Below are 51,604 nucleotides of genomic sequence, written 5' to 3'. Positions count from 1 at the left end.
TCGTTTTTTTTACGGTTTTACTAGCTTTTTCATTTTAGCTATTTTTTCAGGGATTTGCAAAACTGAGATGCACCCGTAAGAACTCCCTCGCGAGGTTTTTTATGGGGAGGTATTAATTAATGGTCGAGTGCATAAGCTTTATCCCCTTGAAATTTTTGTGAGGGGTCGGCAGGGCGATCGCTGTTTTGTCCAATTTTTTATATCTACCATTGCTCCGGTTTCTCCAACTACTACATCAACGATTTCTTTACCAGATGGCATGACTCTTGCCTGGTTCTTTTTAGTGTGTCTTTTTTGCGAACCCGAGTGAGTTTTTTTCTGTTACCGATCATCTTTCGGTCTTTCTATAAACTGGTCGTAGCTATCTACTATTAACTCCAATTATGTCAAAATTTCCAGCATCCATGCCAAATCAAAATCACTTTTTTTTACTTGTTCTAACAAGGAAGCAGACAATAACTCTCTCAAGTGTTTTAGCCAATGGTGAAAAATATAATTAGCGGTTGATTCGCCTCGGCCAAATTGTACCCTAAGAATTTCAAAGGTTGGTAGGTGATGCAGATACAGGGTGGGTCAAAATAATTGGGTCTGATATCGTTAGTTTAGGGTGACGACCGCTGCTAGGTTTAATGATTCGGATTTTCTGATTTTCTTCATGTCTTTTGTGGCGAGTCTACAGATTTTCTGCATTAGTAATTAGTTCGATTAGTTGGTCGTAATATCTACCCAACAGTCTTTGAGTCTCGGATGGATGTTTCTCAATATATTCTCCGCTGTGACTCAGGTTTTTTGAGGTAAAATTCCCTGATAATTTAAGAGCACTCGGTCAACCATTTCTTTTTGGGAGATGTCTAATGGAATTGTTGCCTTCTGCGATAGCATTGTTGTCTGCACCAACAGAAACTTATACTGTTTCACTTTAATCCCGATCGATCATTTTCAAAACCAAGGCCATTCTGCGAGCGGAGAAAATTTTTGAGATTCAACTACGATCGCGGTAATTTGCCGGCTTGCTTCCCGCCGCTGAGCTAATCTCCACTGTCGCCTGCGCCAGAGTACCAGACCAGTGATTGATAGCAATGTCGGCGTCAACCCGATGAAAACGTAGAGGATGCGTGTTGTCAACCCGCCGAAAGCACCGATATGTACCGGGAACAACAAATTTATAATTTGGGATGCCACAGGGGCTGTAAAACCATTTTCTACCCGCAAAACTTCTCCACTGTACCGATCGAGATAGACGTTGCTGCTACCGTTCGGATGGATCTCTCCGACCAGTTTTTTACGTACTACGAATGTCCCCTGCGGTTTGCTGGGAAAGGTAATGTAAATGGTTTTTCCGGGTAACGCCAAGTCCGCTTTTTGTAAAATAATATCTGCTGTAACTGGTGGCAAATTTGCCACCATATTTGATGTTAATTCGGGGTTTTTTGGCGTGCCGGCGAGCGAGTAAATCACGCCCTTAAACTGGGTGTGAAAAATCATGGCTGTGCCGGTGGAGGCGATCGCAATCAGAAAGACACAAGATAAAATCCCCCCGACTTTGTGAAGATCGTAGTTGATTAGCTGAGGCACAGAACGCCACCGGATTGCCAAGCCGGCTACCAGCTTTTTCCAACCAGGCCACAAAATGATTCCAGTTACACTCAGCAGCAGCAACAGCAGTCCACAGATACCAACAACTGTTTCGCCAAATTTGCCTCCCAGAAGGCTGACATGGAAGTTATAAATGAAACTCATAACAGTCCGGCCCCACTGCTGAAAACCCAGAACTTCTCCCGTGTAAGGGTTGAGATAGACGTGGGCAAAATCGCCGCTGTTTAACAGCATTCTCGCTGTATAGACACTATCTAACGCGCGAGGTAGCTCAAGGAAATTAAGCTGCCAATGGGGATAAGCTGAACGGATTGTATCGATCGCAAACTGTACAGATACCCGATCGCCCTGCGGGATAACTTGGAACATCTGGGGATTGAGGAAAACCTCGATCTCTTTCCAGAAAACCAATGAACTGCCAGTTAAGCTGACGATCGCTAGCAGGATTCCCACCATCACACCTACATAGCGGTGCAAAACTAATGCGATCGGGCGCAATTTCATAAGTACCTCACGGTGCATAATTGATACTTTGAACGGCTCGATCCGACCCAGAAAACACCTCGCGTTTTGCTAAGTGAGATTCAATTTCTGTGCGCGATCGCCAAACCGGTCGCAAACCTTGACTCGCCAATAGCTGCAACTGAGCGCCATCTTGCGGTGAACCAACCATCGTCGAGTTGCCGTAGCTGGTGAGTACCATTGCCCTTACTGGATTGGAAAACTCGACCGCCGCCACGTAACTATCGCCTTCAACAGCTCGAAACCGGGCGTTTTGGGTGGGAGCAAAACTGAGTACCCGAAAAATACCCAAGTTGCTAGGCCCTCCACTTGCTGGCAAATCCACAGCGCCTTCGCGCAACCGGAAAACATCTCCCCAAGGCACGTCCAGCGCTCCATAAGCAGCTTCTACCTTGGTGGCAGCAGCACCAAGGGCAGTCACAGCAGCAGCAGGCTCTGCCAAACCGTCGGGCGTAGTTAGCGGAGAGTCTTCATTCCAAGGAATAGCAAACGAGATAGGGGAACCCATCTCTTGAACCCAAGCAGCAAAAAGTACCGCGCCGCGACTATCCGCGTCCGCCTTGCGATCCCAGACAGCCAGCACGTCAGCCGCACGGCGGGCTAATTTATTGTCCTGCTGCTGGGTAGCGACGATCAGATCGTCAAGCAAGCGCTCGGCTAATTCCATTCGCGTTGAGTGCTTGTACTCAATCATTTCTTCAAAAGAGATGTTTTCATCTTCAATCAGCATCTTCGCAGAGTGCTGAGCTCGAAGGTACATCGGGCCGCGAGACGACATATAGGGTGGGTAATCATCGGGATCGATCGCCTGCGGAAATGTTGTTGTCCAAGGTGGATCGTTCGCATTTTGCAACCAGCCGCTAGGGGGATCGATCGAGCGCGGCAAATCTTGATAGGGATGAATTTTCGTCCACAGCGTACTCGATGTGTCGCCTGGGATCGCGCCCTGCCAGTATTTAAAGTCTCCGCCGGCCCGCATCGGAACTTGACCGTTGAACAGGTGCATAATGTGTCCGTCTCGATCGGCGTACAGCACCGTGAACATAGGAATCTGCAAGGGTGCGAGCGCCGCCTCAAATTGAGTTAAATTGTGCGATCGTGCCATATTCCACCACTGCTCAAGTGCTAAGGGTCGATCGAGGCCAACAACGCGCAACGCCACAGCCTTACCCTCTTTCTTGCCAACCACCGGCCCGTAAATAGAACGTCGCACCGTCAAGGGTTCGGAGCGCCGAGAACCGCTATCCTGCTTGACTTCAACGATTTGTTCTTCTGTTTCAAAGGCTTGGATTGTACCGTCTAAGCGGTAGCCACCATCTGCCAGTGTCAGTTCGTAGGCATCCCAGCCATCATGCCGGTTCACAGTGTGAGTCCAGCCGAGAGAATCATTGAAAGCAATTGTCAGCACGGGGATGCCAACCAACGAAGCCCCGTAAGCATTGATGCCTGGTGCTGTTAGCTGTGATTCAAACCAGAGAAATAAGTCCGACCAGGGGAGGTGCGGGTTAGCCAGCAGCATCGCATTGCCAGTGGCTGAATGGGAAGGTGCGATCGCCCAGCCATTAGAGCCGAGAAAACTATCATTAATATCGTTTTCGGTTGCACCGGAATTATCTAGAGGACATGGCAGTGTCCTGTCCCTACCCTGATTAATTGTAGGAACACGGCACTGCTGTGTCCTGGCTGTGGGTAATATTAATTCCGATGTTACCGGATTTGATATAACGTCCTTGACTTCCTGAGGATTAACCACAAACGTGAAGTTCAGCACCCGCTGAGTGTGAGCCAGCAAGTCTACCCCATCAATTGGCAGCACGGCTTTAACTTCATTGTCGATCGCATCGCTATGTTCTGCAGCATAACTATTAATTCCAGCAGCAAAAGCATCGAGATAGCTGCGAAAAGTTGGATTTTGTGCATCGTACCAAGAGCGAGCGCGAATAGGAATTCCCATAGTTCGTACCCACTGATCTGATTCTAAATATTTTTCTCCCCAGTATTCTGCTGCTCTTCCTCTCGCCTGTCCGTAGAGGCGCAAAATCAGGTTGCCGTGAGTTTGCATCTGTGCCCAACCAAAGGCGCGGAAAAGGCTTTTGGTATCTTTGGCATAAACATGAGGAATTCCATAAGTGTCCCAGAGGATTTCAGCACGAGTCGGAGCGGTGGCAAAACTATATTGACTGGTAAACAAGACAAGGATCAGGCTAAGAATAAACGGTAAAAGTAGGAACGACCTACTTTTAATAAAAAAAGCTGATTTTGAAACATTGAAAGACATTTTTACCTACCCATCTTTAAAAAAAAGTGAAACTCAAAAATTCAGCATACTGTTGGCAAATAGAATCTTACGCCGACTGTCGGTAAAAGCCTGTCTGCCGTGCTAAAATCTTGAATAGTCAATCATAACTAAATCACCAGATTGCCACGATATTGCAACCGTCAGTCTATCCATAACTTCCTTTATTTCACCAATCGCTGCATCGGGAATTGGGGAATCATCTTCATAAATTACTTTTCTAGTTCTTTGTTCGTTGATAATACCGTTAGCAAAGGAGTCGTCATTACCATACTTTGTTTTAACGACAGCAGAACAAACATAACCTAGAGTCACATACTGGTCATCATTGATTGTGTATTTGACACCTTCAAAACAGTTCAGCGCTTTTTTGACATCAGCTAGCGTAGCATTTTCTCCTAAAAAATGCTTCCCGTTAGCAACAGGTATATTTTGAATAAACTTGTTTTTTTTAGTCAAAAATAACTGCTTTACTTCTTCACTTAATTCTGACCAGACTTGTACGCCTTCCCCAAATAAAGTTTCGCCACCATCGGCGGCCGACAGCTCACAACAAAACCAAACGGCATCGGGTCGTAAAGGAGTAGTAGCGCCTTCAGCATGAGGAGCGATATATCCCATTCCTTCGTTTACAAGATGGATGGCTCTGTCGCTCGAATCTGCCCGAATTTTGACATCATCGCGAACGAATTTAGAGCTAAATTGTTCGGCAATTTTTTTAAACTGTTTCTGATGGACGGCAAATCCTCGAAAAAGAATTAGACCGCATGATTTAAACATATCCCTAATTTCTGCTACTGAGAGGTGAAAAATATCTGAGCAACTATCGCCACTCTCAACGAGCTTTCCTGTACAGGTTCCCAGCGAAGCGATTTTTATCATGCGCTTTGTCCTAGAAATTTACCGTCAATTTGTAGTGAGACTTGAAGGCTTCAAAACCCTTTATGGCTTACTACAAACATTTTTTTGATAAGGGTTTAACGAGATTTGATATAGCAGTTGGTAATTGGATATGTACTGGTTTTAATTACCAATTACCAATTACTAATTACCAATTGAGCGTGTAGCGGACGCTAAGGCTTCTGCCTCTAGCTGCAAACCTCTCGGAATTATCAAAACCGCCGGCACGTTGAAACTGAACTGGGAAATATTGGGTGTCCAACAAGTTCTCAATGCCAATATTTAACGTACCCGGCCCGATCGCGATGCTGCCGATATAGTCCACCACCAAATAGTTATCGATGTCCGCAGGGTCAACTCCTTCATCAAAAGCCCGATCGCGATTCCCGATATAAACCAGTTGCAGTCGGTTGCGCCATCCCGGGGTAGTTTGGTGTTGAATATAACTCGTCAGCTTCAGAGGTGAGATAATGCTGCTATTGAGAGGCAAATAGTCTCCATCTTGATTGACATCATTTTCACCTTCCTGCCAAGTTGCAGTGCCGCCGAGTTGCCATCCCCCTCCCGGCCGCCAGTCGAGAGTTCCTTCAACCCCATAGATTCGTTGCGGAGCCCGATTAATTCCTATGGGAAAACCGCGATCGTCTAATACAAAACTTTCACCCAATTCGGAGGTATTGTAAAAACCCGAAATAGACGCATTTACTTGTTCCCAGTTGCCGCGCACCCCAATTTCGTAGTTGTCAACTCTTACCGCTTCTAATTGTTGAAAATCGCCCCCAATCGAAAATCCGGCTGGCGGACGGCGCAGCAAATTGCCAAAATCTGGTATGCTAAAACCTTGAGCAAAGTTACCAAACACATTAAATGTGTCTGTGATTTTATAGACAGCACCGGCATTAAACACGGTGTTATTAAAGTCCAAATCTCCACCTTCAATATTTGCATTGCCTGGGAAGGTAGTGTAGTCGTCAACACTGAAACCAACCCGCTGGTGGCGCAATCCGCCAGTGACTAAAAAGTTATCGCTAATATCCCATTGGAACTGAGCAAACAAACCTAGCTGGCTGAGGTCATAACGCGGTATTTCAACGCGCTCGTTAATTTTACGGTAAACTCGGCCGCCGCTTTCGTCGAAAGCCACAGGATCGAAAATATCCTGCACCACGGTGTTGTACTCGCTGTTATAATCAACTCCCCACAATAATTTAGCTACTGTAAATACAGGAGTCTCAATCTGCAAGCGACCGCCCCAATTTTGATTTTCTACTTGTCCAAACGTAATATTTTCAAAAAAAGCCTCTCGAAAATCCCCTGGGAAAAAATTTAGAGTATTGTACCGATAGTAAGCTTGAGCCTGAAGGCTGCTGCCAAAAAGCCGATCGTTGGTGTAGGTGAAGTTAAGGAGAGTATTTTGATCTCTTGGGGGGGTAGAGTCAATAAATTCCAGTTCTCCTACTCTCAAAGCGCGGGCTTTTTCTGTTCCGGCCGGGCGGGTATTGACGCTCAAATCGTTGATGTACTCGTTATCGACTTGGGTGGAACGGTAGTGATTGAATGTTAATTGTAAGCGCTGTTGAGAATCTAGGTTTACTCCTGCCTTAGCTAATACATTGAAGGTTACGCTTTGATCTAAGGGGCGATCGTTAAAAATGCGATCGCCTTCAGCATCATAAAAAGTGCCGGTGCTTTCTCGTGAAAAGGAAAGGGCGTAGTTATAAGCGCCCTCTGTACCCGATAGGGAATGCGCGATGTAGTTGCCAAAACTGCCGCTTTCTAGGAAGCGTCGGTTGCCGGCTGCTGCTGTCAGACCTACTTCTGACTGTTGAGACAGCGTAGTTTCGCTCGGCCTGCGGGTAATGATATTGATCGTCCCGCCTGTGGCCTGACTTCCGTAGATCGCATTGGGGCCGCGAACCACCTCAATTCGCTCGATCGCATTGGGAGCAATGGTTTGCAGGCCCCGAGGTTGAGTATTTGTGGTCAGGGGTACGCCGTCAACTAAGACAGAAATATTGCGACCGCGCAAGTTTTGCCCAAATTGATTTCTCGATTGAGTCGAAGCCCCTAAGCCTGGAACCTCCCGACCGACAATATCTTGCAGGCTTCGCGACACGGGATTTTGTTGCTCAATCTCCCTACGGGTAATTACTGTCACCGAGCGCGGTATATTTTGTATAAATTCTTCAGTGCGCGTGGCAGTAACGACAATTTCAAGTTGGTCAGAATTTACAGGAGTCACGCTGAGAACTAAACCGCGATCGCTTTCTACTAATTGTGCCGGTGGTGCTGCTTGTTCTCCGGTAACGGTGACTCGGATGCGCGAACCTTCAAGCTGAGTTACTGTCACCTCAGCAATTCCTCGATCGGGATTTTGAGCGCGAAATTCCTCACCCGACGGTAAAGCTAGTTGAGCATTTTCGATTTCGGCGATCGCACTTTTGCCTTCTGTTCTGGTAATAGCTTGCAGCAATTGACCCGTTTCAGTTTCTAAGATGACTTCCAAACCAGCCGCAGTAGGGTTCAGCTTTACACCTGTTACTTGTACGACTGATTGAGAGATTTGCACAGCCTCAGAAACAATAAAACTTGACGGCGATGGCTCAAGTAATCCTTCAACACTGGTGCTAGGGCGATCGATGTCGTTGAGTTTTGGTATGTCTGTTATTGGTTCAATATCAGGATTAGCAGAAGCGCGAGCGCTATTACTAGATACCTTCAATACACCTTGTGCAACAGGCATCCTGCCTGCTTCTGAGGAGCTTTTTTTGATATTTCTCCTGTCTTCTGAAGCAACTGTCGAGTGTGAATTGAGTTTTTGGACTTGCTTCTCTACAGGTAGCTTGACTTCTAACTCCTCGCTTTCAAATGATGGCTTTTCTGCGAGCGGTTTTTGGGACGGGATGACAGAAGGAATCGCCCACCATTGAGTGCGATCGTCGGCTGTTGAGGGATTTACTGAACTCGGATCGGGGGCGAGTGCGGGTGCACCTTCAGCAGAGTCGGAGTTAGCGCCCTCAGAGAAACTTCTTGGCCCTGCCGCTGCTACTGGCATGATACCAACGCTCAGCAGTGCAACACATAAAAAAGGTACACGCAGTTTCATTTTCCTTCACACCCCACACTTAAAAACTTGAGCTGCTACACCATCTATAAGAGTGAATGCACTGATTGAGCTGCACTCCCGAGTTGTGCTCTGGTGAAAATCTACCCGAGCAAATACGAAAACTCAGCCTGTCAGTAACAGGCGCAGCTATCTGTGGTCGCTGTTTGAATCGAGTGTCTTGACACGAGCGACGATACACTCGGGTAGCTGTCAACAAGTTAATGGCTTATCACTAATAATTTGCAGTAATCTTGTTAAAGTAAAACAAGTCTGCTGCTAATGTCAAGCAAGAATTCAAATTTGTTTGTTAAAAATTACGATCAGTTATTTGGGGAAGCTGCACCTGCGGACGATCGGCGATTTGGGGGGTGCAGCGGTCGGCGGACCTGACTCTTAGCCGCGAATAACTATAAAATTGGCGGCTTTAGATAAGAGGGAAAAAAACTGAGGAGGTCAGCTCAATCACGTGCTAGAGTCGCAACTGGAAGATATACTGTGTAGTCAAGCGATACAACTCTTCGGGGGTAGAATCTGTAGGAGATCGACGACAACGCCACTATGGAACTAACAGCATATTGGATGATCTAGAACAAGCCCAATTGTGGCAAGTCTTGCAAGGAGCCGCTAGCAGGGTATCTAACTCCGCCTGAGATCCAAATGGAATAAAAACCTAGTCCAATTGTGTTAAAAGTGGTTCACTGCTTTTTTAGAAAGAGAGTGGCGCGGAAAAGAAAAAACGACTATTTTTCTAGTTTACCTTGTTGCCAATTTCCTTCTAGCTTAGTTCCATCTGCATAAATGTAAGAACCTTGACCGTGTTTTTTCCCGTTAAGGAATTCACCTTGATAGCGATCGCCATTGGCGTAAATGCAGGTACCTTTGCCGTTGAACTGACCATCCCTAAATTCGCCTTCGCAGCGATCGCCATTCTTAAAAATGTAAACTCCTTTCCCGCTCATCTTACCCTTGACAAAAGTGCCTTTATAGCTATCTCCATTGGCGAACTCACGGACACCTTCACCACTAAATTCTCCATTGTCAAACGGCCCTTGATAACGTCCCCCTTCTTTAAAAGTAAACAAACCCTGACCTTGAGTATTGCCCTTCACAAACTCTCCTTCATAGCGGTTGCCGTTCGGATATTCGCGAACCCCTTTACCGTGAAACTGCCCTTCACTAAATTGCCCCTCATAACGACCTCCTTCAGCAAAGGTATAAATTCCCGGCCCGTTAGGCACATTATTCAGCAACTCTCCTTCGTAGCGGTTCTTATTAGCATATTGACAGACGCCTTTGCCGTTAATTTTTCCTTCTTTAATATCTCCTTCGCATCGAGTGCCGTTACTGAACGTAAAAGCCCCGCGACCGCTGGGAGAACCATTGGTAAAAGAGCCTTCGTAACGAATGCCGTTAGTTGAGGTAAAAGTTCCTGTACCGTCGAACTCACCGTTTTTAAAAGTGCCTTCGTAGCGGTTGCCGTTAGCAAATTCGCGGACACCTTGACCGTTGAATTCACCATCGGCAAATTCTCCTTGGTATCGACCTTCTTCTTTAAAAGTATAGATGCCTTTACCGTGAGGTTTGCCGTTGAGAAATTGGCCTTCGTAGCGATCGCCGTTGGCATATTGACAATTGCCGGGGCCGCTAAGTTTTCCCTCACTCAATTCTCCCTCGCAACGTCCGCCATCGGGTAAAGTAATTACTCCTGCCATTGCGCTGTGAGGGTTGGCAAACAACAAAGCCATTCCCAAGTTGGAACCAAGTAATAGAACGAGTCCAACTCGCTGAAGTTTACTTAATATTGGTGACGACATTCCCAAATTCATAATTCACAAAAAATTCAACTTTTAACTTTGCTATTCCTTGGACATTGCTATAGAATTTCCAGCCAAATTGCTAGAGTCTCAAAAAAATCCCTAGTCAGTGAGCAGGAAGGTAATGGTTATTCTTTCTCCTTGAATGCCACTCTCTGATGGGGCATATTTCCTTTCTTCTACTGTTTTCATGGCTGCGCGATTCAAGTCGTTGTATTTGCTAGGAGTCAAGATCTTGATGTTGACTGTCTTACCGTTGGGGTCAATGTCACAAATGAGTTCCACTTGGCCTTGGCGCCCTTCTTCTCTGGCTGCGCTCGGATAGTTAGGTTTACCGCAGCCACTAATGCAAGTGCCTCCAGGCGTGCCGGGAGCGCGCGAAGGACTCCCCCCTCTTCCTGGATTTGTCGGTTTTTGCCCTGACCCCGAACCGCTTCCAGAGCCTCCGCCTCCACGACCTCCGCCTCCAGAACCTCCGCCTCCAGGGCCTCCGCCTCCAGGGCCTCCGCTTCCAGAGCCTCCGCTTCCAGAGCCTCCGCTTCCAGAGCCTCCGCCTCCAGGGCCTCCGCCTCCAGAGCCTGGTAAGCCAGCCGTCGTCGATCTTCCCAATCGCCCCGAACCATCCCCAAATGGCTCTGAGGAAGGTAGGTCGCCATTTTCGCTGGCGCCAGATGGTGAGTTCGACCCACTTCCTCCAGGGCTTCCACCTCCAGGGCTTCCGCCTCCGGGGCCACCAGAGGCAAGGTTTCCTAAACCTCCGATCGCATTTCCAGAATTGCCACCGCCTCCTGGCCTAGCAGGTGTGACAGGCGACCCGGCCCCGGGCGATCGCTGTATGGGCCCGGAAGAAGGATTTAATGGCTCTGAGGAAGGCTCCCCGCTACCCGCCGAAGCAGATGACGAGAGTGGGTTATTTTTTTCAGGGCTGTCGGAGGAGTTGGGATTTCCAGCATCTTTTGTAAAGTCTGGGAGTCTCCCAGCACTCTTGAGGGGGGAGGCGGTAACGGGTGGTTCGCTTTTTGGAGGATCGGGCGAAGGGGTTTCGGGTTCCTTGGCGATCGGGGTTTTAGGAGTTTCTGGGGAATTAAAATCTTGTTGAGGTGGGGGGGAAGGCTCCAGAGGAGTTGGTGGTGGCGTTACCGCTACGGGTGGCTTCTCTGGAATTGGTGGTGGCGTTACCGCTACGGGTGGCTTCTCTGGAATCGGCGGTGGCGTTACCGCTACGGGTGGCTTCTCTGGAATCGGCGGTGGCGTTACCGCTACGGGTGGCTCCTCTGGAATTGGCGGTGGCGTTACCGCTACGGGTGGCTCTTCTGGAATTGGCGGTGGCGTTACCGCTACGGGTGGCTCCTCTGGAATCGGCGGTGGCGTTACCGCTACGGGTGACTCCTCTGGAATCGGCGGTGGCGTGGCGGCTACGGGTGACTCCTCTGGGGGAGTTGGCTCTGCTGGCAGTTCTGGTTTTAACGTCTCAGGTGGGGGAGATACCTTTTCTGGAATAGTCGGCTCTGGCTGGGTTTCCTCTACTTTGGGCTCATCAAGCACAACAACTTCAATGGGTTCCTCTGCAAATTCAGCAGGTTTGACCAAGTTGAGGCTCAACGGCAGCGCGACACCGTGCAGGAAGGTTGAGGCTAACATACTGATCGCCAGAACTTTTTTGAGAGCTTCTTCTTGTTGTTCTCTTTGCGTCGCCGAAATATTTGAAAAACTCATGCCTTATGAATCTCCTTGATGGATGGGTTGGCAACGTCCTCGCTGGCTCCCCCACATAACCCGAAACAAGCTACCAACTGCGGGTTGAGCTTGCTATCACTTATGAACCTACCCATCCTATAAGAAGACTGTCACCCTGTTCAAGACTCTTGCAATTAATTTTCATTATTTTATTTTGATATAGCGAGTAGACACTACCAATCAGCATTTCCTTTGGGTGCGCCTACGTCGCTCTCGTGGGTGCTGTCAATGTTCTGATTCTGGCAGGGCAAGGTTCCACAATGCCTTAAATACAATACTTTAGCCCGTAATCTACCAATAAATTTCAATACTCTCAAGCTTTTCAGAGAATATTTTATATAACGACATTAAATTTATAAAATAAATTAAATAAGCAAATATTATTTTAAATTTTGGATGATGGCTTGACAAACACTGAATTTTGTGGAAACCTAGTTGAGAATCTTTTAAATTATTGAAGATTATTGTCAAGTCCTAACGGAAATCTTTAGCAAGCACTGGTAGAAAAATCGGTCGAGATCGCAGTAGAAGCATTTTGGGTAAAGACGAAGATAGTCACATACAGGTAATGCGTTTGTGCGATCGCGATCGCCCTTGAGTGCAACAATTCGCAGTCTGAATCACTTGTGCCGACTTGACGCAGAAACTCTACCAGCCTTCGATCGGGCTAATTGCAACATTAGGCAGCTTGCGATCACTCAACACAGCTAACGAGAATACAAACTAATGGATAATTTCATTTACATTTTTCGCGCTGGGGGCATTGTTTCTTGGCCGCTGCTTGCCTCGTCAATCGCAGCAGTCGCACTGATTTTAGAGCGTCTTGTCTTTTGGTTTAAAGTGAATCGGCGACAGCGGCGGGTCGTCCGGGAAGTGCTAAGACTTTACAGTCAAAACCCGGATTCCGCCATCAAAAAGTTACAAGTAAACGCTGATTTGCCGTTAGCCAGAATTTTTTTGGAAGCATTAGAATTAGACTCGCCCAACATCGAAGAATTTCGTTTGGTCTTAGAGAGTGCAGCTCAGGCAGAAATCCCCGTTTTGAAGCGATTCAATACAATATTTGACACCATTATCACCCTCTCCCCGCTATTTGGGTTGCTCGGAACAGTTTTGGGCTTAATTACCACCTTTGACTCCCTCAAACTGGGAGATGCTGCAGGCACCAATGCCGCGGGCGTTACCGGGGGGATTAGCGAAGCCCTCGTTTCTACGGCAATGGGGTTAGTAGTGGCAATCTTTACACTCGTATTTGCTAATATGTTTCGCGGGTTTTACTTACAGCAGATAGCTTTTATGCAGGAAGCCGGAGGTCAGCTAGAGCTATTGTACCGTCACCACTACGAAAAACTACCAAGAGAATCTAACTATGCGCCTACCCGATGAACCTGATAGTATTCCCCAGATCAACATCGTGCCACTGATTGATGTAACCTTCGCCATATTGACGTTTTTCATTGTTTCCTCTTTGTCTTTATCCAAATCCGAGGGTCTACCCGTAAATTTACCGAAAGCAGCAACCTCTCAAGTTCAGGACTCGCCTGCTAAAATTACCGTCACCATTGATGCTCAGGGAAAATTATTGGTTGATAAAAAGTCAGTCAACTTAGAGCAGATTGAGAGTACAGTGCGACAGGTAATGGGGTCAAATCCGAACTCATTAATTGTGCTGAATGCGGATAGAAGCGTCAATCACGGAAATGTTGTGGAAGTTATGGATCGATTACGCCGAATTAAGGGAGCTAAGTTAGGGATAGCTACCGTAAAGTAGAGAGCTTCTATAATTACTAATTTGTAATTTCCTCACGCCTTTAAACTGAAATTACCCTGTGCAGATCTAGTAAAAAAGACTGTAAACCTGATTAAGAGCTAGTCCTGAATACTCAGTATACGATTCAGGACTTTATTTGATAAAGCAGTTAATAATTAAAGTCCTTACTGCCAATAAACAGCAAGGACTTTAATTATTTATTCCTGAGTTTTAAGAACGAACATCCTTACTACACACGTTAAATACTTGCCATCACTTCACGCGCTGCCGCCAAAGTTCGATCGACATCTTCCTCAGTATGAGCCAAAGAAGTAAATCCAGCCTCAAACTGCGAAGGAGCCAGATAAATTCCGTGCTCCAACATTCCCCGGTGAAAGCGGCTGAACTTCGTCAAATCCGACTTCTTCGCATCCTCGTAATTGTGAACCGGGCCAGCCGCAAAAAACAAGCCAAACATCCCGCTAATTTGCCCGCCCCAAACCGCGTGTCCGGCTTCCTTAGCAATTTTTAGCAATCCGTCAGACAGTTTTTTGGTAATCTTATCCAACTGTTCGTAAGTGCCGGGTTTTTGCAGCAATTCCAAAGTCTTAATCCCAGCAGTCATCGCCAAAGGATTTCCCGACAGCGTACCCGCTTGATACATTGGGCCAGCAGGAGCAACCATTCCCATAATATCCCGCCTTCCCCCGTAAGCTCCCACCGGCAAACCGCCACCGATAACTTTACCCAAAGTAGTCAAATCCGGGGTGACACCGAATCTTTCCTGAGCTCCGCCGTAGGCGATGCGGAAACCGGTCATTACTTCATCAAAAACTAACAAAGCACCGTTATCTTTAGTAATTTCCCGCAAACCTTCGAGAAAGCCTGCATCCGGGGTAATAAAACCCGCATTCCCCACCACGGGTTCGAGAATTACGCCTGCTATCTCGCCGGGATTTTCGGCAAATAAAGCTTTGACTGCTTCTAAGTCATTGTAGGGAGCGTTGAGGGTATTGCTGGTAACGGATTTCGGCACGCCCGGGGAGTCGGGAAGACCAAGAGTTGCGACGCCGGAACCGGCTTTTACCAAGAACATATCGGCGTGCCCGTGATAGCAGCCTTCAAATTTAATCAGTTTATCGCGTCCGGTGAAAGCTCGCATCAGCCGCAAAACGGCCATACAGGCTTCGGTGCCGGAGTTGACAAATCGCACCATTTCAATGCTGGGAACGGCATCGATGACCATTTCGGCGAGTACGTTTTCCAACAGCGATGGTGCGCCGAAACTCGTACCTTTTTCTAAAGATTCGTGCAAGGCTTTGATGACTTCCGGGTGGGCGTGGCCGCAGATGGCCGGGCCCCAAGTGCCTACATAGTCAATGTATTGGTTTTCGTCAACGTCCCAAATGTAGGCTCCTTTTACCCTGTCAAAGACGATGGGCTGTCCGCCTACGGATTTGAAAGCGCGCACGGGGGAACTGACGCCACCTGGCATCAACTTCTGGGCGGCGGCGAAAATTTCTTCTGATTTGGTCGTTTTCAAGGTTGTGGAAACCAATGTTTTCTCCTTAGTGAACGTCTGTTGTTGGTAGAATAATTTTATAACCGGTTCAACATAAAGGTTAGGTCGATTCAAGGAAACTATTCTAGTAGATTTTAGGGTACAAACCAATGAGTAGCAATACTAGCTTGGGTTTTTTAGGCTTTGTTGCACTAGCACCGTGAAGCGAAGCTATCCCATAGGGAATCGCCCTAAAGTGTAATTTTTTGTAAAAGAGTTCTTGACAATTTACCCATCCCTTGCTCAATCTTCTCTTTTCTCTTCCTTTGCCTCCTCTGCGTTCTCTGCGGTTAATAAAAAAAATCTCCCACAGGAAAGCGTTAATCTATCTTACCAAGTTGAAATAAAATTATGTCTACTACTGATTTATCAAGTTTGAGCCGATCGATCCCAATTGAAAAGATTCGTTACGACGATCGCGGTTTAGTGCCTGCGATCGTCCAAGATTATTTGGACGGTACGGTGTTAATGATGGCCTGGATGAATCGCGAGTCGCTGCAAAAAACGCTCTCTACCGGGCAAACTTGGTTCTGGAGTCGATCGCGCGCCGAATTTTGGAACAAAGGGGCGACTTCGGGACACGTTCAAAATGTCAAAGGGCTGCGTTACGACTGCGATAGCGATGCTTTGCTAGTCACTGTCGAACAAGTTGGAGATATTGCTTGTCACACGGGAGAAAGAAGTTGTTTTCACCAAGTTGATGGGGAAATTTCACCGCCGCCAGGGGATATGTTATCTCAATTATTTGCGGTAATTTGCGATCGCCGCGACCATCCTAACGAAAGTTCTTATACTTGCAAATTGTTCGAGGGCGGCGACAACAAGATTCTCAAGAAAATTGGCGAAGAGTCGGCGGAAGTTGTGATGGCTTGCAAAGATGACGACAAAGAGGGGATTGCTGGGGAAGTTGCGGATTTATTTTATCACGCTTTAGTTGCTTTGGCTCACCATCAAGTTGATTTGAGAGCAGTTTACCGCAAATTGGGCGATCGACGAAAATAAATTAGTTAGTTGACTGTTGACTGTTAATCCTAACAACTACAGTCTTGGACGCACGGGGAGTCACAAACCCGGTTTCTCTGAAAAATCGTGGTATCGAACCGAGAGATATTGACGCAGAAACCGGGTTTTTTGGTCTTAGTTTTCAACGAACAACTGAATATTAGATTCTACTTTTCAACATTCGATCGAGCTTTTGCAAAATAACCACAGCCACAATCACACTAACAGCCAAACCCAACCAAAAATTATCCGCCGCCCATTTACCTCTATCCAAAGCCACACCGCCCAGCGGAGGCCCGATTAAATAGCCGATCGCCCAACACTGAGAACTAACGGCCAAATACACGCCCCGCAAAGACTCTGGGGCTAAATCCACCACCAAAGCAGAAGCAAAAGGCGTATAAGCAACAGTCGCAACAGACAAAAAACTCAAGCCTAAAACAGCTAAAAATAGATTGCCAGTTGCAGCCATTCCCGTCAAGCCGATCGCGATAAATCCCATTCCCCACAGCAGCGCCGAAATCATCAAAGCTTTCGGGTGGGAAAACGGCTTCAAAGCTTTAACAATCGGCAGTTGCAAAGCCACAGTTAAAAACGTGCTAAAAGCAAACAAAACGGTAATTGTACCTGTTGAAAAGCCTGTTCTAGTCCCCACCGCGACAAACTTGCTAAAGTACAGCGGCATTGTGGTTTGGATTTGGGAAATATATAATGTGAACAGGGTATTTACTAAAGCATAAACTAGAAGACTTCGATCGCTCAGCGCCACGATCCAACCATTTTCCCGATTTTTTTTTCCTCTATCCCCTGGATTAGCTGGTTTGTAGGTTTCGGCGATCGCGATCGCCACTACCGCAAACAGCACTAAAAACGAGATACCATCAATAATAAAGAGCGATCGATAGTTCCCCGTTAACTCAATCAACAAACCGCCCAAAATAATCCCAACTTGCAAACCCAAATTATCAGCCAGCCGCGTCAAAGCAAAAGCTTCCTGTCGCTGTTCGCCCTCAGTTAAATCCGCCACCATCGTCTCGGTTGGAGGCCAATACAAACCCACGCCCAAACCCATCAGTAAATTGCCCGCAATTAAGCCAACGAAATCATTAGTCGCCGCCAGTATAAAAGAAGCCAGAGCACAAATAACTGCAGCCAGCAATAAAGTTCGCCGCCTTCCCCAAAATTTTGAATCACAAAAAGAACCGCCCAAAATTCTGCCGAATATTCCCGAAACTGAACCGCTACCCAAACCAATCCCAACAGCAGTAGCAGATAAACCCACGCGATCGACAAAAAATATCGGTGCGTAAAATAAAGTAAAACCGGTGCCACTTTGGGAGAGGAATCTGCCGGCGGCAAGAATCCAGACTTGAGGGGGGAGACGGGGCAACCAAGAGGATAATTGAAATTTAGGCATATTACAGTTGAATTAGGAGTTATTTCTGGATGCAGAAACCTGGGTTTTTATAAAAAAAATACGTTACGCTGTTTAATCAGGGTCAAAAACAGATGTCTTTGGTCGCAGTGCATAAGTCCTGCGAGTAATTATTAATTTATTCCGTACTTTTTCCGAATTAGTATTAGTTAACCGAAGTGATGAAAAACATAAGTGAGCTTAACAATTCTTCAGGGTATGTTACACAAAAGTTACCATTAATTTAAAAATACTTAACAGAATTTTAGAAAAAAGTTAGTTAAACTCTAGAAAAGGCAGAAGAAAATTTTAGAGGGTCTAATTATATGACAGCTATTACAACATCAAGAGTAGAATCAATCAAACCGCGCTGGCAAGCAATTGTCATGGTGGCTCTAATTTTCTGGCTCAGCGTTAGCCTGATTTTGGATCTAGTAATTATGCCCAGTCTCTACGTATCGGGCATGATGACATCTCCCGAGTTTACAACGGCCGGAAATTTAATGTTTTGGGGATTCAACCGGGTTGAGTTAATCTGTTCGGGCCTGGTGGCAACGGGTTTGATGGTTTTGAGCAATTTAGTCGGTGACTTCGGCAAGCGCAGCCGCACAGCAATTTTATTATCATTGGTACTTCTGGCGATCGCCCTGATTGACACCTACGGCCTGACACCCCAAATGAGTGCCCTAGGAATCCAGCTAAATCTGTTCGATTCCGCAGCAGAAGTGCCCGCCGGGATGAATCTACTGCACCAAGGCTATTTTGGATTGGAAGCGCTGAAGTTGGCTGTCGCCGGTACGCTGCTGGGCTGGTGCTACCAAAACCAAGTTTAATCGACACAATACTCAGATCTTGAGTGGAGAAAAAAAACTCAACCAGCAGCGGGGGGCGTGAATTCACGCCCCCCGCTAATTTTTTAAAATTTAGCGCGATCGAAAACGAGCCTTGAATTGCAGCCCTTCTGTATTCATCGGCGTTAATCTGTGTTTATCTGCCCTCATCTGCGGTTAAAAAAGAGAATATGTTAACCGCAGATGACAATGGATTGACGCTGATTCACGCTGATTAAGAGAATAGAGATCTGAATAATTCCGATGCTAACAGACTTGATATAACTATACTGTCAAGTTTCCTGAACCCGCCCAAAAACGGATACTTGCGAACGACTCCTGTTGTGAAGAGATCAAGATTTTAGACTCTTGTTCAAACTCCCAGATTCATCTGTGGAGTAAATCTCAAATCTTAAATCTCAAATCTCAAATCGACTGAGGACACGCCCTACTCGGATGCTTCCGGTAAATCTGCTTTTGGCAACAGCAAGCGCAAGCCCATCACCGCAAATCCGATCGCCGCGAGTCCCTTTACCAGTCGTTCCGGCAACACCTCTGCGGTGCTGAAGCCGATCGCCACACCGATTAAACTCGCCAGCAGCAGCGCCGACGCCGTGCCGAAAAATACAGCCCGCGGCGAGTTACAACTGCTGCCCAGGGCGATCGCAGCTAATTGACTTTTGTCTCCCAATTCTGACAAAAACACTGTAATAAAACTGATTCCCAGAAGTTGCCAGTCCATATTTTTTTCACTTCTTAGTTAGCTGTTGTAGAAATCTACGACTTACCGACAGGCAGACAATTAACCCAGCACTTCCCACAGCAGAACCGCCGAAATTGCCAGCAAAATCACTCCGGCTGCTCTCTCCAAAGTTCTCGGAGCAATCCGACTAGCCAGCCACCTTCCCAGCAACACCCCCAGCAAACTGGTTGCTATCAAAGCCGAACCCGCACCCGCAAAAACGATCCAAGGATTTCGAGATTCAGCCGTCATCAGCAAAATTGCGAGCTGAGTTTTGTCTCCAATTTCAGCTAAAAAAATAGTTGCAAAAGTCGAAGCAAAAATTGCCCAGTGCTTGGGCTTCAGTTTCTTTTGTTCCTGACAAATATCGGGATTTACCGTCACTGAGAGTTCAGCGGGCTCCGGGTTTAAAGCAGCACAAATCTCAGTAACCTCTTTTATTTGTAGTTGTACCTGTTGTGGCAAATCATAATTGAGGTTTACTGAGTCAGAAGCAGACAAGCTTGGCGGAACAGAATCAAGTTTCACGGGCAATGAGTGCTAAAAGCTATTTATTTTTGACTTGTACTTTTGATTCTAACTCTCTCTGTGCCTGCTTTTACCAAACCAGGGTCATCTTTTTCCCCAAATATTTCAGCAACTGATTCCTGAAACCACTCACCGCACCCAAAAAGAGATACAAGCCCCCAGATTTATCTGTCGAGTCAATCTAAAATCTCAAATCTCAAATCTCAAATTGACTGACGGACTTGTTCATGTGCCGTAAGTTCTATCGCCCGCATCTCCCAAACCAGGTACAATAAAGCCCTGTTCGTTGACTATTTCGTCGATCGTTGCCGTGTAAATCATCAAACTCGGGTACTCTGCACTCAGCCTCTTCAAAGCCGGAGGAGCAGCCACCACAGAGATAATCCGAATCAAGCTCGGGTCAATTCCCCGCTTCGTCAATTCCTGCATTGTCGCTATAATCGTACCGCCAGTCGCCAGCATCGGCTCGCTAATTATCACCCGCGTTGCCGGGTTAAACTGCGCCGGCAATTTGTTCAAATAACAAGTCGGTTGCAGCGTCTCCTCATTTCTTGCCATGCCGAGGTGGTAAACCGAAGCCAGCGGTACAACCGTCTGAATTCCTTCGAGCAGTGCCAAACCCGCCCGCAAAATCGGTACCACAACTAACGGAGCTTCCGGGTTGATAAAAGTCGCCGGACATTCGCCCAAAGGGGTCTGCACTGTGGTTTCCACTATCGGCAGCCATTCTCGAATCGCCTCGTAAGCCAGCCACCTTCCCAATTCTGTCATCGCAGAACGAAAAAGCACCGATGGGGTGGCGGCGTCGCGGGCGACAGCCAGCCAGTGTTTAATTAACGGATGCGGGGGAACGTAAACGCGCAGTTGCAGGGACATTAGGAAATTGGGGAGAGTGCTAGGTTTGAGAAATTTTATGCGGTGCGATCGATCTTCTTCGAGGGCTTCCTCAACGGGCGATCGATCGCTCTGTGCAACTTATCACATCCTTGAGGGCGCATACAAGCCAGAGATTGAGAATCGAGATATTGCACCATTTTCAAGATTGCCGTCACAGGCTCAAACCTCCGCCGGACTGCCGGACTATTGTAACAAGCACCAGCCATCGCTTAAAACTGACATCTTGCACCATTGTTAATAAGCCTTTCACGGGCCGGCTCTCCTGCCCAACCCTACTCCCCACAAGAAAACTCACTCTTTGTGGAACAGGCCCGAAAGCCTGTTAAGCGAGAATTGTGCCAGATGTGAGTTAGAACCCATTCGCCGATCGACCTCCATCAGCTTATTGAAATATTTTTCCAATAGTATTGACATTAATTAGCAACAAGGATATAGTGATTTTTAGTGTTCTCCTCTCAAAGGATCGGCAGACGGGGGCAGTCGGCAATGGTAGACTGTTCCCGCATTTTTTTGGGAAGCTGGGGCATTGGGCATCGGGCATCGGGCATTGGGCATTGGGCATTGGATATTGGGCATTGGCGAACTTCGGTCTTCCTGACATCCGCTACATCCGCTACATAATCCGTTGCCGAACTTCTTGCTTCGGGAGCGATCGACTGTAAAATCATAGAAATATTAAGATTTTTAACCTAATGTCAGCTCCTACCCAATCCCAGTTATTTTCTCCCAACTCCCGCCCTACACAGCAAGAGTTTGATGTGATTGTCATCGGTTCCGGCATTGGCGGACTCGTGACAGCCACCCAGCTAGCGGCGAAGAAAGCCAAAGTTTTAGTGCTCGAAAGCTATACAATTCCGGGGGGTAGCGCTGGATATTTCGATCGAGAAGGCTACAGATTCGATGTCGGCGCCTCCATGATTTTTGGCTTCGGACAGCGTGGCACCACCAACCTCCTCACCCGCGCCCTGAAAGCAGTCAACGTCACCTTAGAAACGATTCCCGACCCCGTACAGCTTCACTATCACTTACCCAGCGGCTTGGAACTTGAAGTTCCCCAGGCTTATGATAAATACTTGCAAGAATTAACAGACAGGTTTCCTCACGAACGCGAAGGAATCCACAAATTTTACGGCGAATGCTGGAACGTCTTTAACTGCCTCAACGGGATGGAATTGCTATCCCTAGAAGAACCCGGATATCTGGTTCGAGTCTTTTTTCAGAATCCTTTAGCCTGTTTGGGATTAGTAAAATATCTGCCTCAAAATACTGGCGACATTGCGCGGCGCTACATAAAAGACCCTACTTTGCTGAAATTTATCGACATGGAATGCTACTACTGGTCTGTAGTACCTGCGGACTTGACGCCGATGATTAATGCCGGAATGGTATTTTCCGACAGACATTACGGTGGCATCAATTATCCCAAAGGCGGAGTCGGTCAAATTGCCCAAAAATTAGTCGAAGGATTAGAAAAATGCGGCGGGAAAATTCAATACAAAGCTAAGGCTAAAAAAATTATTACAGAAAACGGCCGCGCTGTGGGAGTCGAGCTAGCAACCGGCGAAGTTTACCGGGCAAAGCGGATAGTTTCTAACGCCACGCGGTGGGATACTTTTGAAAAATTGCTGCCAGCAGAAGAGATGCCCGCTAGCGAAAAGAAATGGCAGCAGCGCTATCAAAAAGCCCCCAGTTTCTTGAGTTTGCATTTGGGAGTGGAAGCAAGCGTAATCCCTGCCGGTAGTGCCTGCCACCACATTTTGTTAGAAGATTGGGACAAAATGGAAGCGCCGGAAGGAACAGTTTTGGTGTCAATCCCGACCGTGCTAGACCAGGATTTAGCTCCCGCAGGATATCACATCGTTCACGCTTTTACTTCGAGTTGGATGGAAGAGTGGGAAGGACTTTCACAGCAGGAATATGAGGAGAGAAAGGAAGAGGCCGCAGGGAGAATTATTGAAAGATTAGAAAAGATTTTTCCCGGTTTAGATGCCGGTTTGGATTATATGGAAGTTGGGACGGCGCGCTCTCACCGTCGCTTTTTGGGGCGCGAAGACGGAACTTACGGGCCGATTCCGCGACAGAAGCTAATGGGTTTGCTGGGAATGCCGTTTAATCGAACTTCTATGCCTGGTTTGTATTGTGTGGGTGACAGTACGTTTCCCGGACAGGGTTTAAATGCGGTGGCATTTTCTGGGTTTGCTTGCGCGCACCGAATTGCGGTTGATTTGGGTTTTTAGCGGTAGTAGTAGGGTGCGTCAGATTGTTCGCTTGAAATACGACATAAAATGTGAGGCTCTGGGGCAGCCTACAAAAAGACTAAAAACCCGGTTTCTGGGAAAAACCGGGTTTTAAACTGAAAATTGGCGGTTTTCATTCTTTTACTGAGTTCACTGGTCGTAGCTGCCGCCGACGCCGATTTGGGTATTGTAGATTTTGGCATTAGTGATAGTCATGTCTTCCATTGATGCGCCGGATACGTCAGCGGTGTTAATGATGGCTGCGGTCAGATTTGCCCGATCGAGGTCTGCGTCATTTAAACTGGCATTAGTCAGGAAAACTTGGGTTAAGTTCGCACTCGTCAAGTTAGCACCCGTCAAGTCAGCACCTTCGAGGTTGGCACTAGATAGGTTTGCTCCTCGTAAATTTGCTTCTCTCAAATCAGCACCAATTAAATGAGCTCCCGTTAAATCTGCTCCTGACAAGTCGCACTTAAAACATTGCCCGGTTGACAATAACTGTTTGACGTGAGCGGGATTTTCAGCGCGAGCCGGGCCGGCCAACAGTAGCGGAGTAATTAAAAAAGTAGCGGCTAATAGATTGCGTTTCATAATCCCTTTTCCTCACCAGACTCTGTATTTAACTTCTTGTCTTGATATCTACAATCTTACCACTGTTGTTTCCGCAAGTTGCGATCTAATTCACAGATGGGCTGTGATATCGATTGCCCTTAACAACGCATAGATGGTCTCGACAAGCTCGCAAAACATAATTTCGCAAAACTTAACACTGCGGAACTTAAGACAGTGCCTTTTTGTAGTAACCTTTTCTAGGTTAGCTAATATAGCCAAGCGATGTGTCTTTCTGAAGATGGAGATGATTCGCAATACGAGGGATGATTTTAGGGATGATCCTATCGCAAAAAGTTCACATAAAATACTTTGTTTTTAATAAAAGTGTCACGAGGCTGAAAAATTAATTTAAAATAAAGATAAGCTTATAACTTTATAGGTAGAGGAAAAGCAGTCACTGGCTTGATCCCCAGTCCAAGCTCGGCTGCATTTTTAACAATAAATTTTAATTAGGTCTCAGCAGCGCAGTAAAAATCCACCTAGTGCTTGGCAAGCAGCACTTTTTTGGAATGTCGCAGAGTCCACGCGATCGCAAAACTCAATTAAATATGCTCAAAAACGATTCCTCCAAGTATCTGCCAACCTTAGCTCAAGTAATTGACCGCTACCCCTTGACAGTTGCGCCCGATACCCCACTAGCAGAAGTAATTACCCTGATGGGCCAACGGCGCGGAACTTGTTTTCTAAACCCAGACATTCCACCAAGCGATATCTATCAGCCACTAACAGAAATAGCAAATCCCCCCACCTCAAGCGCATTTAGAGACGCGACAGGTATCTGCGTCTTTGTCGTGGAAGAATCCCTAGAAAAATTATCCTCGCACTCTGCTCCACATTCTCAATTGCAAGGAATCTTCACAGAAAGGGATCTTGTCGATTTGATTGCCTCGGGCAAAAACTTAAAAGGTATCACCATCGCAGAAGTAATGAGGCAGCCTGCTGCAACTCTGACAGAATCCGAGACTCAAGACATTTTCAGCGCCTTAATTCTGCTGGGGAAACGAAGAACTAAGCATTTACCAATATTGGATAGTGAAGGTCAACTCTTAGGAGTAATTACCCCGGAAAGTATTCGCCAAGCCATGCTGAAACCGGCAAATATCTTAAAAATGCGCCGCGTGAAAGAAGTAATGACCGCACAAGTCATTCAAGCACCTCGCTCCGCGTCAGTTAGAAGTTTAGCCGAGTTGATGGCGCAGCACCGCGTTAGCTGCGTAGTAATTACCGAATCAACAGAATTATCGAGAAATTTACCGTTCCCCATTCCAGTAGGTATAGTCACAGAACGGGATATTGTCGAATTTCAAGCTTTAGATATAGATTTGTCAAAAACGATCGCCCAAACTGTGATGAGCACCCCCTTATTTAGCCTCAAGCAAGAAGACTCGCTGTGGGTAGCTCATCAGGAAATGCACCAGCGTTTAGTCCGCAGGTTAGTAGTAACGGGTGAACAGGGAGAACTCCTGGGAATAGTTACTCAAACCAACATACTTCGCGTACTTGACCCGATGGAAATGTCCGGGGCGATCGATGTTCTGCACGATTCAGTGGCAGAAAGGACTAAGGAATTGCAAAAAGCGATCGCATCGCTCAGCTTGACTAATGCCAGACTAGAAAGCGAAATTGCTACCCGCGTGCGGGCCGAGGCCAGGCTCCACCTTTTAGAATCTGCTGTAGTGAACGCTAACGACGCAATCGTGATTATGGATGCGGGAGACAGCGATATCTCCGACCCCACAATCATCTATGCCAACGAAGCTTTTACCCAAATGACGGGCTACCTACCCGAAGAAATCATCGGGAAAACCCCGAGTTGCTTGCGCGGCCCAGAAAGCGACCCAACCCAAGTCGCTAAAATTCGCCGTACTTTCTCTCGCCGAGAACCCCTACGCCTGGAATTGATTAACTACCGCAAAGACGGTTCAACATATTGGGTGGAACTCAACAGCGTACCCATTGCCGATACCTCCGGGAACGTTACCCACTGGGTGTCGGTGCAGCGAGATATTACCGATCGCAAGCGCATGGAACAAGCATTTTTTGAAGAAAAAGAACTCGCTCAGGTTACTCTACAATCGATCGGCGATGCCGTAATCACTACTGACGCCGACGGCTGCATTTCCACCCTGAATCCAGTTGCCGAAACACTCACGGGTTGGTCTACATTGGAAGCTAAAGGTTTGCCCCTCGCCAGCGTGCTGAGAATAGTTGACGAAACTACCAGGCGGCCGACCGAAAATATCGCCGAAATCGCTTTGTGCGAAGGTCGGATTGTTGACCAAGGACACAACAGCTTGCTGATTGACCGCAACAACACCGAATTTGCGATCGACCACTGCGTCGCACCCATCCACGCTAGCAGCGGCGAAATTGTCGGGGCCGTCGTTGTGTTTCGAGATGTCACGCAAGTGCGAACTCAAGCGCGGCAACTCACCTGGCAGGCAACTCATGACCCCCTAACGCAATTAGTCAACCGCCGGGAATTTGAGTACCAGCTAGAGCACGCCCTACACGGCGCTCAAGGTTACGGGCAAGAACACGTGATGCTTTACCTGGATCTCGATCGCTTCAAAATAGTTAACGACACCTGCGGTCATGCTGCAGGGGACGAACTGCTGCGCCAAGTCAGCCAGCTATTTAAAAGCAATATCCGCAAAACCGATATTTTGGCGCGTCTGGGCGGCGATGAATTTGCTGTACTCCTGTATAGTTGTCCCGTCGAACGAGGATTGAATGTTGCTGAAACGCTGCTGCGAAGCATTCAGGGATTCCGGTTTGGGTGGCAGGACAAAACTTTTTCGATCGGCGTCAGTATCGGTTTGGTAGCAATCAATCCCAAAACAGCATCAACATCTGCGATTTTGAGCGCGGTTGATATGGCCTGCTACGCTGCTAAAAATAAAGGTCGCAACCGGGTACAGGTTTATCAAGCCGGCGACCAAGAATTAATCAAACAGCACGGCGAAACCGAGTGGGTGGTGCAAATTCATCAAGCTTTAGAAGAGAATCGCTTTTGCTTGTACTCTCAGCCGATCGTACCTTTGCTCAACTCTCCAACCACCGGAACCCACTGCGAAATCCTCCTGCGCCTCCAGTTGGAAACTGGTGAGTTGGTGTCGCCGATGGCGTTTATTCCGGCTGCAGAACGCTACAACTTGATGCACGCGATCGACCGCTGGGTGATTCGTACTTTATTTAGCCAGTTATCTAAAATTTTCACAGCAAATTTATTAGTCCAAAACCCCGGGATAGGCAGCGATAAAATAGTTACCTTCCCTGCTTGCTCTCTTTCTGAGCTGCAATCGTCATTTGGCAAATATCCCAACCTTTATTCCATCAACCTTTCTGGGGACAGCCTCAACGAAGAAAAGTTTATCGAGTTTATTCAGGAACAGTTTTCCATCCATCAAATACCGCCGCAAATAATTTGTTTTGAAATAACCGAAACCGTTGCCATTGGTAATCTCAGTAAGGCCGCTAGCTTGATTTGGCAACTCAAGGAACTAGGCTGCCAGTTTGCCTTGGACGACTTCGGCAGCGGGATGTCTTCCTTTGCTTACCTGAAAAGCTTGCCGGTTGATTATCTCAAAATAGACGGCAATTTTATTAAGCATATTGTCGATAATCCTATTGATGTCGCAATGGTGGAAGCTATTACCAAAATCGCTCACGTCATGGGAATTAAAACTATTGCCGAGTATGTTGAAAATCAAACAATTATGGATAAACTAAATGAACTTGGGGTAGATTATGCTCAAGGTTATCATTTGGGCAAGCCTCAACCTTGTAACTTCACATCTCCTCTTTTAGAGGAATTTTTGGGGGAGTTTCCTGTTAATTCTTTGGCTTTTGAAGCTAAGCTGGCTTGTTGAAGAAGGAAGTTGGGCAACGAGCAAGCAATGGGATTTAACAGATTTAAGGGAGGGATGTTGAGGGAAGAAGGAAAAGAGAAATGTTAATTTCTCATAGGGTTTACTGTTGTTTCGGAATGATTTAACCGCAGAGAACGTAGAGGGCGCTGAGTTTCCCGAAGACAGAGAGGAATAATTCTAATACCAACGAATTTGATATCAGATCAATTCCCTATTCCCATTACCCATTCTCGATTACCCATTACTTTCTACATTAGTTTCCGCCGCTTCAATGTACTGACTGTCTAACAGAAAAGCACCTTTTTCAAAGCGAATTCCCCAATAATTGCCGGGACGCCGATCGATCACAACGCCTTCAGCGCCGATCGCAATTAAATTCGCAGGCCGCAGCATCGGCATCGGTTCGGCAGTTTTGACGTAAGGCGGCATCGCCACAACTCGGACTTTTTGACCGACTGTAAATTCTTTTTCCATGAGTTTTATTTCCTAAAAAAACGCAGCGATAAAGGAATTTCGACAAGAATTGTTTCTGTTTAATTGATTGATTGATTGATTGATTGATTAGGGATGGATAATAAAATGGGTAATTATGAATCATAATCAAGGCAATTACGGCTAAATTATTGATATTCTAGGCTTCCATCTTCGTTATTATATTCAAGTTCATGATATTTTCCCCCTAACCCTAAGTCATGAAGACATCGTTGGTAGTTTTTGGCTCCCATATCGAAAGGGTTAGTCCTGTTCAATCTTGCCCATTCAGCTATCTTTAGCTGGTTAGTTGCCCCTGAAGCATCGGCTACGGTTTTGACAATCCAATCAAACATTTTTTTCCTCTAAGCTGTCTCTCACTCTACCTCTCTATATTAGCTATATATTCACCTATGGCAATCAAACATTTTTTTCCTCTAAGCTGTATCTCACCCCTAACTCTGACGATCGCCCGTAACACCCCTGACCGATCGCGCTACAATTGTCAATCGGGATGAAAATGGCTGATTAGGAAAGTAGAGGAGTAGGTGTTATGGCTACAAGTCGTCGCATTGAGCGTGTAGCTTCAATGGTTAAACGGGAAGTCAGCCTGATGTTGCTGAATGGAATCAAGGACGACCGGGTAGGTGCCGGTATGGTTAGCGTTACCGATGTAATTGTTTCGGGAGACCTTCAGCATACAAAAATTTTTGTCAGCATCTACGGTACTGATGAGGCGAAGGCTGAAACTATGGAAGGTTTGAAATCTGCTACTAGCTACGTCCGCAACCAGTTGGGCCAACGATTGCAACTGCGCCGAACGCCGGAAGTGATTTTTCTGGAAGACCGTTCTTTGGAACGGGGCGATAAAATGTTGATACTGCTGAATCAGCTTTCTGCCGATCGCAAACCAGGTATGTTTGATGACGAAGAATTGGCCGAGGGCAATGAAAATGATGATGATGATGATGATGATGATGATGATTTAGAAGCAGACGAGGATTAGTGTCTGAAGGTAGTCAACAGCTTTCCTGTCAACAGTCCACAGTCAACAGTCAACAATTCCTAATTTCCCATGATTGACAATCTTTCCTTACCAGAACTGGTGGCACAGATGTTCGTGGTGCGCGCTTCTGGCTGCTTGTTCGACCACCAAATTCGCTATCCCGAATGGGAACCAACTGCCAGCAAACTCCGCTATTATCTGGAAAATTTGGGCGTCGGTGGGGTGATTTTGGTCGGGGGAAGTGCTGCGGAGTTGGCACTTCGATCGCACCAATTGCAGTCTTGGGCCAAGTTTCCGCTACTGCTGGCGGCCGATATTGAGGAAGGTGTCGGCCAGCGGTTCGCGGGGGCGACTTGGTTCGGGCCGCCGATGGCAATTGCCGAAGTGGCGCGGCACGATGCAGGTAAAGCCGATCAATATGCTGAACAAATGGGCGCTGTCACTGCGATCGAAGCTAGGGCGATCGGTCTAAATTGGATTCTTGCACCGGTGGTTGATGTTAACAACAATCCCGACAATCCTGTGATTAACGTCCGCGCTTTTGGCGAGACACCGGAAATTGTCGGGAAATTAGCCGCTGCTTTTATTCGCGGCGCAGGTGAGCACCCGGTTTTGACTACAGCTAAGCATTTTCCCGGCCACGGGGACACGGCGGTTGATTCTCACTTGGAATTGCCGGTTTTGCCGCATTCCCCAGCGAGATTGGCCCAGGTTGAGTTGCCTCCTTTTGTTGAGGCGATGGCTGCTGGGGTCGATGCTGTGATGAGTGCTCACTTGCTGATTCCGGCTTGGGATGCGGAGTGTCCTGCTACTCTTTCTCGCAAAATTTTGATCGGGAAGCTGCGAGAAGAGTTGGGATTTGAAGGTTTGATCGTGACGGATGCTTTGGTGATGGGTGCGATCGCCAATAAGTACGGCGCTAATGAAGCTGCTGTTTTGGCTGCTGAGGCTGGTGCTGATGTTTTGCTGATGCCGCTTGACCCGGAAGGGGCGATTCTGGCTGTCTGTGAAGCTGTCACTCAAGGGCGACTTTCAAAAGCACAAATCAAGGAATCTGTCAAGCGGATTTGGTCGGCTAAAGCTAAAGTCGGTTTGTTAGTAAAGGAAAAGGAAAAAGCAGTAGATTCAACATCAATCAAGTCGATAGACTTAAGTTTGCTGGCAACTCCTGATGCCAGGGCAACTGCTGCCGATATTTTGCGAGATTCTTTGAAATTTGGCGGCAATCTACCTTTGCAGGTTGCCAAACCCGCAGAAAACCAGCTTTTGCGGAATTTGATTGTTGTAGATGATGTTTTGGGGTGTGAGTTTTTGGGCAACCACACTCCGGCGATCGCCCTTCCTGAACAGTTTGGTTACGAATTGCAACTGATTGACGATCGCACAGGGGCGATCGCTGATAATACAGGTGCAGAGCATTTTTCTCCAACACTGCTGCAAATTTTCATTCGCGGCAATTGCTTCCGAGGCAGTGCTGGTTTGACCGAAGCAGCTCAAGATTGGTTTAAGAAATTATTAAAAACGGGAGAACTGCAAGCTGTGTTAATTTACGGCAGTCCCTACGTTTTAGAGCAATTTTTGCCACACTTGCCTCCGAGTATTCCTTATGTATTTTGTTTTGGGCAAATGCCGACAGCGCAATCTCTCGTTCTTGAAGTGCTATTCGGCATTGACGGAACTGGTAATGCTTGAGTTGCCGGACTCCTAAATATTTCCTTTGCTGCTTGCGGCGTTAGGAGTTAAATTCATCAACCCGGTTTCTCGCCGGAAATGTTGCCTTTGGTGGCAAAGCATCCAGAAACCGGGAATCCGATGCGGGTTCCTAAGTTCTGAATTGAGCTTTCCAGCAGATCCGCTTGCTAGTCGGGAAAATGTGCTGCTTCTCAACATCCTAAGACAGATCCCATCACTTACTGATGATTCCTATAATTTATTTTTATTTACGGCAGTGAATTGTATAGCTGTATACGGACAAAATTTAACTTCCATATTCGTAAGTTTGGACTATATTATTACCAGGGCCATAAAATTTTTTAGTAAAACATTGAGGGCGCATTATGATTCACTCCACTATTCCCCAAATCCAATACTCTTTAGATGTGATCCAAGATGAAGCGCGTCAGCTCGTGCATGAGGGCGTACTCAGCCGCCAACAGCCCATCTATACCCTGTGCCAATTCATTCCGCCCCGGGAATGGGCTTGTGTAGAGTGCGAATTAGAAAAATGCGACTTCTTGCTGCGCGATCGGATAGCCGACCTGATCGGTTCTGAAAAATGGGACAATGACTAAAGTTTGGTTCTGTTAAATTAAGTTGGCAAGTAAACTCCGGCTGTGTTAGAGACTCTTGATTCTTTAATGCTGGGAATTTTCGGCGCGCAAATTTTCCAACTCGGCCCTCAGCGCTGCCATGTGTGCAGTTAATTCTTGAATCTCTAGCTTTACGTTAGGCTGTACAACCGACTCGGGAGGAGCATCAGTCGCTGCATCTGATTGCTTGGGCGAGACAGATTCGCTGTCTGCATTCTCCCGATCGCCCGGTTGAGAAAAAATAGTATCTACAAAATTCCGGGCTTCTCGCTCAGTCATTTCTCCTTTTTCCAGCAGCTCATCGGCTAGCTGGCCAAAATCTGACTTCAGTTTGTCAAGATTTTCTTCTCGCTTCAGAGGATCTTGCAATGTCTCAATTAAAAAGGAAGTTGCACCTAAAGTTAGGTGAAATCCTGTTTGCAGCATTTGAGGCAGGTTGTCGGGATTCATCTAAAAATGCCGCTAGAACGTTTTTCTGAGTTTTTGGTTCGCTAGTTGCTCCCAAGTCGGGGCGCAAAGCCGATTTTTAGCGCGAAGGTGCTGGCGTTGTGGGTCGAGATCGCCCCGATTCAGGAAATATCAGCTTTTGGGAGGACGTTTTGCCGTTGTGCCAATACTAATCGTATCATTACTTCGTAAATTAATAAATGTCAAGTGTAAACTTTTGTAACTACGAATCGAGACATTCCCACTGGAAAGCTCAGTTTATTTGAGATTTGAGATTTGAGATTTGAGCTTGAACAAGACTTACGCACTGCGACTAAAAAAACCCGGTGACTAATTACCCCTGCGTAAGTCGTGTTCAATCCAGTTAAGGATACAGCGCCTCGCCAGTGGAGGGGTCAAATATAAATAGTCGATCGAAGTCAAGCTGTACCGTCAGTCGATCGCCCGATCGCAAGCGAACACTCGCAGGTATTTGTAACTGTACAGTAGTTTCAGCACTCAACAAAGGCAAACTCGCCCGAATTAAAGTTTCTCGCCCCAGAGGTTCCACTACTTTTACCTCTACATCAAGAGGGACTTTTTCTAAGGCCCAAACATCGGTTTTCAAATCATCATCTTCTACTGTTTGTGGGGTAAAGATTTCTATATTTTCTGGACGGATGCCCAAATCAAATCCTTGTCCTTCTCTAGCCTGCAATTTTTTCTGAATCGAGGGCGGACAGGCTAAATGTTGATTTCCCACTTGAAAGGATTCGTTAGTATAAATTGCCGGCAAAATGTTCATGGCGGGATTGCCTAAAAATGTGGCAACCATGCGGTTAGCTGGTTTGGCATAAATGCTTTGCGGGTCTCCAATTTGTTGAATTTTTCCCCCATTTAAAACTACAATCTTATCAGCTAAAGTCATCGCTTCCACTTGGTCGTGGGTGACGTAAATTGTGGTAATTCCCAGCCGTTGATGCAGTTGTTTGAGTTCTGCTCTAGTGTCGTCTCGCAGTTGAGCATCGAGGTTAGAAAGCGGTTCATCTAAAAGAAATACTTTCGGTTCGCGGGCGATCGCCCTTCCGAGTGCTACCCGCTGCTGCTGTCCGCCTGATAGCTGTTTGGGCTTACGCTTGAGGAGGTGGTCGATCGAGAGCGATCGGGCTACTGTTTCGACTCGTTCTTGAATTTTAGTCGGGTCAACATTCCGCATCCGCAATCCAAAAGCCAGATTTTCTGCGACAGTCATGTGCGGATAAAGCGCGTAATTTTGAAACACCATTGCTACATCGCGCTGTCTCGCCGGAATGTTGTTAACTAAATTATCTCCGATGTAAAGATTGCCGGAAGTTGCGGTTTCTAAACCTGCAATTGTCCGCATAATTGTGGATTTACCGCAGCCGGATGGCCCGACTAATACCCAAAATTCCCCGTCCGGGATTTTGAAGCTGATGTTTTCGATCGCGGTGACGTTTTGGTAGCGTCTGGTAATATTTTCTAAGCGAACATTTGCCATTTTGTGACTGTAATTAGTAATTGATAATTAGTGATTTTTACCTTCAGTCTTCAGCCTTCAGAAAACTGTTTTAATTCTAAAACTGTGCGGTCTAATTCTTCAACTATAGGCGTTAACTCAGCTTGGCGGAATGCTTCTACTAAAGAACGATAATACCAGAGAGAACCATCTTTGCCACCTTTGAAGCGTTCCCAAACAGTATCTCCTAATTGACGGTAATCTTTCAGGATCGATCGAACATTATAAAGTTTATCAGCAGCCGAGACTAATCTGACGGAGCCAGAAGCTGTAGAAATGCGATCGATATAGGCTTGTTTTCGCTGACGCCAAGGGGGTTTCGGCGTCGCGTCACTTTCGGTACAGCCGTCTACAATCGCTGTGACTGTATCGCCAAAGCGGTGGCGGATGGCTTCGCGGGTGGTGGCGCCGCCTTGATCTTCGATCGCATCGTGAAGCAAAGCTGCGATCGCCTCATCTTCATTTGCCCCATATTCTAAAGCTATACTAGCCGTGCCCAACAAATGGGCAATGTAGGGAACCCCGGAACCTTTGCGAACTTGGGTAGCGTGCAATTCGGCAGCATAGGTGAGGGCTTCAGAAAAACGGTGGGAGAGAATCATGAAAGTCACCTTTCTGAATTGCTATGATATATAAATTGTCGGGCTAAGTTGAAAAAACCAAATCTACCAATTTCAATCATGTCATCGAATGCGATCGAGAGCGATCGCTTGTAAACTTATAATAGTTAAACAGAGGTTGCGAGCATGACAGCTACTATAATTATACCCAAAAATGCCGACCAAAACTCCGAGTTAGAATCACATCCTCAATTAGAAAACACACCAAAAAATTCCCCCGAATCTGAGCCTAAAAAAGTCATATCTCTTGAACATTTTTTAGTCAAACCTGCTGATAGAAAGGAATGGGTTGACGGCAACTTAGTGGAGAAAACAGGAATGACATTCAAGCACAGTCTAGCTCAATCTAAATTAGCCCGTTTCTGGGGAAATTATAAAGACTCCAGCGGACAGGGAGGAGAAGTGCTTACAGAAGTTCTTTGCCGCACTAACAAACAGGGTCGCCGTCCCGATGTTGCTTACATTACTCCTGAATTGTTGCCAGAATCAGGCAATTTTACAGCATTTTCCCAAAGTTTTCCTTTGATAGCGGAAGTTGCTTCCCCCGAAGATAGCGGCGAAGAGTTATTTGCGAAAGCTCACGAATATTTGGAATCGGGATGTTTAGAAGTTTGGTTGCTATTTCCTGAAGCTAGATTAATATTTGTGAATGCAGGGCAACGCTGGCGGTTGTTTAATGCGGATGAAGTGGTTAACACTCAAAGTGTACTTACAGGTTTTAGCGTAGCTGTGAGTGAATTGTTGGCTTAAGGAATGTGTAAAAGTAATTTATTAAAATTATAAAAATAGCTTTTAAAATATTGGAATTCAATGTGATTAATTTTATGTTAAGACGGGAATTAATGACTATATTGGAGCGAAAAAACCACATTTAATATACTCTACTGGTAACTTATAACTCTTGATAAATTCGCTCGCGTTCCACTATAACGTTCCGCTTTTTCAAATCAACTCAAAGGCGTTTTTCTGGATTTAAAAGAGGGTGGAACTCAGCTCCATCATAATGAACGGGTAATCAATTTTTCTTAGTGTGTTACACGTTGGATTTTGCCGACTTATGGCGTTTGCTCAGGAACCAAAGCAGCGCTATATCGCTCTTTGGTCACTCTGGGAAGACTATAATCAAGGAAAATCGCTGAGTGAAACCTAGTCCCTGATTATGATAGCGCCGAGGGAGCCCTTCCTGTAATTGAAGATGATCCTGATTTCCACTTTTCTTCCGCCTAGACAGACAAAAGAGCGATAGTTTTAATTATTGAGCTGGGTAAAATATTTAAATCTCAACTATCAATTAAAACAGGGCGGTGGCTAACAACAGCCACCGCCCTCAAGATAGTATTGCGCTATCTAAGTCTGTGCTTACGCAGGAAGCAAGACTGAATCAATAATGTGGATGACGCCATTATCAGCAGCAACATCGGCTGCTGTAACGGTAGAATCATTGATTTTGACCCCATTGGAAGCATCAATTTTAACTTCTGAACCTTCCACTGTCTTGGCAGATTTCAGCTTGACCACATCAGCGGCCATAACTTTGCCAGAAACGACGTGATAAGTCAAGATTTTTGTGAGCTTAGGAATGTCCTTAAGCAGTGCTTCTACAGTACCTGCGGGAAGCTTAGCAAAAGCTTCGTCAGTAGGCGCAAAAACTGTGAAGGGGCCAGCGCCTTTGAGAGTATCTACTAAACCAGCAGCTTTGACAGCAGCAACTAGGGTTGTAAAAGATCCAGCCGAAACGGCGGTATCAACGATATCAGCCAAGTGAGTCACCTAGTTTTTGTAATCTATAAATCACTATAACGCTAAAAAGTTAATTTAGCTACATTAATTTTTTCTCTAGTTCTGTCTGGTTGTCTGATTATTTAAGATAGCATTTTTTTATTTAAATCATTTCATACAATACCTATCTAAAGGTAGATATGTGTTTTGCCCTTTTACTGTATTTTAAATTGTTGATGTGATCCTAAATACATTAATAAGACGATCGCCCCTGCGCGCTTTTTAAACTAAACGCAGGGGGGGGACTGCATCGCCCCTGCTACGACATTTTGATTAACTTGGCAAAACATTCAACCCTCAGCGCAGCGCTAACACATTACAAAAGCCCGTTACCCCGACTTATGGCAACAGTTTGGGAAATCCCGATCTAAACTGTTAACAACCATTAACTAGGGGAAGGGTGACATGAGATACAAACTATTAGGTCACAGCGGACTTCGCGTTTCCGAAATCTGCCTCGGAACCATGACTTTTGGGGAAGAGTGGGGTTGGGGGAGTTCCTACGACGAAAGCCGGAAAATGTTCGACGCCTTTGCAGAAGCGGGCGGCAATTTCATTGATACCGCGAATCTCTACACCAACGGTACTAGCGAAAAATATGTCGGTGAGTTCATCGCAGCCGATCGCGAAAAATGGGTAGTTGCCACTAAGTATAGCCTCAACATGAAGAATGGCGAAATCAACGGTTTCGGCAACCACCGCAAAAATATGGTGCAAGCAGTAGAAGCAAGTTTGAAGCGATTGCAAGTTGAATACATAGATTTGTTGTGGCTGCACGCTTGGGATTTTACCACACCCGTCGAAGAAGTGATGCGCGCTTTTGACGATTTAGTGCGCGCCGGCAAAGTTCTTTATATCGGCATTTCCGATACGCCGGCTTGGATTATTTCTCAAGCAAATACGATCGCTAATCTGCGCGGTTGGACACCATTTATCGGCTTGCAAATCGAGTATTCTTTAAAAGAGCGAACTCCAGAACGGGACTTGATCCCTATGGCAAAAGCCTTTGATATTGGCGTCACAGCTTGGAGTCCCCTAGCAGCCGGTTTGCTGACAGGAAAATACAACACTTCAGAAACAGCCAGCGAAGCTAAACGGCTGAATTCACCTGAATCTGGAAAAATTAACGAACGAGACCTCAAAATTGCTGACGAAGTTAGCAAAATAGCGGCCGAAATTGGCAAACCTGCTTCTCAAGTAGCCCTAAACTGGCTGCGACAACAGCCAGTCGAAGTTATTCCGATTGTGGGTTCGCGCAAACTCTCGCAACTTCAGGAAAATCTAGCTTGTTTGGAGTTTGAATTAACCCCGGCACAAATGCAACAGTTAGACAAAGTAAGTGCAATTGAATTGGGTTTCCCTCACGATTTCTTAAAGAGTTCGACAGTGCAAGATTTTGCCTTTGGAGGTGGAATCGCCAAGATTGACAGACGCCGACTGTAAAGTTGCTGCTATTTTCTAGTTGCGGATTTAGGTGGCTATTTTGCCTTTGATTGCAGATAGTGGCGAACCCGCCCTTAGAGGGATGATTGACATTTGTGCTGTGGGCGCAAGCTTAAACTGACGCCCACAGCGCCAATGTCATCATCTTGGTTTCTTCCCACAGACTCGCGCAAAATCTTAGGTTTATCGTTGCGGTTGCCTGGTTTCTGTGATATTGTTGAGACAGGTGCTGTTCGGTGAGTTTAACGTCACTGCATAAACTGTCAATTGTTAATCTATCGGAAGTCAGAAATCTCGGACGCAACTTGGTATAGTAGGATACAAATTTACCCAATTAGCGATCGGATGAGTTAAAAAAAAGCAAGGTTTGTCAAATCAAAAAGCAACATAAACTTGATGGCAAATTTTCTCTCATCTTCAAATAAAGCAATAAAACTTGCTCTTTTTTCACCCCGTACCTGCCAGTTAAAAGTCATTTTACAAGGTCGATCGGCATTTTAACGGCTTTGGAACCCCGCATACAAGCTAGGTGTCTCCTGAGATAAAAGTCATCCTTCAGATAGAAGTTAGGGCAGAAAAACTGGGTTACATTTAACAACAATAGCAAGTCTAACAATATTAACTTATCTCCAAGTTTCAATTCTGAAAAAAGCAGATAAGCCTGTTTTTTCCGCAGCTAAACAGTTTCTTTGTTTGGCTCACTGAATGCGGCGCTTGCTCGTCAATAAAAGTTCTCAGATTTATGCTTGCGACTTTCAGTAAGACACTGCTGAGAAATATATCCTATTGACAACTTTTAACGGACAAATTTTCATTGACAAATTCCAGAGGCTAATATGTCGCCCCCAGAAAACTCAGTAAACAATAATTATAGCAATAAAGAGCGAGCATGGGAGATCCGATTTACCTCTATAGATCCAGCCAAATCGCCATCTCAATTCGCTGCGTCGCCCGCATTGCGGGCCAACTTATCAAAAACTGAGGCTTTAGATGCACCAGATTTAGTTTGCCTGTCCCATTTGCGGTGGAATTTTGTCTATCAACGTCCGCAACATCTCTTGAGTCGCTGTGCCAAAACTCGTCGCGTATTCTTTGTAGAAGAACCTGTGTTTACCGCGGCTACAGATTGGTGGCTTGATGTGAGCATCCACGAAAGCGGAGTCTGGGTAATAGTACCGCACCTGAGCGAAGGAACCAGCGAAGCAACAGCACAAACTGCTCAGCAAGCCATGCTAGATGATTTGTTTCGAGCGGCGGAAATTAGCCAGTACATCCTCTGGTATTACACACCAATGGCTGTCAGTTTCACAAGCCACTTACAGCCGCTAGCTGTAGTCTACGACTGCATGGATGAACTGTCAGCATTCCAAGGCGCGCACCCGGATTTAAAAGCCAATGAAAACCAATTATTAAAGCGCGCTAGCGTAGTATTTACCGGGGGACACAACCTTTACGAAGCTAAACAGCACCAGCACCCAAACATTCACCCCTTCCCCAGCAGCATCGAAAAAGAACACTTTGCGACAGCCAGGAATCTTTCAGAAGAACCGGCCGATCAAAAAGACATTCCTCACCCGCGTTTGGGATTTTATGGCGTCATAGACGAACGCATGGATATCGAACTGCTAGCGGGCATGGCCCAAGCAAGGCCGGACTGGCATTTAGTCATCATTGGCCCGGTGGTGAAAATCGATCCGACAACTCTGCCAACTCACCCAAATATCCACTATCTCGGCGGCAAATCTTATCAAGAATTGCCAGCGTATCTTGGCGGATGGGATATAGCCATGCTGCCTTTTGCGATTAACGAATCGACTAAGTTTATTAGTCCCACGAAAACTCCAGAATACCTCGCTGCCGGCAAACCGGTGATTTCTACTCCTATCCGCGACGTGGTGCGACCCTACGGAGAAAACGGCTTGGTTCGGATTGCTAGCAATTCTTCAGAATTCGTTGCTTGTGCCGAAGAAATCCTCAGCGAAAGTTCGGACGTTCGCACGAAGTGGCTGAGCGAAGTAGATGCCTTTTTAGCAGACAATTCTTGGGACAATACCTGGGGCGAAATGCTGGGGTTGATCGAAAGTGCGATCGACGAGAAACGGCAGAAAGCAGAAGGCCGGATGAAAGTTTTAAGTTAGGAATGTTGAGGTTGAAGTTAAAGAGTTACACTTTACGGATTCAAAAACTAACACTCAACACTCCTCGCTGTATGTCCAATTACCAATTATTCCTTACCCATACCCACACTCAGAGGTGTTTCAATGTTTGACTATTTAATCGTCGGAGCCGGATTTGCAGGTAGCGTCATTGCCGAAAGACTAGCAAATGAGGCGGGAAAAACAGTCCTGATAATTGATACCCGCAACCACATCGGCGGCAACGCATACGATCACTACGACAACCACGGCATCCTGGTACACAAATACGGCCCCCACATTTTTCACACCAATTCGCGCCAAGTTTTCGAGTATCTTTCGCGGTTCACCGAGTGGCGGCCTTACGAACACCGGGTTCTCGCCAGCGTTGACGGTCAACTGTTGCCAATTCCAATCAATCTCAACACCGTAAACAAACTTTACGGACTGAATCTCACGTCATTTGAAGTAGAAGATTTCTTCGCGAAAGTGGCAGAACCAAAAGATTACATTCGCACTTCCGAAGATGTCGTTGTTAGCAAAGTCGGTCGCGAACTTTACGAGAAATTCTTCCGCAACTACACCCGCAAACAGTGGGGAATGGACCCGTCGGAACTCGACAAATCAGTGATTGCCCGCGTTCCTACTCGCATTAACCGGGACGATCGCTATTTTACCGATACCTATCAAGCAATGCCTCTGCACGGCTACACTCGGATGTTTGAAAAAATGCTTTCTCACCCAAACATCAAGGTGATGCTGAATACCGACTACCGGGAGATTGAGGGCTTTATCCCTTACGGGGAAATGATTTACACCGGGCCAGTCGATTCCTATTTCAATTATTGCTACGGCAAACTGCCTTACCGTTCCTTGGAATTTAAGCACGAAACGCTGAACGTACCTGTACACCAAGAAGCACCGGTGGTAAATTACCCGAACGAGCATTTATATACTCGCTGCACGGAGTTTAAATACCTCACGGGACAAGAGCATCTAAAAACTAGCATTGTCTACGAATATCCCCAAGCTGAGGGAGACCCTTACTACCCGGTTCCACGCCCGGAAAATGCCGAAATTTACAAGAAATATAAGGCTTTGGCTGATGCAACTCCGGGAGTTTCTTTCGTGGGAAGGCTGGCGACTTACAGGTATTACAACATGGATCAAGTGGTCGCTCAAGCTCTGACAACTTACACACAAATTACTACCAAGCCGGTGATTGAATTGGTAGAAAATGTTAACGGTTCTGCCTCTAATGTCAGCTCATCCAATGGAGTCGCCCATCACCCAAGCGCAGCTTCTCTAGAAGTCGCTGCTGTCAACCACGGCAACGGCAACGGCAACGGCAAATCTACTACCAAGTAGCTGGAAGCTGCGAGTTACGTACGGGTAAAAAGGTAAGGTGCCGAGAGAGCACCTTACTCGGTTTTCATCAAAAGTTATTTAATAATTCAAACAACCATTGAGGTAAAAATGAACGTTCTAGTGAAAATTGTTTTGTCTCATGAGGTTTTGGAAATTTCTCAATTTGCTCAGTTTCAGAAAGAAATACAGCGCCTAATGGCCAGCGGTGGCAAAATTATTATGCTCGATTTCTCAAAAATAAATTTTCTGAAAAATTCCGAGTTAATGGCTGTAGTGGCGATCGTGAAATTAGTTAGAGACAGCGAATGTATACTTTTGATCTCTGCCATGAGCGAACAAGTTAGAATTCTATTTGAACTCACGGGACTACAGCAAATATTTCATTGTTTGCCGTTTGCGGAAGAATTTTATCTCACAAGTGAGCAAACTGAACCGTTAGGAGGTTTGCAAAGTGTTGCTAGCTAGAGGGAGAGGAGGAGAGGGGGGATAGGAAAAATCTTCCTGGTTTTTTCTTCCTGGTTTATTGTTCCTTCTCCTGACTAATGACTTCAGCACAAGAGAGCCTTCAGATGAGGCTGTTTTAATGGGCAGAACTTTTGCAAATTAATTAGCAAAAAACTTGTCAAAGTGAGGGTAATTGTCGCTAACCTATAAATATAACTTTGGGTAGATGTGCCGATGAGTTGGTTAGGTAGAGAGCTAGAAAATTGCGAGATAGAAGAGTCTGCAACTCTTGATAGTAAGGTGACAGTTCAAGGACGGAAAACAGGTTATCCGCGCCCCCAACTGCGCCGGAGCAACTGGATTTGTCTCAATGGTCAGTGGAGATTTGCTTATGATGACGCGGGCCACTGCGTGCAGCCGATCGATATTTCTGAGTGGACTCACACTATAGAAGTGCCGTTTGCTCCAGAATCGGCAAAAAGCGGGATCGGCGACACGAATTTTCACGCCAACTGCTGGTATGAACGCGAATTTGACATACCCCACACAGAAGGCAGAGTTCTTCTGCACTTTGGGGCCGTAGACTACCGCGCCCGCGTCTGGGTGAACGGTCAGTTTGTCATCGAACACGAAGGCGGACACACTCCTTTCACCGCAGACATTACAGCAGTTGTGAATCTCAACGGGATGCAGCGGGTTACAGTCTGGGCCCACGACGACCCGCAAGATTTGGAACAACCGCGCGGCAAGCAAGACTGGCAAATAGAGCCGCACAGTATTTGGTATCCGCGCACGACCGGTATTTGGCAGACGGTATGGGTAGAATTGGTGCCTCACACTTATATCGAGCGCATCCGCTGGACTCCGCAGTTTGAACGCTGGGAAATTGGTTTTGAAGCGTTTGTCGCGGGCGATCGCCAGTCGGGAATCCAAATTAAAGTTAAACTGTCGATCGGCTGTTTGCTGTTAGTCAACGACACCTACGAAGTTATCAACGGCGAAATCCACCGCCGCATCGCCCTCTCCGACCCTGGTATCGACGACTACCGCAACGAACTGCTGTGGAGTCCCGAAAAGCCGACCTTAATCAACGCTCAAGTGCAGTTGTGGGCCGACGGCAAACTACTCGACGAGGTTAAATCTTATACCGCGATGCGGACGGTCAGCATCCAGCGCGATCGCTTCATGCTAAACGGCCGCCCCTACTATTTGCGACTGGTGCTCGACCAAGGTTACTGGCCAGACACCATGATGACTGCCCCTTCCGACGAAGCTTTGCGACACGATGTCGAATTAGTCAAAGCAATGGGTTTCAACGGCGTCCGCAAGCACCAAAAAATCGAAGACCCGCGATTTTTGTACTGGGCTGACGTGCTGGGACTCTTAGTTTGGGAAGAAATGCCCAGCGCCTACCGCTTCACTCCCAAAGCCGTACAACGGCTGACGCGGGAGTGGACGGAAGTCATCGAGCGCGACGGCAGCCACCCCTGTATTGTAGTCTGGGTGCCGTTCAACGAATCTTGGGGAGTTCCGAATTTAGTCGAAGCGGCAGCCCACCGCAACTACGTGCAAGCGCTGTATTTCTTGACAAAAACCCTCGATCCGACTCGCCCCGTCATCGGTAACGACGGCTGGGAAAGCATCGATACCGACATCCTGGCGATTCACGACTACGACAACAACCCGCAAACCCTAGCCAAGCGCTACGGGCCCGAAGTCCAGCTAGCCGATTTGTTCGATCGCGGGCGTCCCGGCGGGCGAGTCCTCACCCTCGACGGCCACCCGCACCAAGGACAGCCGATGATGCTGACAGAATTCGGCGGCATTGCCTGCGCCGGTCGCGAAAACCCCGATTTTTTCAGAGTTTGGGGCTACGTGCGCGCATCCGACACGCAGGAACTGCAAAGGCGCTACACCGCGCTGTTGAAGGTGGTAAACCGAGTGGAAATGTTCAGCGGATTTTGTTACACGCAGTTAACCGATACTTTCCAAGAAGCTAACGGTTTGCTGTATGCCGATCGCACTCCCAAGTTTCCCCTAGAGGTGATCGCGGCGGCAACTCTCGGCTGGGATATTCCCGAAGAAAGTTCACAACCGCAAGCTATTACTCAATGCTAATTGGTGATTAGTCAAGGAAAAAGTAAAAATCTGAGATTTTTTTCTTATTTCATTTTGGCTTTTTGCCGATCGATATAGTTCTTACAAAAACACCCTTTGTAGTAAGGGCTTTAATCCTTTCTGATTGAGATTTAAGGACTCAAGTCCTGACTACAAACCTTAATGACCCATTACCCATTCGATTGATGTTTCAAAGTTTTTTCATGGGCGGATTTGAATGTTCCACCCACAGAGTGCAATCTGGAAAACGCCTCGATGTCACAGCCGCCACCGGTCACGATAAATTTGCAGCAGCCGACTACCAACGCTTGCAGGAGCAAGGCATTTACACAGTCCGCGAAGGCCTCCGCTGGCACTTAATCGAACAGACACCCGGAAAATACGATTTTTCCAGTTCCCTGCCAATCATCCGCGCCGCCCGCGACATGAAAATGCAGGTAATTTGGGATTTGTTTCACTACGGCTGGCCAGACGATATTGATATTTTCAGTCCCGAATTTGTGTCCAGGTTTGCAAGCATGGTGCGCGCTTTTATGGAAGTGCTAACTGAGGAAACAGACCAAACACCTTTCGTGACACCTGTTAATGAAATTTCATTTATTGCTTGGGCCGGCGGCGATGTCGCGTACATCAATCCGTTTGCAAAAGGGCGGGGAGACGAGCTCAAAATCCAGTTAGTCAAAGCTGCGATCGCAGCAATAGAATCAGTTTGGGAAGTCAATCCCCGCACCCGCATCGTTCAAATCGATCCCACAATTAACATTATTGCTGACCCTGACAAACCGGAGGATCGGGACGCGGCGGAAGGTTATCGCCTATCTCAATATCAAGCTTGGGATATGTTGGCTGGACGTTTTCGCCCCGAACTCGGCGGTAAGGAAAAATATCTCGATATTATTGGGGTGAATTATTACGATCGCAATCAGTGGATTCATAATGAAGACCCAATGAAATACACCGATCCGCTGTATCGGCCGTTTCGCGAACTGCTGCAAGAAGTGTTTGAGCGTTACCGTCGCCCCTTATTCATAGCCGAAACGGGTACTGAAGACGATTTTAGACCTGTCTGGTTTAATTATGTGTGTACTGAGGTAGTGGCGGCGATGAAAGCAGGAGTTCCGATAGAGGGAATCTGCTTGTATCCGATTGTTAACCATCCGGGTTGGGACGACGACAGGCACTGTTACAATGGTTTGTGGGATTATTGCAATGAATCGGGCGATCGGGAAATTTACCAGCCTTTGGCGGATGAATTGCAGTTTCAAAGGGAGCAAATTGAACCGTTGCTGAAGTTGCAGAATAGATAGCTGCGATCTAATTCTGTAGGGTGCGCTGCGGCGCACCTTATACTAAATCTGCGTTAACCATGCTAAATTTGATTTCCTTTGTCTTCGCTCAACCCAGCATAAAAGAGTCAAGCTCATCTACATTGTGAATAATCTTGGAATCAGGAACGCCATAGGCTTCAGCTAATTCGATACTAGCTTGCAATCTCAAGTCAAGGTTTAAGTTACGATCGAAAGCTGCTTCTGCTAAATTGCCCAGTCGTTCGTAGGTAGAAACAAGATTAGCAACAACTGCCTTGTAAGCTCGGTCAATTTGAGCGAGGGACTGCTGATAATATTGTTCTACTTGTCGGGCAAGATGAGTGTCTTCCCCCAATAACTGCTTGCAGAAACCAGTCACCATTCGACCTGCGATCGCACCAATGACAGCGCCAACAACAGGAATCGGAATCACAGCTTGTCCGATAGTAGCTCCAGCAGCAACAATGGCTGAATCAGCACAAGCAAATAAACTTAATTCAACGAATTGCTCGGCAGTAATTTCCCCTCGATTCAAACTACCGACTAAACTAGCAATTTCCATACCTGCACTAACAAAAGCACCAGCTAAAGGTGCAGACATTTGGGTAAAATTGGTTAACCCATAAATAGCTGTTGCCGATATACCACTAAGTGCAGCTCCTTTTGCGGTATCAATTCCAATTTCTTGCCAGTCTTCGGGGGTTAACTCACCCTTAAAAACGTTTTTACCTTGCTTATACTTAGCGTAAAGCTTAGTAGCAAATCGAATACTACCACCAATAACCGCGCCTTTAACAGCAACGTTACCAAAATCAGCCAGAGTAGGTCGAGCGTCGTCGCGTATCCCATCCTTAATTTGTTTGTTTTCTTGCTTTAATTCATGCTCTCTGCGATCTAGCGTCTCCTCAACTTTGCCTATTTGCACATCTTCATAGTTAGACGAACCAGCTTGAACAGTCTGACTGAAAGGACGATCCGACATCTGCTCTATTTCTTGAGCTTTTTCTTGTATTTTTTGAGCAGTACGACTTGTTATTCCCTCGACTTGTTGCCCTTTCAATATTTTATCAATAATTTCATATTGGTTTTTAGGGATATGGTAATATGACCCATCTCTGCCAAAGTCTTCGTATTTCTTCATGTGGTCGAGAACGTGGTCTAAATTATTGCCAATCCCATTCACAAATTTAGACTGTACTTTAATACCATCAATTAAATAATCTTCCGGTGCTGTTCTACCCACTCCCTCAAAAGTAGCGCGAGTTTCAGAGGAGTTCAAAATAGATTTTGCATTGCGAATACCAACTTCCACTTGCTCAGCTATTTCACCGTGTTTTGTGCTTGTGTTTCCCAGAATTTTTTCGGGAGTACCCACAAAATCACGAACTTTATCAATCTCCCCGACCGATGCAAAAAAAGCTCGGTCTTGTTTACTGAGTTCCCTTGCAAGCTGTTCTGCATGGCGCAGATTTTCCTCTGCTACTATTGCAGCAACGAATTGAGTTGTTAGATGTCTATCTTCTCTTTTTTCCATGTTAAAAAATGCAGCATTACTCCCTAATTGCTAGAGCCTAATGCTGCACTGCAAATTATAATTACATTGTCAGGTTTACGGTCTTTTTAATAGACTCGCTCAGGGAAGTAATGGAATTGATTAAAGTCCCCAGCCTTTGTTTGAGATCTTGGCTAAAATTCAGGTAATTCAAAGGTGCATTCTGCTTGAAGTATTGCAGTTCACTTTGAATAAGGTTAGCTAGTTTGACAGTTTCCTGTTCCAGCAAGTTTACTTCTGTCATAGTTGCGTTGACTTTAGCTGTTTCGCGTTGAATTTCAATCGCACGGTTAGTAGCTTCTGTGCCAATTTTCTTATTCTGCTCAGCTAGCATCATTCCACCACCTGCCAAAGCTACACCACCGATCGCCCAGCCCACCGGCCCTGCTAGTGCCAGCAATGCGTTCCCCGCCGCCATGCCTCCACCTCCGACTGTTGTAAGTGCACCGCCTCCCAACCAAGCTAAAGCTGCATTAGTAGCAGCAGCACCGGAAAGGGAAGCAATCGCAGTACCCGTTGAGGCTGTTCCAAAAGTTGTGGCAATTGCCATCGCTGCTGTGGGTCCAAAGAGGGCAACTCCAGCTCCAGCCATGACTCCTGCACCAGCAGTAGATCCTGCTACATTGGTATTGGGTTCTGCATAAACTAGATCCCAATCTTTCCCAGTCATTGCTTTAAGCTGAAACTTCAGTTTTGTAACAACTTTGCTAAATTCTTTTGGCGAGTTAGCCAGCGTATTAATGTAATTCTCGCATAGTTGGATAATCTCGACCGCACGCTTTACTCGCGTTTGATAAAGACTTTCAGCGGAATTTTGTAAATAGTGACACGATCTTTCGTACTTTTCTACTGCAAGGCGCAGTTTTTCTTGTGCCTCTTCCCTGTATCCGTTGTTAAACATTTACGGGTAAATACCTAATTATGAGGAGTTTGTGTTGATAACTCTGTCGAGCAGAAAACGGTACCTCGCAAGAAGCGAGCCTTCCCCGGATTCGAGGTGTAAAATTAATCACGATCCTGCTTTCCCTGATACTAATCTAACTACCCTTAACAAAGAAACTAATAAGCATTAGGAATCGTGTTAGACTTTGATTATAAAAAATCCCGCAACCTATCCCCTGCAATGGCATCCTCTAACGATCGCTTCCTCGAAGCTGCCCGCAACTGGGACTTAGAAACTCTTTACACAGACCTAGCATCCGCCAAGGGAAAGCGGCTCACGCCTACAGAGAAACAACATCTACGGGGTCTACTCTGCGGCTACAGTCCCGCCGAAATTGCCGAAAGACTCAGTAAAAACCCCAAGGGAATTGCCGTTGATTTCTGTAATACTTTATACCAATATGTAAAAAATCTTGTAGGTAAAGCTGATGAAAAGGTAGAAAACTGGAGGAAGATTTGTGAATGGCTGGAGGAGGCAGGATATAAAACTCAGCCGTCTCCCGAACCTGAATCAGGCGATTGTTTATCGGCAAAAATTATAATAAAAAAAGCAAATGTAGTTCTTGAGAAAAATCAAATCATAGTTGATATCAACCTGCGAATAGTCGCTTCCTCAACTTCAGAAATTCCCATTATAGAAAACTTCGATATCAATGGCAATGGTGCAAACTAACGAAAGTGCGATCGCACGCATCAGCTTAATTTTAAACCCAATAGCAATAAGGGCGGGCAAAATTCCCACCCCACATACTAGATATCAGTTTGATATCAGACTTAAATTTTCAATACCCCCAGGGGAATTCGAATCCCCGTCGCATCCGTGAAAGGGATGTGTCCTAGGCCTCTAGACGATGGGGGCGCGTCGTTGCGTTTGCTTGTGTTCCGCACCTTTATTACCTTAACTAATCTTTCCCAATCTGTCAACTACTTTGCGAAACTTTTTTTTCTACTCGTCCCAAAGCTCGTCACAGTAGGCTTTGAGGATGGCGGCGCAATTGCCGATCGCCCCGAGATGAGCAATTTCAAAGCCGTGGGTGTTCTGGGTGGGGAAAGCCAAACAAGCGGCGCGGGCTACGTGGCCGAACTTCATGGCGATCGAAGCATCGCTCCCAAAACCGCTAATTACCGCCAACTGCACCTCTACATCGGCTGCTGCGGCTGCTGCGCGCAATTGGGCGTTCAATCCTTCATCGTAAACTCCGTAGCCGTCCTGAACCAGCAAAACCGGGTTTTCGCCGTCAAGAATCGGGTATTCCGGCGCCAGAGGGCAAATTTCCAAAGCGATCAGCGCGTCCAACGGCTGGCGCTGCGTGAAATACAAAGCTCCGATCGCCCCAACCTCCTCCTTCGCCGACGCTACCAAATAAACATTCACCGCAGGCTCTTTCAAACATTCCGCCAGAGCCAGCAAAATCGCCACTGAAGCCTTGTTGTCCAGAGTGTAGCTCGCGATCCAATCCTTCAACCGCAGCGGGCGCTTGCGGTGCTTTCCCACCACCATCCGCGTGCCCGGTCGAATTCCGGCCTCGGCTAATTCCTCGGCGGTACACTTAGTTTCGATCCAGGCATTTTCCCACTTTAAAGAAACATCTTCCTGCTGAGCTTTCTGAGGAGATTCGTGAGAAACATGGCGGGAACCGAAGCTGAGAATGCCGCTAATTGTTTGCTTGTCTCCGAGCAAATCCACCACGCCTTCGCCGTAAACCCAAGGAAATGCGCCCCCCAATCTGCGGACTTCCACGCGGCCACTCTCGCCTATTGTTTTAACTAGGGCGCCAATTTCGTCTTTGTGGGCGGTAATGGCGATCGACTTTTCGGGATTGCGGCCCTTAATTAGGGCGATCGCATTGTCCGCGCGATCGACCCAAGCATTCACTCCCAGGGCGGCGAATTTTTCCATCAACTGCTGGTTAATTTCCGACTCCGCACCGCTGGGTGAGTGCAGCATTACTAATTCTTCAATTGTTTGGAAAAGGCGATCAAATTCTAACATTTTTGATTTTCGATTTTAGGAGCGAATTTTGACATATATTAAAGCAGATTTACTCTCTATTTCCCCGGCGGTACACTTAGTTTTAATTCAGGCATTTTCCCACTTGAAAGCAACATCTTCCTGCTGAGCTTTTTGAGGAGCCTAGGAATGAAGCAATTGGACGCAGCAAAGGGGGATTGAGTAACAAGATTCATGGGAGGGCGTGGATACGTTGGGCAATCCGTTGGGGTTTCACCTCACCCACGGACAAGCTGGTGACGCGAGCAGGAGGCGACCAACTGCCGCCGTTACTGGTGGCAGATACACTGCTGCCTAACAAGGGCTATGATCCTGATCAGCGTGTGATTGACCGCCTCAAGGCCGAGGGGAAGACCACCGTGATTTCACCTCGTCACAATTGCAAGACCCTGGAAACTTACGATGCTCAATTGTACAAAGCCCGTCATTTGATTGAGAATTTTTTCCCCAAGCTCAAGCAGTATCAGGCAATCGCAACGCGCTGTCACCCTAGGGCGGTGAACTTTCCGGCGTGCGATTCTTCTGGCTGCTGCGGTCATCTGGTTGAATTGATGACACCCCTTAAATTAACTTGACAGTGCCGTAAACTAATATGCCTGACCTCTTGAGCACCTTCTTTTCTAATAATTTCATTCCTCACGGGCATTGTTACCTCTGGAAACCGGGGTTAGTCTGGCTGCACTTAATGTCAGATGCCTTGACTACCCTCGCTTATTTCTCGGTGGCGGTTGCCATTGTTTATTTTACGAATGAGCGTAAGGATCTGCCTGCCCACACGGTGATACTGCTGGTGGGTTTCTTTTTTATCTTTGCCTTATGTGGCACGACGCACCTGATGGAAATAGTGACACTTTGGCACCCCATTTATTGGGTTTCAGGACTGATCAAAGCTGTCACTGGTGCTTGGTCTTTGTATACCTTCACCTTTTTACTGATTCCCTTAATTCCAGTGGCACTCGATACGCCGAGTCCAGCTCAACTTGCCCTTACAAACCAGGAACTAGAAGAGAGTCGCCGCCGTATCCAGGCGATTAATGTGGAGCTAGAGCAACGGGTGCAGGAACGCACTTCCCAACTCGAAGCGTCTAATCGCACCAAAGACGAATTATTGAGGCGTGAACAAATAATTCGGGCAGAGGCAGAGGCAGCTAACCGTGCCAAGGATGAGTTTCTCTCGATTCTTTCTCATGAACTCAGAACTCCTCTCAACGCGATCTTAGGGTGGTCAACTATGTTACGGCAAAAAAACCTGAGTGAGGATAAGGTGGCGCGCGCTTTGGAGACGATCGAGCGAAACGCAAAGTCTCAAGCCCAGCTCATCGAAGACATCCTCGATGTTTCTCGCATCATCACAGGTAAACTGCGCCTCCGAGTCCGTCCTGTCAACCTCGTGTCGGTGATTGAATCGGCGATTGAGTCTGTACAATTGGCGGCTGAGGCAAAGTCAATTCGCCTGCAAAGCGTACTCGATTCTGAAGCTGGTCCGCTCTTGGGTGATGCCGATAGGTTGCAGCAAGTTGTGTGGAATCTACTTTCTAACGCCGTCAAATTTACTCCTAAAGACGGGCGAGTCCAGATTTTTTTGCAGCGAGTTAATTCCCATGTTGAAATTACTGTCAGCGACACTGGAGCAGGCATCAGCTCCGACTTTCTACCGTTGGTCTTCGATCGCTTCAGCCAGCACGACAGCACGACTACTCGCAGTTATGGGGGGTTGGGTTTAGGGTTAGCCATTGTGCGTCAATTAGTTGAATTACATGGCGGGACTGTAACGGTAGTTAGTCCAGGGGTAGGACAGGGGACGACCTTTACAGTCAAACTGCCCGTGATGATTATCCATCTACCACCCAGCGATCGAGAGCCATTAAACTCTCTGGTCGAGGCGAATGGGAGGGTTGAGGCCTCGCCGACCCTTGAAGGCTTACAAATCTTAGTGGTAGAGGACGAGGCTGACGCGCTAGAGTTGCTGAGCACGATTCTCGAAAAGTATGGTGCTGATGTCATGGCTGTGGCTTCGGCCAAGGAGGCCTGGACCATTATCGAAACCGCAACCGATCGCCAGCTCGATGTTTTAGTGAGCGATATTGGGATGCCGGATGAGGATGGCTACTCCCTGATCCGCAAGTTACGTCAACTTGAAGCGCAGCGGGGCGGTAGGCTACCCGCGATCGCGCTGACGGCTTATGCCCGGAATGACGATCGTCAGCAGGCACTATTAGCAGGTTTTCAGATGCATTTGACCAAACCCGTAGATGCTGCGGAGTTAGTGGCGGTGGTGACCAGCCTCACCGGACGTACAAGCAGGTGCTAAAACCCAGGTGTTCAAGAACAAATGTTGCGTTTGAGAATAATGGGCTTCTTGTCAGCTTGAGGTGAAGGCAAGCGGTGGTGGCAAATCAAGCTGGTGAGTGTCGTCAGCAGCACAAACGTCTGTTAACTTGATTCCGGCAAAAAGTCTACTGTGTCAAAGATAGGAAGCACTCAGAGTGGTTATCGAGTAGAGCTTGCATGAGTGCTAGATTCTCTAGGGTGCGAATTTCGTGTTTGTCAGCGGTAATGGCGATCGACTTGTGGGGATTGCGATCGGGAATTAGGGCGATCGCACCGTTGACTTGAATGCCCAGAATCTCTCCCCGCTTGAGATTGAGGGCGCTAAAGACTGCATCCGCTTGCGCTTGAGCATCTTGAGTTGCTTTGCGGAGTGCTTGTTTTCGAGCAGA

Annotated in this window: 42 protein-coding genes and 1 tRNA gene; 19 read left to right on the top strand and 24 right to left on the bottom strand. The window is 46.8% G+C overall.

All coding sequences use genetic code 11. The annotated features are described in order from the left end of the window. Positions 1 to 939 precede the first annotated feature (939 nt). From QUB25_RS24350 to QUB25_RS24325, 6 genes are all read right to left on the bottom strand, one after another. Positions 940 to 2,100 (bottom strand): PepSY-associated TM helix domain-containing protein, encoded by a 1,161-nt coding sequence (locus QUB25_RS24350; protein WP_333187034.1) that lies wholly within the window; start codon positions 2,098 to 2,100, stop codon positions 940 to 942. A 7-nt stretch (positions 2,101 to 2,107) separates the two neighbouring features. Next, complete coding sequence (locus QUB25_RS24345; protein WP_333187032.1) at positions 2,108 to 4,309, bottom strand: acylase; 2,202 nt, start codon at positions 4,307 to 4,309, stop codon at positions 2,108 to 2,110. 189 nt (positions 4,310 to 4,498) lie between these two features. Then, positions 4,499 to 5,296 carry a TauD/TfdA family dioxygenase gene (locus tag QUB25_RS24340; RefSeq protein ID WP_333187030.1) on the bottom strand — a complete coding sequence of 266 codons (798 nt, stop codon included), beginning with the start codon at positions 5,294 to 5,296 and terminating at the stop codon, positions 4,499 to 4,501. 166 nt (positions 5,297 to 5,462) lie between these two features. Continuing rightward, positions 5,463 to 8,420 (bottom strand): TonB-dependent receptor domain-containing protein, encoded by a 2,958-nt coding sequence (locus QUB25_RS24335; protein WP_333187027.1) that lies wholly within the window; start codon positions 8,418 to 8,420, stop codon positions 5,463 to 5,465. Between the two features lie 740 nt (positions 8,421 to 9,160). Further along, entirely contained in the window at positions 9,161 to 10,234 is a 1,074-nt protein-coding gene (locus QUB25_RS24330) for a hypothetical protein (RefSeq protein WP_333187023.1), read from the bottom strand. 102 nt (positions 10,235 to 10,336) lie between these two features. Continuing rightward, positions 10,337 to 11,950 carry a TonB family protein gene (locus tag QUB25_RS24325; RefSeq protein ID WP_333187020.1) on the bottom strand — a complete coding sequence of 538 codons (1,614 nt, stop codon included), beginning with the start codon at positions 11,948 to 11,950 and terminating at the stop codon, positions 10,337 to 10,339. 747 nt (positions 11,951 to 12,697) lie between these two features. On the opposite strand from QUB25_RS24325, the gene QUB25_RS24320 reads away from it, so the two are divergent. Both QUB25_RS24320 and QUB25_RS24315 read left to right on the top strand, forming a co-directional pair. Then, on the top strand, positions 12,698 to 13,357 hold the full coding sequence (locus QUB25_RS24320; RefSeq protein WP_333059736.1) for a MotA/TolQ/ExbB proton channel family protein: 660 nt from the start codon (positions 12,698 to 12,700) through the stop codon (positions 13,355 to 13,357). After that, complete coding sequence (locus tag QUB25_RS24315) at positions 13,341 to 13,742, top strand: biopolymer transporter ExbD (protein WP_333187017.1); 402 nt, start codon at positions 13,341 to 13,343, stop codon at positions 13,740 to 13,742. The genes QUB25_RS24320 and QUB25_RS24315 overlap by 17 nt, the downstream gene beginning before the upstream one ends. A 238-nt stretch (positions 13,743 to 13,980) precedes the next feature. On the opposite strand, the gene hemL is transcribed toward QUB25_RS24315, so the two are convergent. Further along, on the bottom strand, positions 13,981 to 15,279 hold the full coding sequence (gene hemL / locus QUB25_RS24310) for a glutamate-1-semialdehyde 2,1-aminomutase (RefSeq protein ID WP_333187014.1): 1,299 nt from the start codon (positions 15,277 to 15,279) through the stop codon (positions 13,981 to 13,983). A gap of 354 nt (positions 15,280 to 15,633) precedes the next feature. Between hemL and hisIE the strand changes: the two genes are divergently transcribed. Next, a complete protein-coding gene (hisIE, locus tag QUB25_RS24305) occupies positions 15,634 to 16,284 on the top strand; it encodes a bifunctional phosphoribosyl-AMP cyclohydrolase/phosphoribosyl-ATP diphosphatase HisIE (RefSeq protein ID WP_333187011.1) in 651 nt (216 codons plus the stop codon). A gap of 160 nt (positions 16,285 to 16,444) precedes the next feature. Here hisIE and QUB25_RS24300 read toward each other — a convergent pair whose 3' ends face one another. Beyond that, entirely contained in the window at positions 16,445 to 17,701 is a 1,257-nt protein-coding gene (locus QUB25_RS24300) for an MFS transporter (protein WP_333187008.1), read from the bottom strand. Between the two features lie 323 nt (positions 17,702 to 18,024). On the opposite strand from QUB25_RS24300, the gene QUB25_RS24295 reads away from it, so the two are divergent. Continuing rightward, the gene (locus tag QUB25_RS24295; protein ID WP_333187005.1) at positions 18,025 to 18,531 is read left to right on the top strand and encodes a hypothetical protein; all 507 of its coding nucleotides are present in this window, start codon (positions 18,025 to 18,027) and stop codon (positions 18,529 to 18,531) included. Positions 18,532 to 18,976: 445 nt separating this feature from the next. Here the strand turns inward: QUB25_RS24295 and QUB25_RS24290 are convergent, their stop codons facing one another. The 4 genes from QUB25_RS24290 to QUB25_RS24275 all read right to left on the bottom strand — a co-directional run bounded on the left by QUB25_RS24290 (position 18,977) and on the right by QUB25_RS24275 (position 20,901). Further along, a complete protein-coding gene (locus tag QUB25_RS24290; RefSeq protein ID WP_333035445.1) occupies positions 18,977 to 19,270 on the bottom strand; it encodes a TMEM165/GDT1 family protein in 294 nt (97 codons plus the stop codon). A 60-nt stretch (positions 19,271 to 19,330) separates the two neighbouring features. Next, on the bottom strand, positions 19,331 to 19,798 hold the full coding sequence (locus QUB25_RS24285) for a TMEM165/GDT1 family protein (RefSeq protein WP_333187001.1): 468 nt from the start codon (positions 19,796 to 19,798) through the stop codon (positions 19,331 to 19,333). 225 nt (positions 19,799 to 20,023) lie between these two features. Next, positions 20,024 to 20,674: a uracil phosphoribosyltransferase gene (gene upp, locus QUB25_RS24280; protein ID WP_333059729.1), complete on the bottom strand. Its 651-nt coding sequence runs from the start codon at positions 20,672 to 20,674 to the stop codon at positions 20,024 to 20,026. A 35-nt stretch (positions 20,675 to 20,709) separates the two neighbouring features. Further along, complete coding sequence (locus QUB25_RS24275; protein WP_333186999.1) at positions 20,710 to 20,901, bottom strand: hypothetical protein; 192 nt, start codon at positions 20,899 to 20,901, stop codon at positions 20,710 to 20,712. A gap of 486 nt (positions 20,902 to 21,387) precedes the next feature. On the opposite strand from QUB25_RS24275, the gene crtH reads away from it, so the two are divergent. Continuing rightward, complete coding sequence (gene crtH, locus QUB25_RS24270; RefSeq protein WP_333186996.1) at positions 21,388 to 22,932, top strand: carotenoid isomerase; 1,545 nt, start codon at positions 21,388 to 21,390, stop codon at positions 22,930 to 22,932. 150 nt (positions 22,933 to 23,082) lie between these two features. Here crtH and QUB25_RS24265 read toward each other — a convergent pair whose 3' ends face one another. Further along, positions 23,083 to 23,523, bottom strand: a complete 441-nt coding sequence (locus tag QUB25_RS24265; protein WP_333174688.1) for a pentapeptide repeat-containing protein — start codon at positions 23,521 to 23,523, stop codon at positions 23,083 to 23,085. A 530-nt stretch (positions 23,524 to 24,053) separates the two neighbouring features. Here QUB25_RS24265 and QUB25_RS24260 point away from each other — a divergent pair. Then, the gene (locus tag QUB25_RS24260) at positions 24,054 to 27,416 is read left to right on the top strand and encodes an EAL domain-containing protein (RefSeq protein ID WP_333186993.1); all 3,363 of its coding nucleotides are present in this window, start codon (positions 24,054 to 24,056) and stop codon (positions 27,414 to 27,416) included. 234 nt (positions 27,417 to 27,650) lie between these two features. Here the strand turns inward: QUB25_RS24260 and sipA are convergent, their stop codons facing one another. Then, complete coding sequence (gene sipA / locus QUB25_RS24255; RefSeq protein WP_333186990.1) at positions 27,651 to 27,890, bottom strand: regulatory protein SipA; 240 nt, start codon at positions 27,888 to 27,890, stop codon at positions 27,651 to 27,653. Positions 27,891 to 28,036: 146 nt separating this feature from the next. Further along, positions 28,037 to 28,243, bottom strand: a complete 207-nt coding sequence (locus QUB25_RS24250) for a hypothetical protein (RefSeq protein WP_333186987.1) — start codon at positions 28,241 to 28,243, stop codon at positions 28,037 to 28,039. Between the two features lie 197 nt (positions 28,244 to 28,440). On the opposite strand from QUB25_RS24250, the gene rbfA reads away from it, so the two are divergent. The 3 genes from rbfA to QUB25_RS24235 all read left to right on the top strand — a co-directional run bounded on the left by rbfA (position 28,441) and on the right by QUB25_RS24235 (position 31,184). Further along, on the top strand, positions 28,441 to 28,893 hold the full coding sequence (gene rbfA / locus QUB25_RS24245) for a 30S ribosome-binding factor RbfA (protein WP_333186984.1): 453 nt from the start codon (positions 28,441 to 28,443) through the stop codon (positions 28,891 to 28,893). 69 nt (positions 28,894 to 28,962) lie between these two features. Next, positions 28,963 to 30,585, top strand: coding sequence for a glycoside hydrolase family 3 N-terminal domain-containing protein (locus QUB25_RS24240; protein ID WP_333186981.1), 1,623 nt, complete (start codon positions 28,963 to 28,965; stop codon positions 30,583 to 30,585). 365 nt (positions 30,586 to 30,950) lie between these two features. Continuing rightward, on the top strand, positions 30,951 to 31,184 hold the full coding sequence (locus QUB25_RS24235) for a DUF4327 family protein (protein WP_333035426.1): 234 nt from the start codon (positions 30,951 to 30,953) through the stop codon (positions 31,182 to 31,184). A gap of 63 nt (positions 31,185 to 31,247) precedes the next feature. On the opposite strand, the gene QUB25_RS24230 is transcribed toward QUB25_RS24235, so the two are convergent. The 3 genes from QUB25_RS24230 to QUB25_RS24220 form a co-directional block, all read right to left on the bottom strand. Then, a complete protein-coding gene (locus tag QUB25_RS24230; RefSeq protein ID WP_333059720.1) occupies positions 31,248 to 31,652 on the bottom strand; it encodes a hypothetical protein in 405 nt (134 codons plus the stop codon). Between the two features lie 361 nt (positions 31,653 to 32,013). Continuing rightward, complete coding sequence (locus QUB25_RS24225; protein ID WP_333186978.1) at positions 32,014 to 33,147, bottom strand: ABC transporter ATP-binding protein; 1,134 nt, start codon at positions 33,145 to 33,147, stop codon at positions 32,014 to 32,016. 50 nt (positions 33,148 to 33,197) lie between these two features. Continuing rightward, a complete protein-coding gene (locus QUB25_RS24220) occupies positions 33,198 to 33,767 on the bottom strand; it encodes an HD domain-containing protein (protein WP_333187037.1) in 570 nt (189 codons plus the stop codon). 144 nt (positions 33,768 to 33,911) lie between these two features. Between QUB25_RS24220 and QUB25_RS24215 the strand changes: the two genes are divergently transcribed. Continuing rightward, complete coding sequence (locus QUB25_RS24215; RefSeq protein WP_333186976.1) at positions 33,912 to 34,535, top strand: Uma2 family endonuclease; 624 nt, start codon at positions 33,912 to 33,914, stop codon at positions 34,533 to 34,535. Between the two features lie 609 nt (positions 34,536 to 35,144). On the opposite strand, the gene QUB25_RS24210 is transcribed toward QUB25_RS24215, so the two are convergent. After that, positions 35,145 to 35,546, bottom strand: coding sequence for a fasciclin domain-containing protein (locus QUB25_RS24210; protein WP_333035415.1), 402 nt, complete (start codon positions 35,544 to 35,546; stop codon positions 35,145 to 35,147). A 423-nt stretch (positions 35,547 to 35,969) separates the two neighbouring features. Here QUB25_RS24210 and QUB25_RS24205 point away from each other — a divergent pair, with 423 nt between their 5' ends. From QUB25_RS24205 to QUB25_RS24180, 6 genes are all read left to right on the top strand, one after another. Beyond that, positions 35,970 to 37,007 (top strand): aldo/keto reductase, encoded by a 1,038-nt coding sequence (locus QUB25_RS24205; RefSeq protein WP_333186973.1) that lies wholly within the window; start codon positions 35,970 to 35,972, stop codon positions 37,005 to 37,007. An 836-nt stretch (positions 37,008 to 37,843) separates the two neighbouring features. Then, positions 37,844 to 39,145: a glycosyltransferase family 1 protein gene (locus tag QUB25_RS24200; RefSeq protein ID WP_333186971.1), complete on the top strand. Its 1,302-nt coding sequence runs from the start codon at positions 37,844 to 37,846 to the stop codon at positions 39,143 to 39,145. A 123-nt stretch (positions 39,146 to 39,268) separates the two neighbouring features. Further along, complete coding sequence (glf, locus tag QUB25_RS24195; protein ID WP_333186969.1) at positions 39,269 to 40,510, top strand: UDP-galactopyranose mutase; 1,242 nt, start codon at positions 39,269 to 39,271, stop codon at positions 40,508 to 40,510. Between the two features lie 108 nt (positions 40,511 to 40,618). Continuing rightward, positions 40,619 to 40,975 (top strand): STAS domain-containing protein, encoded by a 357-nt coding sequence (locus tag QUB25_RS24190; protein WP_333035411.1) that lies wholly within the window; start codon positions 40,619 to 40,621, stop codon positions 40,973 to 40,975. Positions 40,976 to 41,188: 213 nt separating this feature from the next. Then, on the top strand, positions 41,189 to 43,072 hold the full coding sequence (locus QUB25_RS24185) for a glycoside hydrolase family 2 TIM barrel-domain containing protein (RefSeq protein WP_333064901.1): 1,884 nt from the start codon (positions 41,189 to 41,191) through the stop codon (positions 43,070 to 43,072). A 203-nt stretch (positions 43,073 to 43,275) separates the two neighbouring features. Beyond that, complete coding sequence (locus tag QUB25_RS24180) at positions 43,276 to 44,379, top strand: beta-glucosidase (protein ID WP_333186966.1); 1,104 nt, start codon at positions 43,276 to 43,278, stop codon at positions 44,377 to 44,379. Between the two features lie 88 nt (positions 44,380 to 44,467). Here the strand turns inward: QUB25_RS24180 and QUB25_RS24175 are convergent, their stop codons facing one another. After that, on the bottom strand, positions 44,468 to 45,913 hold the full coding sequence (locus QUB25_RS24175; RefSeq protein ID WP_333186963.1) for a hypothetical protein: 1,446 nt from the start codon (positions 45,911 to 45,913) through the stop codon (positions 44,468 to 44,470). A gap of 61 nt (positions 45,914 to 45,974) precedes the next feature. After that, complete coding sequence (locus tag QUB25_RS24170; RefSeq protein ID WP_333186960.1) at positions 45,975 to 46,832, bottom strand: hypothetical protein; 858 nt, start codon at positions 46,830 to 46,832, stop codon at positions 45,975 to 45,977. Between the two features lie 222 nt (positions 46,833 to 47,054). Here QUB25_RS24170 and QUB25_RS24165 point away from each other — a divergent pair, with 222 nt between their 5' ends. Continuing rightward, positions 47,055 to 47,546: a helix-turn-helix transcriptional regulator gene (locus tag QUB25_RS24165; protein ID WP_445251982.1), complete on the top strand. Its 492-nt coding sequence runs from the start codon at positions 47,055 to 47,057 to the stop codon at positions 47,544 to 47,546. Positions 47,547 to 47,659: 113 nt separating this feature from the next. On the opposite strand, the gene QUB25_RS24160 is transcribed toward QUB25_RS24165, so the two are convergent. Both QUB25_RS24160 and QUB25_RS24155 read right to left on the bottom strand, forming a co-directional pair. Beyond that, a tRNA-Glu gene (locus tag QUB25_RS24160) sits at positions 47,660 to 47,732 on the bottom strand. Positions 47,733 to 47,819: 87 nt separating this feature from the next. Then, positions 47,820 to 48,866 (bottom strand): M42 family peptidase, encoded by a 1,047-nt coding sequence (locus tag QUB25_RS24155; protein WP_333186953.1) that lies wholly within the window; start codon positions 48,864 to 48,866, stop codon positions 47,820 to 47,822. Positions 48,867 to 49,042: 176 nt separating this feature from the next. Here QUB25_RS24155 and QUB25_RS24150 point away from each other — a divergent pair, with 176 nt between their 5' ends. Together QUB25_RS24150 and QUB25_RS24145 are read left to right on the top strand one after the other, a co-directional pair. Further along, entirely contained in the window at positions 49,043 to 49,459 is a 417-nt protein-coding gene (locus QUB25_RS24150) for a hypothetical protein (RefSeq protein ID WP_333186949.1), read from the top strand. 17 nt (positions 49,460 to 49,476) lie between these two features. Next, positions 49,477 to 51,195 carry an ATP-binding protein gene (locus tag QUB25_RS24145; protein ID WP_333186946.1) on the top strand — a complete coding sequence of 573 codons (1,719 nt, stop codon included), beginning with the start codon at positions 49,477 to 49,479 and terminating at the stop codon, positions 51,193 to 51,195. Between the two features lie 145 nt (positions 51,196 to 51,340). Here QUB25_RS24145 and QUB25_RS24140 read toward each other — a convergent pair. Next, positions 51,341 to 51,604, bottom strand: a 264-nt coding sequence (locus tag QUB25_RS24140; RefSeq protein ID WP_333186943.1) for an SIMPL domain-containing protein, incomplete at its 5' end; no start/stop codon positions are given.

Source organism: Microcoleus sp. B3-D7 (assembly GCF_036705305.1).
Taxonomy (GTDB): domain Bacteria; phylum Cyanobacteriota; class Cyanobacteriia; order Cyanobacteriales; family Microcoleaceae; genus Microcoleus.
The sequence above is the reverse complement of the archived record's forward strand: the minus strand, read 5'-3'. Positions and strand labels throughout refer to the sequence as shown.

Bases quoted from the DNA above. Each gene is read 5' to 3' on its own strand.
- QUB25_RS24350 (WP_333187034.1), bottom strand. From the start codon at position 2,100: ATGAAATTGCGCCCGATCGCATTAGTTTTGCACCGCTATGTAGGTGTG.
- QUB25_RS24340 (WP_333187030.1), bottom strand. From the start codon at position 5,296: ATGATAAAAATCGCTTCGCTGGGAACCTGTACAGGAAAGCTCGTTGAG.
- QUB25_RS24335 (WP_333187027.1), bottom strand. From the start codon at position 8,420: ATGAAACTGCGTGTACCTTTTTTATGTGTTGCACTGCTGAGCGTTGGT.
- QUB25_RS24330 (WP_333187023.1), bottom strand. From the start codon at position 10,234: ATGTCGTCACCAATATTAAGTAAACTTCAGCGAGTTGGACTCGTTCTA.
- QUB25_RS24325 (WP_333187020.1), bottom strand. From the start codon at position 11,950: ATGAGTTTTTCAAATATTTCGGCGACGCAAAGAGAACAACAAGAAGAA.
- QUB25_RS24320 (WP_333059736.1), top strand. From the start codon at position 12,698: ATGGATAATTTCATTTACATTTTTCGCGCTGGGGGCATTGTTTCTTGG.
- QUB25_RS24315 (WP_333187017.1), top strand. From the start codon at position 13,341: ATGCGCCTACCCGATGAACCTGATAGTATTCCCCAGATCAACATCGTG.
- hisIE (WP_333187011.1), top strand. From the start codon at position 15,634: ATGTCTACTACTGATTTATCAAGTTTGAGCCGATCGATCCCAATTGAA.
- QUB25_RS24300 (WP_333187008.1), bottom strand. From the start codon at position 17,701: ATGCCTAAATTTCAATTATCCTCTTGGTTGCCCCGTCTCCCCCCTCAA.
- QUB25_RS24295 (WP_333187005.1), top strand. From the start codon at position 18,025: ATGACAGCTATTACAACATCAAGAGTAGAATCAATCAAACCGCGCTGG.
- QUB25_RS24290 (WP_333035445.1), bottom strand. From the start codon at position 19,270: ATGGACTGGCAACTTCTGGGAATCAGTTTTATTACAGTGTTTTTGTCA.
- upp (WP_333059729.1), bottom strand. From the start codon at position 20,674: ATGTCCCTGCAACTGCGCGTTTACGTTCCCCCGCATCCGTTAATTAAA.
- QUB25_RS24275 (WP_333186999.1), bottom strand. From the start codon at position 20,901: ATGGCTGGTGCTTGTTACAATAGTCCGGCAGTCCGGCGGAGGTTTGAG.
- crtH (WP_333186996.1), top strand. From the start codon at position 21,388: ATGTCAGCTCCTACCCAATCCCAGTTATTTTCTCCCAACTCCCGCCCT.
- QUB25_RS24265 (WP_333174688.1), bottom strand. From the start codon at position 23,523: ATGAAACGCAATCTATTAGCCGCTACTTTTTTAATTACTCCGCTACTG.
- QUB25_RS24260 (WP_333186993.1), top strand. From the start codon at position 24,054: ATGTCGCAGAGTCCACGCGATCGCAAAACTCAATTAAATATGCTCAAA.
- sipA (WP_333186990.1), bottom strand. From the start codon at position 27,890: ATGGAAAAAGAATTTACAGTCGGTCAAAAAGTCCGAGTTGTGGCGATG.
- QUB25_RS24250 (WP_333186987.1), bottom strand. From the start codon at position 28,243: ATGTTTGATTGGATTGTCAAAACCGTAGCCGATGCTTCAGGGGCAACT.
- rbfA (WP_333186984.1), top strand. From the start codon at position 28,441: ATGGCTACAAGTCGTCGCATTGAGCGTGTAGCTTCAATGGTTAAACGG.
- QUB25_RS24240 (WP_333186981.1), top strand. From the start codon at position 28,963: ATGATTGACAATCTTTCCTTACCAGAACTGGTGGCACAGATGTTCGTG.
- QUB25_RS24235 (WP_333035426.1), top strand. From the start codon at position 30,951: ATGATTCACTCCACTATTCCCCAAATCCAATACTCTTTAGATGTGATC.
- QUB25_RS24230 (WP_333059720.1), bottom strand. From the start codon at position 31,652: ATGAATCCCGACAACCTGCCTCAAATGCTGCAAACAGGATTTCACCTA.
- QUB25_RS24225 (WP_333186978.1), bottom strand. From the start codon at position 33,147: ATGGCAAATGTTCGCTTAGAAAATATTACCAGACGCTACCAAAACGTC.
- QUB25_RS24220 (WP_333187037.1), bottom strand. From the start codon at position 33,767: ATGATTCTCTCCCACCGTTTTTCTGAAGCCCTCACCTATGCTGCCGAA.
- QUB25_RS24215 (WP_333186976.1), top strand. From the start codon at position 33,912: ATGACAGCTACTATAATTATACCCAAAAATGCCGACCAAAACTCCGAG.
- QUB25_RS24205 (WP_333186973.1), top strand. From the start codon at position 35,970: ATGAGATACAAACTATTAGGTCACAGCGGACTTCGCGTTTCCGAAATC.
- QUB25_RS24200 (WP_333186971.1), top strand. From the start codon at position 37,844: ATGTCGCCCCCAGAAAACTCAGTAAACAATAATTATAGCAATAAAGAG.
- glf (WP_333186969.1), top strand. From the start codon at position 39,269: ATGTTTGACTATTTAATCGTCGGAGCCGGATTTGCAGGTAGCGTCATT.
- QUB25_RS24190 (WP_333035411.1), top strand. From the start codon at position 40,619: ATGAACGTTCTAGTGAAAATTGTTTTGTCTCATGAGGTTTTGGAAATT.
- QUB25_RS24185 (WP_333064901.1), top strand. From the start codon at position 41,189: ATGAGTTGGTTAGGTAGAGAGCTAGAAAATTGCGAGATAGAAGAGTCT.
- QUB25_RS24180 (WP_333186966.1), top strand. From the start codon at position 43,276: ATGGGCGGATTTGAATGTTCCACCCACAGAGTGCAATCTGGAAAACGC.
- QUB25_RS24175 (WP_333186963.1), bottom strand. From the start codon at position 45,913: ATGGAAAAAAGAGAAGATAGACATCTAACAACTCAATTCGTTGCTGCA.
- QUB25_RS24170 (WP_333186960.1), bottom strand. From the start codon at position 46,832: ATGTTTAACAACGGATACAGGGAAGAGGCACAAGAAAAACTGCGCCTT.
- QUB25_RS24165 (WP_445251982.1), top strand. From the start codon at position 47,055: ATGGCATCCTCTAACGATCGCTTCCTCGAAGCTGCCCGCAACTGGGAC.
- QUB25_RS24155 (WP_333186953.1), bottom strand. From the start codon at position 48,866: ATGTTAGAATTTGATCGCCTTTTCCAAACAATTGAAGAATTAGTAATG.
- QUB25_RS24145 (WP_333186946.1), top strand. From the start codon at position 49,477: ATGCCTGACCTCTTGAGCACCTTCTTTTCTAATAATTTCATTCCTCAC.